Here is a 57,671-nt window from a genome sequence, read left to right as displayed (position 1 = left end):
GCGAGGATACGACGGTGTACCTGTTGGTCGCTGACGGGACGGACGTGGGCTTCCTGGTGCTCCGGGAACACGAGCACCCCTCCCGGGTACACTCCCGGCGCGTCGACATCGTCGACCTGTTCGTCGAACCCGAGCACAGGGACGGCGGGATCGGCGCCGAGGCGGTCGAAACCGTCGTCGAGATCGCCCGAGAGCGGGACGCCGACCAGGTCACCGTCTCCTGCGAGTGGCACAACGACGGCGCCCGCCGGTTCTACGAGGACAACGGGTTCCACGAGAAGCAAGTGACCTACGCCGTGCGACTCGAGTGACGACAGGAGCGTAACTCGACCGACCGATACGTTTCGAATCCAAAATTCGACGCCGTATAGGGTTTCGATTTCCAGTGACAAACCGCATGAACAGGTAGCCCCTATCTAGAGATACCATGAGCGAACGCAGGGTCAGACTGGAGCTCCACGGAATGAGCTGCGCGAACTGCTCGCAGACTATCGAGGAGGCCGTGAGTTCGCTCGACGGCGTCCGGGAGGTCGACGCGAACTACGCGACCGACGAGGGAAGCGTCGAGTACGACCCCGGAATAGTCTCGCTCCGCGATATCTACGACACCATCGAGGACGCGGGCTACGAGGCCGCGAGCGAGACGGTGACGGTGGCGATCACGGACATGTCGTGTGCGAACTGCGCCGAGACGAACGAGGAGGCGCTACTGGACACGCCGGGCGTGATCGACGCCGACGTGAACTACGCGACCGACGAGGGGACGGTCACGTACAACCCCGCCGAGGCCTCGCTCGCGGACGTCTACGACGCCATCGAGTCGGCCGGCTACACGCCCGTCCGGGAGGACGAGGGAAGCGACGCCGACGGCGAGGACGGCGGGCAATCCTCGGGCGACCGCCAGCAGGCCGCCCGGAACGCGGAGATCCGACGCCAGCGCAACCTGACGCTGTTCGGGGCAGTGCTGTCGATCCCGCTGCTCGCGATGCTCGCGGGCCACCTGTTCGCTCCCGAGTGGATGGACGCGACGTTCGAGGGAATCCCGCTCGGGTGGATCGCCTTCGCGCTGGCGACGCCCGTCCAGTACGCGCTGGGCAAGGAGTTCTACGAGAACTCCTACAAGGCGGTCGTGAAGAACCGGACGGCGAACATGGACGTGCTGATCGCGCTGGGGTCGTCGACCGCCTACGTCTACTCGGTTGCGCGGCTGCTCGGGTTCCCCGGTGAGGGGCTGTACTTCGACACCGCGGCGCTCATCCTCGTGTTCATCACGCTCGGTAACTACCTCGAAGCGCGCTCGAAGGGCCAGGCCTCGGACGCGCTCCGGGAGTTGCTGGAGATGGAGGCCGACACCGCGACGCTCGTCCGCGAGGACGGCAGCGAGGAGGAGGTCCCCCTCTCGGAGGTCGAGGTCGGCGACCGCCTGAAGGTCCGGCCCGGTGAGAAGGTCCCGACGGACGCGGTGGTCGTCGACGGCGACAGTGCGGTCGACGAGTCGATGGTCACCGGCGAGTCCGTCCCCGTCTCCAAAGAACCCGGCGACGAGGTCATCGGCGCGACGGTCAACCGGAACGGCGTGCTCGTCGTCGAGGCGACGAAGGTCGGCGAGGAGACCGCCATCCAGCAGATCGTCGCCCGCGTCAAGGACGCCCAGAGTCGCCAGCCGGAGATCCAGAACGTCGCCGACCGCATCTCCTCCTATTTCGTCCCCGCGGTCATCCTGAACGCGCTCTTCTGGGGCGCGCTCTGGTACGCGTTCCCCGAGGCGCTGGCCGGATTCGTCGGTTCCCTGCCGCTGTGGGGCCTCGCGGCGGGCGGCCCGTCGGCCGTCGGCGTCTTCGAGTTCGCGGTCGTCGTGTTCGCCTCCGCGGTGCTGATCGCCTGCCCCTGTGCGCTCGGGCTGGCGACCCCCGCAGCGACGATGGTCGGAACTGCCATCGGCGCCCGCAACGGCGTCCTCTTCGAGGGCGGCGACATCCTCGAACGGGTCCGCGACGTGGACACCGTCGTCTTCGACAAGACGGGCACGCTGACGAAAGGCGAGATGGAGCTGACCGACGTTGTCGCGCTGCCCGCGGCGGACGGCGGTGAGGGCTCCGACGGAGCGCGAGGCTCGTCAGGTCGCCGACCTGACGGCGGCGCGGTAGAAGGTGATGCGGCCCCGGATGGCGGAACCCTCGCCGACCCGGAGGTCACCGAGGAGTTCGTCCTCGAAGTCGCCGCGAGCGCGGAGTCAGGGAGCGAGCACCCGCTCGCCGCGGCCATCGTCGAGGGCGCTCGCGAGCGCGGACTCGACGTCGAAGACCCCGACGAGTTCGAGAACGTCCCCGGCCACGGCGTGAAGGCGACGACGACCCACGGGCGCGTGCTCGTCGGCAATCGGAAGCTCCTCCGCGACGAGGGCGTCGACGTGACCCCCGCCGAGGACGCCATGGACCGGCTCGAACGCGAGGGCAAGACCGCGATGCTGGTCGCGCTCGCCGACGGGAGTCGCGACGAGTACCGGCTGCTCGGTGTGGTCGCCGACGCCGACACGGTCAAGGAGTCCGCCGCCGAGGCCGTCGCGGCCCTGCGCGAGCGCGACGTGGACGTGTGGATGATCACCGGCGACAACGAGCGGACCGCCGAGGCGGTCGCCAAAGAAGTCGGCATCGACCCCGACAACGTGATGGCGAGCGTCCTGCCCGAGGACAAGGCCGACGCGGTCGAGGACATCCAGTCCGAGGGCCGCCGGGCGATGATGGTCGGCGACGGCGTCAACGACGCGCCGGCGCTGGCGACCGCGTTCGTCGGCTGCGCTATCGGCAGCGGCACCGACGTGGCCATCGAGGCCGCCGACGTGACGCTGATGCGCTCGGACCCGCTGGACGTGCTGAAGGCCATCCGCGTCTCCGTCGGGACGCTCTCGAAGATCAAGCAGAACCTCTTCTGGGCGCTCGGCTACAACACGGCGATGATCCCGCTGGCCTCGCTCGGCCTGCTCCAGCCGGTGCTGGCCGCGGTCGCGATGGCCATCTCCAGCGTCTCGGTCCTCACGAACAGCCTCCTGTTCCGCCGCTACTCCCCCGACGAGGACTACGAGCTGCTCGGGTTCCTGCGCTGAACTCCCGAGTGGCCGACTCTCAGAAGTCCGCCCGTCCAGTGGCCGCCCGTCGGCCGTTCCGTTCCCCCCGCCCAGCGGAGTACGGTCTGCCTACGGAGTGAGTCCCGGACGGGGCCGCAACAATATAAATAGTTCACCGAACCAGTTCGACCAGGAATCGGCGGAAATATCGCCCTATAGCGCCTCTAACCCGACGTTACGCGATCAGAATTGCGAACTCTCTTTTGTGTGGTGTCCCAAGCGTCGAGTACACGATGACGAGAACCATTCGGCGCCGACGACTCCTCGGTGGCATCGGAGCAGTAGTAACCGGTGGCGTGCTCGCGGGCTGTTCGACCGAGACGAGCGGTGACGGCGGCGACGGCGATGGCGGCGACGGCGGTACTGAAGACGGTGGTGACGGGAGCGGTGACGGTGGCACCGTCCCCTCCGAGGTCTCGGAGTACCTCTCGGAGACCTCGAACTTCGACGGTGGAGTCGCGGACCACACCGGCGAAGACGAGGTCACAGTCGCGGTCGGCGCGGAGGGCAACACCGGAAACTACGCGTTCGACCCGCCCGCCGTCCGCATCGACTCGGGGACGACCGTCGTCTGGGAGTGGACCGGCGAAGGGGAAGCCCACAACGTCGTCCACGAAGAGGGCGACTTCGAGAGCGAGACCACCCCCGATGAAGGACACACCTTCGAACACGACTTCGGCGAGAGCGGCACCTACCTGTACTACTGTCTCCCCCACCAGAGTCTGGGAATGAAAGGCGCCGTTGTCGTCGAGTAGGGAGGCGACAGGTTTCATCGCGTCGGCGGTCGCGACCGACGCGTTCGGTCTAGCCATCGGTCCTTTGACGGGTCCGGGACACTACCGATCGTGACCACCGACCACACTGGCTCCGATCGCGCCGGCCGACTGCACCACGTTGAACTGTGTGCGTCGGACCTCGACGCGTCCGCCGACTTCTGGGACTGGCTTCTCACGGCGCTTGGCTACGAGCGGCGAGACGAATGGGAGGGCGGACTGTCGTGGGAGAACGGGCCGACGTACGTCGTGCTCGTGCAAGCGGAGGCCGCGGCCCACTCGTTCGACCGGAGAGAAGCGGGGCTGAACCACCTCGCGTTCCACGCCGCCTCGCGCGAGCACGTCGACGACATCACCGAGGAGGTCCGGGAACGCGACGACGCTGCGGTCCTCTACGAGGAGCAGCATCCGTACGCCGGCGGATACTACGCGCTCTACTGCGAAGGCCCGGAAGCGATCAAAATCGAAGTCGTCGCGCCCGAGTGAGCGTTACTCGCCGCGCAGTTCGGCCACGTGGTCGATGCGCTGCTGGACCAGGTCGGGCTTGCCGATGTCGTGGCGGATGCGGACGCCGTCGCCCGCGGCTTCGAGCGCGTCCTCGGCTATCTCCTCGGCGACGGAGATGGTGTCCGCGATGCCCACGACCGCGAACGACCGCGAAGTCGTCGTGTAGATGCCGTCGTCCCGCTCGTCGACGGAGGCGTAGAACAGCTGGACCTCCGGCGGCGTTCCCCCGTCCGCGGCCACGTTCGAGCCCTCGCCCTCGCTGCGGTAACGGTCGTTGACGCGCTCGATGGTGTCCTCGTCGACCGTGACGAGGGCCCCGCTGTCGGGATCGGTCGGGTAGCCCTCGGGGACGGCGTACTTGCAGACGGTCGCCTTCGGCGCGAACGAGAGCTGCGGGAGCGACTCGCCCTCGCGGGCGGCCACCAGCACGTCGAGGAAGTCGGTGTTGAGCACCGGCAGCGTGTTCATCGCCTCGGGGTCGCCGAAGCGGGCGTTGAACTCGACGACCTTGACGCCCTCGGCGGTGAGCATGAACTGGCCGTAGAGGACGCCCTTGTACCCTTCCAGCGCGTCGACGGTCGCTTCGAGCACGTCGACGGCTTCCATGTAGTCGTCCTCGTCCATGAACGGGAGTTCGAGCGTCGCGTCGGAGTAGCTGCCCATGCCGCCGGTGTTCGGGCCCTCGTCGCCCTCGTAGGCGCGCTTGTGGTCCTGAACGGCCGGGGTGACGCGGACCTCGCCGTTGGCGACGAACGCCTGGACAGTGAACTCCTCGCCGACGAGGCGCTCTTCGAGGACGATCCGCTCGTAATCGGACTCGCGGACGTACTCCTTTGCCTCTTCCTTGGTGATCTGGTCGCCGGTGACGCGGACGCCCTTGCCGCCGGTGAGGCCGGCGGGCTTGACCGCGAGGTCGCCGTCGTACTCGTCGATGTACTCGGCGGCGGCGTCCATGTCCTCGAAGGTCTCGAAGTCGGGACAGCCGGGGATGTCCCGTTCGCGCATGAACCGGCGCTGGAACGCCTTGTCCGTCTCGATGCGGGCCTCGGCCTCCTGCGGGCCGAACGCGTAGACGCCCGCGTCGTCAAGCGCGTCTGCGACGCCGGCCGCGAGCGGCGCCTCGGGACCGACGACTGCGAGGGTTGCGTCGACCTCGCGGGCGTAGGAGGCGACGGCGGTCGGGTTGGTCGTATCGAGCGACTCGAAGCCCTCGGCGAGCCGGGCGATGCCGGGGTTGCGGTTGCCCGCACAGGCGTACAGGTCCGCGTCGGAGTCGGCCAGCGCGCGAGCGACGGCGTGCTCGCGGCCGCCGCCGCCGACCAGCAGGACTGTCTCGGTCATACCGAGTACCCCACCCGCAGAGCGCCTAAAGGTTGCCTTTCGGCCGGCCCGCACCACGCCGATCGGGTCCGGGACCATCCACCAGTCGCTGCCCCGTCTCGTCACCGCGACTGTCAGCCGAATCGGAAATTCAGGCCGTCCGACCGCCGTTTCCGCGGGTCTCAGATAGCTGCAAATGCTGTCCGCGGGCCCGGGTATTTACGCGGAAACTCCCTAGGCCGGCTCACACATGGGTATCGGACGTCGACTCTGGCGACGGTATCGCTCCGTCCCGCTGATCTATCGCATCGCGCTGGGGTTCGTCCTCGGCTCGGTCGTCGGCCTCACCGCCGGCGAGCGGGCGACGGTCTTCGAACCCCTCGGCGAGCTGTTCCTCCGCCTGCTGAACATGCTCGTCGTCCCGATCATCGTGTTCACGCTGCTGACCGGGATCCGACAGCTCTCGCCGGCGAAGCTCGGGCAGATCGGCGGGGCGACGGTCGGTCTCTACGCCGTCACGACGACGCTCGCGGGCGCCATCGGCCTGCTCGTGGCCAACGTGCTCCGGCCCGGCGTCGGCGTCGAGTTCGGCGGCGGCCAGGCCGAGTCCCAGGCGCCTCCGTCGTTGACCGACGTCGTCCTCGGCATCGTCCCCCAGAACCCCGTGGCCGCGATGGCCGAGGGGAACCTCCTCGCGACGGTCTTCTTCGTCATCGTGTTCGGGATCGCGCTCACGTACGTCCGGGCTCGCGACGACGACCTCGCCGAGGCGGTCGACTCGCTGTTCGCCGCCTTCGACGCGGCGGCCAACGCGATGTTCGTCGTCGTCCGCGGCGTCCTGGAGTACGGCGTCGTCGGCGTGTTCGCGCTGATGGCTGCCGGCCTCGGCGAGGAAGGGCTCGGCGCGCTGGCGTCGCTCGGCGAACTCGTCTTCGCGTTCGCGGTCGCCGTCGTCCTCCACATCGTCGTCGTCTACCTCGGCCTGTTGATGTGGCTCGTCGCCGACGTGTCGCCGGTCGCCTTCCTCGCGGGCGCGAAAGACGCCATGCTGACCGCGTTCGCGACCCGCTCGTCCAGCGGGACGCTGCCCGTGACCATGACCGACGCCGAGGAGAACCTCCGCATCGAGGAGCGAGTCTACTCGTTCGCCCTGCCCGTCGGCGCGACGGCGAACATGGACGGCGCCGCCATCCGCCAGGCGATCACCGTCATGTTCGCCGCGAACGTCCTCGGGACGCCGCTCGCGCTCACCGAGCAGGTGATGGTGCTGGTCGTCGCCGTGCTCATCAGCATCGGGACCGCCGGCGTCCCCGGTGCCGGGATCATCATGCTCACGGTCGTGCTCAACCAGATCGGGCTCCCGCTGGAGATCGTCGGCTTCGTCGCCGGCGTCGACCCGATCCTCGGTCGCATCGCGACGATGAACAACGTCACCGGCGACCTCGCGGTCGCCACGGTCGTCGGCAAGTGGAACGACGCCGTCGACTTCACCAGCGGCGTCTGGGCGCGAGCGCCCGACGCCACCTCGCTCGTCCCCTCCGGCGGGGACTGAACGCCATTCGACCGGACCTTCCCCGACTGCCGCCCGATTCCGTGTCATCGCGCCTTTAGGGCCTGACTTCGTACCGTTCGGCATGACCGACGAGGCCGACCCCACAGCGCGCAACCGCCTCGACGAGGAAGAGAGTCCCTACCTCCGACAGCACGCCGACAACCCCGTTAACTGGCAGCCGTGGGACGAGCAGGCCCTCGACGCGGCCCGCGAGCAGGACAAGCCCATCTTCCTCTCCATCGGCTACGCCGCCTGCCACTGGTGTCACGTCATGGAGGACGAGAGCTTCCAGGACGAGGCCATCGCCGAGACGCTCAACGAGCACTTCGTTCCGATCAAGGTCGACCGCGAGGAGCGACCGGACGTCGACAGCATCTACATGAGCATCTGCCAGCAGGTCACCGGCAGCGGCGGTTGGCCGCTCAACGCGTGGCTCACGCCCGACGGCGACCCCTTCTACGTCGGCACCTACTTCCCGCCGGAGCCGAAACGCGGCGCGCCGGGCTTTCGCCAGTTGCTCGACGACATCGCCGACTCGTGGAACGACACCGAACAGCGCGAGGAGATGGAAGCGCGCGCGCGCCAGTGGACCGACGCCATCGAGAGCGACCTCGAAGCGACGCCCGACCAGCCCGGCGAGGCCCCGGGCGACGACGCGCTCGAATCTGTCGCCAGCGCCGCCCTCCGGGGGGCCGACCGGGAGTTCGGCGGCTGGGGACGAGGCCAGAAGTTCCCCCAGTCCGGCCGCCTGCACGCACTGATGCGGGCCCACCACGAAGGGGGCCGCGACGCCTACCGCGAGGTCGTCGCGGAGACGCTCGACGCGATGGCCGACGGCGGCCTCTACGACCACGTCGGCGGCGGGTTCCACCGCTACACCACCGATCGCGAGTGGGTCGTCCCCCACTTCGAGAAGATGCTCTACGACAACGCCGAACTTGCCCGAGTCTTCCTCGCGGGCTTCCAGTTCACTGGCCGCGAGCGCCACCGCGAGACCGCCCGCGAGACGCTGGAGTTCGTCGAGCGCGAACTCACCCATCCCGAGGGCGGGTTCTACAGCACGCTGGACGCCGAGAGCGAGATGCCCACGGACGACGACGAGGCCGGCGAGCGCGAGGAGGGCGCCTTCTACGTCTGGACGCCCGGACGAGTCGAAACCGCAGTCGACGAATACGGCGCCGACGCCGGCATCTCCGAGGGGGAGGCCGACCTCGCCGCGGACCTCTTCTGCGACCGCTACGGCGTCACCCCGAAGGGCAACTTCGAGCGAGGGACGACCGTGTTGACGCTGAACGCTCCCGTCGAGGAACTCGCCGACGAGTACGACCGCGACACCGAGAAAGTCGAGGAGTTGCTCGCGGCGGCGAAGTCGGCTGTCTTCGAGGCCCGGGAACAGCGACCCCGACCGCCCCGCGACGAGAAGGTGCTGGCCGGCTGGAACGGCCTCATGATCTCGGCGTTCGCCGAGGCGGCCATCGTCGACGACGAGTCGTGGGCCGACGCTGCGGTCGACGCCCTCGGGTTCGCCCGCGAACAGCTGTGGGACGCGGACAGCGGAGTGCTCCGTCGTCGGTTCAAGGATGGCGACGTGCGCATCGACGGCTACCTGGAAGACTACGCCTTCCTCGCCCGCGGCGCGTTCGACACCTACCAGGCCACCGGCGACGTCGACCACCTCGCGTTCGCCCTCGATCTCGCCCGGATCATCGAGGAGGAATTCTGGGACGACGCGGAGGGGACGCTGTACTTCACGCCCGAGAGCGGCGAGTCGCTCGTCGCCCGCCCGCAGGAACTCGCCGACCAGTCGACGCCCTCCAGCGCTGGCGTCGCCGCCGAACTCCTGCTCTCGCTGGACCACTTCGTCGACCACGACCGCTTCGAGTCCATCGCCGCCGGCGTGCTCGCGACCCACGGCAACCGGGTCGAGTCGGACCCCGTCCAACACCCGTCGCTCGCGCTCGCCGCCGACACCTACCGCTCGGGGAACCACGAACTCACTCTCGCCGCCGAGACAGTTCAAGCGGAGTGGCGCGACGCGCTGGCGACGACCTACGTCCCGCGGCGGCTGCTCGCGCTGCGTCCGCCGACGGACGACGCGCTCGCGCCGTGGCTCGACGCGCTCGATCTCGACGACGCCCCGCCGATCTGGGCCGACCGAGAGGCCCGCGACGGCGAGCCGACCGTCTACGCTTGTCGCTCACGGGCGTGTTCGCCGCCAACTCACTCGGTCGCGGAGGCGCTCGAATGGTTCGAAGAGTAAACAGCGTGAGAGCAGTGAAGGGAGAAGGGAACGGACCGGGAGAGGGTCGGGACAGTCAGACCGACTTGGCCAGCGATTCGAGTTCGCGGCCGAGGTAGACGGCGATCGGGACCGGCTCTTCCTCGACGAAGCGGGCGACTTCCTCGCCGTCGCGCTCGACGACGACCGTCGGGATGTACTCGATGTCGTACTCCTCGACCTTCGGGCCGACCTTGGTGCCGTCGTCTTCCTTCTCGACGGCGTACTCCTCGATGCGGTCGGCCGGTACCTCGGCGGCGTCGAGCGCCGCGCCGAAGTCCGGCAGCTGCGAGCGGCAGTCGATACACCAGTCGCCGCCCCAGACCTTGTAGGTGACTTCGTCTCTGAGCGCTGCGAGCACATCGACCGTCTCAGCGTAGGCCTCCTCGGTCCACACCGGGTTCGGTTCCATGGTTTCCAGTGACATACCACCTACTACTGGGCGGGGTGGCTTAACGACAACGCTCCGACCACCGGCTGCTCGCCCGTCGGTCCGGTAGCCTCGTTACTCGCCGTCTGCCCCAGCGCGGTCGCGGACCACGTCGTCGAGGATCCGCCGATGGCAGCGCTTCGAGTCGCCCTCGAAGCAAACGAGCGCGACCGAGTCGCCGTCGGCCACCTGCTCGGCGAGCGCGTCGACGGCGTCGCGGGCTTCCCCCTCGCTCGCGAGGTGCTCGCGATACCGCGCTTCGAACTCGGTCTCCTCCCAGGCGACGTTGTGGGCTTCCTCGTCGCACAGCCCCTGCATCTGGAGGTCCTCCTGGCGCTCTTTGGCCGCCGAGAGGAGGTCCTCCGGCGGGCCGAGCGCCGGCACGTTCTCGTCGACCAGCGCGCTGAACCACCCCGTTGGTCGCCGCACGACGCCGACCAGACGGGTCTCCTCCGACAGGTCGGCGATGTCGTGCTGGAGCGCGGCCGCGTAGGTGTCGGTGACGGTCCCGGTCACGTCAGGTTCTCCGGACGAGACGGCGGAAAAAGTTTCGACGGTACGGACGGGTACTGCGGGCGATCAGGCGGGTTCGGTCGCGACGCCAGTGCGGTGGCTGCGTCGGGGTGGGATCCGATTACTCGCCGGTGAACTGCCCCTGCTCGTCGCGCTCTTGCTCCTGGGCGGAGTGCTTGCCGCCGCGGCGGCGGGCTTCCTGGGTCAGTCCCGCGGTGTTCCCCCGGCCGCTGGTGCTCTGGCTACTCTGGTTGCTGCTTCCCCGGTTGCTGCGCTGGTTCGAGCGGTTCTGTGTACTGCTCTGCTGGTGCTGGCCGCCCTGCTGTTGCTGGCCCTGGTGGCCGGTGAACTGGCCCTGTTGGTTGCGCTGCTGAGAGTGGGCCGAGTGCTGCCCGCCCATCGACTGACCCTGCTGGCCGCCGAACTGCTGGCCGCCCTGATGCTGGCCGCTCTGCTGGCGTCGCTGACCCCCCTGCTGGTGGGACTGCTGGCCCTGATGACCAGTGAACTGGCCCTGCTGATCACGCTGCTGAGAGTGGGCCGAGTGCTGGCCGCCGATCGAACGGCCCTGCTGGCCGCCGAACTGCTGGCCTCCTTGCTGGTGGCGCTGGCTCTGCTGACCTCGCTGGCCGCCGAACTGCTGACCCTGCTGGTGCTGGCCCTGCTGGCGTTGCTGACCCTGATGGCCTGTGAACTGTCCCTGCTGGTCGCGCGGCTGGGAGTGGGCCGAGTGCTGGCCGCCGATCGAACGGCCCTGCTGACCGCCGAACTGCTGGCCGCCCTGGTGCTGGCCGCTCTGCTGGTGTCGCTGGCCGCCCTGCTGGTACTGCTGCTGCCCGCCGCGCTGGCTCTGCTGGTGCTGCTGGCCCTGGTGGCCGGTGAACTGGCCCTGCTGGTCGCGCTGCTGTGAGTGGGCCGAGTGCTGCCCACCCATCGAACGGCCTTGCTGACCACCGAACTGCTGGCCGCCTTGCTGGTGGCGCTGTTGACCCTGCTGATAGTTCTGCTGGCCGCCGAACTGCTGACCTTGCTGCTGGCCCTGCTGGTGCTGCTGACCCTGCTGGCCCGTGAACTGTCCCTGCTGGTCACGCTGCTGGGAGTGGGCCGAGTGCTGGCCGCCGCGCGAGCGGCCCTGCTGCTGGTTGAGCTGGTTCTGCTGTCGTCGGTTGTTGTTGTTCTGAGACATGGTTGACCTGGAAAGCACTGCGTTGACCGACCGACGGTGAAGCCCGTCGAACGGCTCACCCGCACGTTGGACAGCGATTCACAAGCAGATTCGGCCTGCAATAGAAACCCGCTCTCGATGGCCGGTTAGCGGGGTGGACGCCGACGTTTTCCTGCCCGTCCCCGACGGCCGCACTCCCTGCCGCTGCCACGGCCCATTTAAGCGCAGCCGGCCTACGCACCGACAGTGAACTCCAGCATCCTCGATACGATCGGGTCGCCGCTGGTGGAAGTGGACGCGCCCGAGGGCGCGTCCATCGCGGCGAAAGTGGAATCGTTCAACCCCGGCGGGTCGGCGAAGGACCGCCCGGCGAAGGAGATGGTCGAGGCCGCCGAGCGCGCAGGCGAACTCACCGAGGGCGACGCCATCGTCGAGCCGACCAGCGGCAACACGGGCATCGGCCTCGCCGTGGTCGGCGCGGCGAAGGGCTACGACGTGACTCTCGTCATGCCCTCCTCGAAGTCGCCCGAGCGCCGCCAGATCATGCGCGCCTACGGCGCCGACATCGAACTCGTCGACGGCACCATCTCCGACGCGAAGGATCGGGCCGACGAACTAGAGCGCGAGGAGGGCTACGTCCAGCTCCGCCAGTTCGAGAACCCGGCGAACCCCGAGGCCCACTACCGCTCGACCGGCCCGGAGATCTTAGAGGAGATCGGCGACCGGGAGGTCGACGCGTTCGTCGCCGGCGTCGGCACCGGCGGGACGCTCTCCGGTATCGGCCGCCGCCTCCGCGAGGCGTTCCCCGACATGGAGATCGTCGCCGTCGAACCGGCGAGCAACGCCGTTCTCTCGACGGGCGAGGCCGGCGACGACGACTTCCAGGGGATGGGCCCCGGGTTCGTCAGCGACAACCTCGACCGCGAGTTGATCGACGACGTCGAGACGGTCGAACTCGACGACGCCGAGGATGAGTGCCGCCGTCTCGCCCGCGAGGAGGGCATCCTCGTCGGCCAGTCCTCGGGCGGGACGAACCTCGCCGCCAAGCGCGTCGCCGAGCGGCTCGACGACGACGAGTCTATCGAGGACCCGTTCGTCGTCACCGTCTACTGGGACAGCGGCGAACGCTACATGTCGACCGGGATGTTCGACTGAGGATCGACGACCCGTCCGCTCTCCGACGCTTCCCGTCTCCGATATCGCTACTTCTCGGCACCGTTCGCGTCAGATCCGTCTCGGGACGGGTCACCGACTGGCACGTCCTCCTCCCGGCCCTCGCGCGCGTCTTCGAACGCGCGCACCTTGCCGCTAACTCGGTCGTTCGCCTGCCCGTGCATGTACCGGCCGAGGACGACCGCGAGTCCGGCGACGAGCAGGGCGACTGCGGTCACGGTCCCGACAGCGACCTGTAAGTCCCCGCTCGCGGCGCCCTCGTCGCCGAGCCATAGGCCGAGGGGGATGAGGGCGGTGCCCGCGGCGACGAGATAGAGGCTCCGGGCGAACGCCTCCGCCGGGACCCGTGGCCGGGCGAGGTAGGCCGCGGGCGCGAGCCAGCTTCCGAGGAAGACGAGCGGCGCGGTCCAGATCGAGAGCGGTCGGATCGTGCTCACGAGGAAGAGCCCCAGCGGCGCGAGCGGGACGGCGACGGCGAGGCCGGCGACGACCATGATACGGCCCGAAGCGCGGCGCTGCCTGCCTTCAGCCGCGATGAACTCCGGCTGCTCGTCGCCGTCGAACAGCCCGTCGAGTTCCGAGAGGTCGACGGCCTCGCCGTCCTCGCCGAGCGGCGTCTGGCAGTGGGGGCAAAACCGCGCGCCCTCGGGGAGCGACTCCCCGCACCCGGGGCAAGAGACCGCCGGAGATCCGTCGCCGTCGTCCGCGGGATCGGTCATGCCACCCGCTTTGCGCCCGGCCGACAAGAATCCCGGCCCACCGCGTCCGACCACCGCTCTCGGTGACAGCTGACCTGCGAGCGGGGGCGCGCGACGAGAAACGACTTTACCGGCAGCCACCCACGCACCTGCCATGCGACTGGAGGACTACTGGGGAATCGGGCCGAAGACCCGGGACCTGCTCGCCGAACAGCTGGGCGTCGAGCGGGCGCTTTCGGCCGTCGAGTCGGCCGACACCCGGGCGCTGGTCGACGCGGGCCTCTCGCAGGGCCGCGCGACGCGTATCCTCCGGCGGGCACAGGGCGGCGAGGCGATGGACGTCCTCGCGACGCGGGACACCCGCGAGGTGTACAAGGAGATCCTCGACCTCGCCGGCGAGTACGCGCTCACCGAGGACGCGGCCAGCCGGATCCGCATCCTCACGCCGCTGGGCTCCCGCGCGGAGATGGCCGAGCGCATCGACCGGATCCTCGAAGCCCGCGACTCGTGGACCGCACTGGACGAAGAGACCCGAGATGCAGTCGAGGAGGCATTCGAGGAGAATGCCGCGGGCGGCGAACTCGCGGCCGTCCGCACCGCGCTCGCGCTCTCGGAGGCAGGCGTCTCCGAAGGCGTCTTCGAACCGATCGCCGCACTCGACGACGAGACGCTGGAAGACGCGGCGGCCGCGCTCGCCGGCCTCCGCAACGGCGGCGACAGCATCGGCGAGGGTGCCGACGATCGGCTGGACTCCCTGCGGACGGCGCTCGCGAACGTCGAGGACATGGCCGCGACGCCCGAGCGCGTCGCCGAGGACGTGCAGTCGGACGCCCGCGGCCCCGACGACTTCCGGGAGACGCTCGTCCGCCATATCACGAGCGAGACGGAGGTCGACGTGACGCGCGTCCGCGACGCGATGCCCGGCGAGGCGACCGACGCGGGCGACTTCGTGGCCGAGACGCTCCGTTCGCTGGCCGGCGACCTGCGGACCGCCGTCGACGAGCGCGAGGCCGAAGTCGCCGACCGCCTCGAGGGGACCGTCGAGACCGCCCGCGAGGACATCGAGGCTGCGGTGACGGCGGTCGACGACGTGGCGCTGTACGTCTCGCTGGCTCGCTTCGCCGAGGAGTACGACCTCCAGCGACCCGAGTTCGTCGACCGGGAGACCGTCGCCGTCGAGAACGCGCGCAACCTCTCGCTGGTCGCCGGCGGCGTGCCGGTCCAGCCCGTCACCTACGGCATCGGCGACCACCGGCTCGGTGCGGACGGCGACATCGCGCCGCCGCGGGACCACCGCGTCGCCGTACTCACAGGCGCCAACAGCGGTGGGAAGACGACCCTGCTGGAGACGCTCTGTCAGGTCCAGCTGCTCGCCCAGATGGGACTGCCCGTCCCCGCCGACAGCGCGGAGGTGGGCGTCGTCGACGCCGTGGTCTTCCACCGTCGTCACGCGAGCTTCAACGCCGGCGTGCTCGAATCGACGCTCCGGTCGGTCGTGCCGCCGCTGACCGACGAGGGGCGGACGCTGATGCTCGTCGACGAGTTCGAGGCCATCACCGAGCCGGGCTCGGCCGCGGACCTGCTCCACGGCCTCGTCCGGCTGAGCGTCGACCGCGGCGCGCTGGGCGTGTTCGTCACGCACCTCGCCGACGACCTGGAACCGCTGCCGCCGGAAGCCCGCGTCGACGGCATCTTCGCCGAGGGGCTGACGCCGGATCTGGACCTGGAAGTCGACTACCAGCCGCGCTTCGAGACGGTTGGCCGGTCGACGCCGGAGTTCATCGTCTCGCGGCTGGTCGCCAACGCCGGCGACCGCAGCGAGCGGGCCGGCTTCGAGACGCTCGCCGAGGCCGTCGGCGAGGAAGCCGTCCAGCGGACGCTCTCGGACGCCCGCTGGACGGCCTGACCCGGATCGAACGGGCGGGTCTGGCCGCCGACCGAACGGGCGGATCGGTCGCCGGCTCAACGACCGGATCAGACTGCACCGACCGTCGGTAGGTCGCCGTCGTCCGTAGTTTCGTCGTCGTTCTCCGTTTCTGCGTCCGTGCTTCCGTCGGTTGATCGCCGTCTGTCGTCGTCGGCCGACTCGTACTCCGGCGCGATGATGCACAACATGGCTCTGGCAGGCTCTCCGGCGGGGATCGAACCCGCCGCTCCGGCTCGAGGCCGGCGTCACACCGCTGTGACCGCGGAGAGCAGAGGGTCGGGACGGTCCACGGGGGCCGCCGCCGATAGTTCGCGCCGTTCACGACTCGTCCGCGTCGGCCGCGTCGGCGACGAGGACGGTCGCCTCCATGATGCCGAAGCCGTCTTCGAGCGTCTCGCGGACGGCGTCGGCGTCGGACGCGTGGTCGGGGAAGACGAGCCAGACGGTGGCCGTCACCCGGATGTCGGTCGCTCGGGGCGTCACGTCGGTCACGCCGGTGACCTCGGCCGTCTCGACGCCGTCGACGTCGGCGACGACCGTCCGGACGCCGCTCTCCAGGTCGGCCATGGTGTCCCGGGGGACCCACAGGTCGACTTCCGCCGTCGATTCCACCGCGGTTGTGGCATGGACTGCCATAGGGCGCCCGGCGCGAGTCGAACGCGCGTCGCCTGAGCGACCGCCGTGCGGGCGTCGATGCGCAGTGATGCCTCTCTCCGGCATCGCTGGCACTGGTTCGCCGACCGCGCACCTCGCCGAGCCGAACGCGGCGGCGGGCGCCGCGTCAGCGATCGGAGGCGCGGAGTGCGCGGAGCGGGCGTGCGGGGGCCGGTGGGGTCGCGACGGAGCGCGGACCCACCGGTGGGACGAGACCTGTCGTCACGCGAGACGGGCCGGTGGCCACGACGTCGGAATCACAGGAAGAGCCGAGATCGGCTCGAACCGACAGCCGTCGACCGGACTGGGAGCCCGGACGGCCCGCGCGTGTTCACGCGGCGACGGTCGGTTCGAGCTGGCGGTTGCCCCCTGCGGACCGACCGATCGATAGATCCTTCCCGCTGGGATCCACCGCGCCGAACCCCGCCGTACAGGCGGCGTCGGCATACCCGACGGTGTCGCCAGACGGGCCGTGTGCCCGGACGAGCATGGGAGTCGGGTTGAGGTCGGTCATTCGGGATCACCGCTCACACCGTTAGTGGTGGAACGTACTCGATACGTCTACACGGCAATATATTAAATTTTTTCCACGTGTGCGAGAGTCTGTCATGCGGAGAACTCTCGGGAGGGTCACACTTATAGGCCAGATACTCCAAGTGAAAGGTATGCAGAAACGCCTCAAACGCGTCCTGAGCCGTGCTCGCTACGCAGCCATCGGTGCCGCCGTCGGCGCCGGCATCGGCGGAATCGTCGGCCGCAACGCCGCCAGCACCGGCGGCGCGCTCGGCGCTATCGTCGGCGCCACCATCGGCGAGAAGCGAGTCACCGTCGACTCGTTCATCGACGACGTGAAGGAAAAGCGCGCGGAGCGAGCGGAACTGTCCGACGTGGACGTAGAGTAACGACCGGCCTGCCGCCCGAACCGCGGGCTCGAAGCGGTCAGAGCCCCCGAAACGACTTCTGGCCGGATCCAGTCAACCCGGCCGTTCAGAGCGCTTCTTCGACGTGCAGTCGAGTGACGTGTCCGCCGCAGCCGCACTGCTCGACGTACTCGTATCGGACGGCGTCGCCGAACGTCTCGTCGAGTTCGTCGTAGAGGTAGGTCTCGGGGTGGCCGTGGTCGCCGTGGGTGACCAGATTGACGTGGTTGCCTGGCGCGGTGTGTTCGACGGCGTCGACCGCCTGTGAAAGGACCAAGTCGCGGTCCTCACCGTGGTGAGGTTTCTCCAGGTTCGCCGACCAGGAGTTCTCGTGGACGTGGTCGGTCACCGGCTCGACGTCGTCGTGGCTGACAGACATACTACTAGATAATCGTCTCGAACGGAAGCGTGTGGCGCCGAACGTGTTCGGCGGATTGATGTCAGACGGGTCCCTCGTCGTCCTCGGTCGTCTCGCCCGCCCCCTGACCCTCGTCAGTCTCGTCCGTTCCCTCGCCGTCGCCATTCTCCCTCGTTTCGGCGCTCTCACTTCCGCTTTCGCCGTCTTCGTCTGAGTCTGCCCCCGAGTCTTCGACCGTCCGCTCCTGTACCTGCACGCCCTTGCCGGCGAGATACCGCATCTGGCGGCGGGCGAACTCCTCCTCGCGGGCGCCCTGCGTGGCGAGCACGTACATCAGCGCGCGGCCGGCGGGCCGCATCGTCCGCCCGGCGCGCTGGGTCCCCTGCCGACGCGAGCCGCCGAGCCCCGACGCGACGATGGCGAGCGACGCGTCGGGAAGGTCGATCCCCTCGTCACCCACCCTGGAGACGATCAGCGTCCGCAGCGAGCCGTCGCGGAACTGCTGGAAGAGCCGCTCGCGTTCGTGGTGCGGCGTGTCGCCGCTGATGAACGGTACGTCCAGTGCGGTCGATAGCTCTCGACCCTGGTCGAGGTAGTCGACGAACACCAGCGCCTTCTGTTCGGGATGGCGCGAGAGGATCCGCTGGGTCTCCTCGATCTTCGCGGGGTTCGACGCCGCGATCTGGCGGCGTTCGTGGCCCTCCGCGCCGACGTACTCGTTGCGGCTGTCGTCGTCGGTCCACGGCACGTACCGGATCTCGACGCGCGGTTCGGCGACGAACCCCTCGTCGAACAGCGAGTCCCAGTCCGTACCGATGGGCGGGCCGATGAGCGTGAAGATCTCCTCCTGCAGGTCGTCCTCGCGGACGGGCGACGCGGAGAGCCCGAGCCGGTGGCGCGTCTGGAGGTTCGCGCTCCGCCGGTAGACGTCGCTCGGGACGTGCTGGACCTCATCGTAGACGATGAGGCCCCACTCCCGCGAGTCGAAGAGGTGCCGGTGACGGTCCATCCCCGCAGTCTGATAAGTGGCGATGGTGACCGGGCGGACGTCCTTCTTCCCCCCGTGATACTCGCCGACCTGGGACTCGTCGAGGGTCGTATGTGCGAGGATCTCGTCGCGCCACTGGCGGACGAGTTCCCGGCTCGGGACCAGAATCAGCGTCTCGCCGCCGACGCGCTCCAGGATGCCCATCGCGGCGACGGTCTTGCCGCTCCCGGGCGGCCCGACGAGCACGCCGGATTTCGTCTCCATGAACCGCTCGACCCAGTCGTGCTGGTACTCGCGGAGGTCGAGCGTGAGCGAGAGGTCGAGCGGATCGCCCGATTCGAGGTCCCGCTCGTCCTGCACGGGATAGCCCGCCTCGTAGAGGACCCGCTTGACCTCGGCGGTCGCCTCCTCTGCGACCCAGCTCTCGGTGTCAGAGATCGGCGCCCGGAGGTGGTGATCCTCGAGTTTCTGCCGTGCGACGTTGCCCATCAGGTTCTCCGTCGCCGCTTCGAGCACCGTGTAGCCGTCCTCGTGGGTCCGGAGCGTGAACTGGTGAGCCCGCTTCCACTGCTCGCCGATCCACTCTTCGAGGTCGGGATAGCGCTGGGGCAACACGTCTCGGACGGTCCCGAGCAGGTCCTCGACGGACTCGTACGGCGCCTGCCAGACGTCCGAGTCCGACGTCTCGTAGATGTACCCGCGGTCGCCGTTGGTATCGACGAGGCGGGCGAACTGCGAGAGTTGCGCGCGCGTGAACTGCGTCGGCCTGTCGACGACGATCTGCCGGCGGTTCGGAAAGACGACGAACCGCTCCCGCTCTGCGTAGTCCGTCCACTCGGCGGGGTACCACACCGTCGGGTCCTGCGAGACGTCCCGGCTCACGACGCCTCCCTCTCGTTCGAGGTCGCCGAGCCACGACTCGGCCTCCTCCCGCGGTTCGTCCAGTCGACGCGCGATCTCGTCGGTCGTGAGGACTGGCCGACCCGCCCGCTCGACCGCCTCGTGGAACCGGTCGAGCGCCGCGTCGTCCTGGTCGTCTGTCACACCCGCCGGTTGGCCGCCCCGCGCTAAGGTGCTTTCGTCTGCCCGATTCCCGCCCCTAGAAACCGCTGAGTTTACGCAGAACCATAATTCAGGTTCTATAGTAATATTTATTATTGCTTTCTAGACGCCGGTAGCTGCCAGTAAGGCACGCAAACAATATATTCAGACGAATACAACCGCGAAGGCGCTGAAATCAGGGGATCGTTCGAAATTTCGAGTGAGGGCCCGCACGCCGAGTCCGTGGCGATCTGGAAACCGACGTCGGGATAATAGACTATATATAGCGCCAGATAACTCCGATATCGCCGTTTTTCGTCTACACTGTTCGACCGGTCTGTCACGTCGGTCTAATCATAACCAAGTTGATTGAAATCACATATGGTCGGAATAGTTACTAGATTTTCGAGCAATCGGAGCGGTCACGCAGCAGCGGACAGATAGAGGCGGTCGACGCAGTCAGCCCGGCAGGTCACCGAGCCGATTCGGAAGGGTGAGCGGCGTGTGGGGACGGCTCAGGAGTAGGTGACGTTCAGTTCGAGGACGTTCGCGGTTTCGAGGACCCGCTTGGGGAGTTCCTCGCGGAAGCGTTCGTCCTCGAAGCGGTGGGAGGGGCCGGAGACGCTGATCGCGCCGAGCACGCGGTCGTCGTTGCTGAGGACGGGCGCGGCGACGCAGCGAAGCCCGGAGAGGCGTTCCTCGTCGTCGAACGCGACCCCGCGGTCGCGGATCTCTTCCAGCGTCTCGAACAGCTGGTCGCGGTCGGTGACCGTCCGGTCGGTCGTGGCTGGCAGCCCGTGGCGTCCAATGATCTCGTCGACGCGCTCCTCGGAGAGGTGCGCGAGGATGGCCTTGCCCAGCGCCGTACTGTGGAGGCTGACGCGGTTCCCGACGTGCTCTTTCACGCGTACCGCGTTCTCGCCGCGAGTCCGGTAGAGGTAGGTCCCCATGCCGTGCTCCTCGACGAGGAGGTTACAGAGCTCGCCCGTCTCGTTCGCGAGGCGGTCGAGTTCGGGGCGGGCGATCTCGAAGATCTGCGACTGGTTGCGGGCGTACGCGCCGTGTTCGAGAAACCGGAGGCCGATCCGGTACTGGTCGTCTACCTTGACGACGTACGCTTCCTGTTCGAGCGTGCTCAGGTAGTTGTGAACGGTGCTTTTCGGCAGGTCGAGATGCGTCGACAGTTCCGTCACTCCCGCGCCACCCAGCTCCTGGAGGCCGCCGATGATCCGAAACGTGCGTTCGACCGACTTTACCGTGTTCCGCGCGGACTGCGCCATAGCAGGCGAGAGACACCCCGTTGTCTTAACCGTTCTGCTATCCTAAACGGTTGTTCAGACATTTACTCGCGTCCGAGAAAACTTCTCGATCGCCTCAGACGGTCGTAACTGAGTTCGTGAGCGTCCCGATACCCTCGATGTCGATCTCGATGTCGTCGCCCTCACGGAGCGTGAAGTCGCCCTCGGGGACGAGCGCCGTTCCGGTCAACAGAACGGTCAGGTCCGGGACGACGTTGTGTCGGGTGAGATAGGAAGACAGCTCCTCGCAGGTACGGACCATCTCGCTCGTGTTCGTCGTCCCGTCGTAGACGACCTCGCCGTCGCGGTAGATCTGCATCGTCATCTCCAGATCGTGAGGGTCGTCGATCTCCGAGAGCGAGACGACGCAGGGGCCGAGCGAACAGCAGCGGTCGTAGACCTTCGCCTGGGGGAGATAGAGCGGGTTCTCGCCCTCGATCGAGCGGCTGGACATGTCGTTGCCGATGGTGAAGCCGACGATATCGCCCTCGTAGAGGACGATGCCGAGTTCCGGCTCCGGCGTGTCCCAGGTGGAGTCGGCGCGGATGCCGACTTCCCCGCCGGGGCCGACGGTTCGGCTCGGCGTCGCCTTGAAGAAGATTTCCGGGCGCTCGTTCTCGTAGACGTCGATGTAGACGTCGGGCTTGTCGCTCTCCTCCTGGCGGGCTTCCTCGCTGATCTCGTAGGTGACGCCCGAGGCCCACACTTCCGGCGGTTCGACGGGCTGATCGACGTCGTCTTCGTCGAAGTCGATCGCCTCGGCGTCGTCGAGGTACGCCGCGGCGCTCTCGTCGAGTCCGTGCCGGGCCTCGTCCGCCCCGGCGAGCAGTTCCTCGACCGTTTCGGGGCCGTCCGCCGCGCTCGTCAGGTCGTATGCGCTCTCCCCGTCTGCCGCTACTAACCGCTGGTCGCTGCCCCTCGTCACTCGGAAGTATCTCATGTGTTGTACTGTGTTGGACAGGCAGTATTTAAGTGTGCCGGGGACGAGGGGCGAACGGCGGCCGGGGCGGACAGTGCGGTCGCCCGCTCTCGCGGCGCCTGCGGCGAGGGGTACCGGCACCGCAAGAGTTTTTGAACGTTCGGGTGAGGTGAACACACATGGACGTAGGTGTGCTGACCGTGGCACTCGGCGGCGAATCGATCGACGACGCGTTCGCGTACCTGTCCGATCAGGGCGTGGACGCGGTCGAACTGGGCTGTGGCGGGTTCGTCGGCGACGACCACCTCCCCCGCGAGGAGTATCTCGACGACGAGGAGGCCCAGGCCGAACTGCAGGATCTGCTCGACGAACACGATCTGTACGTCTCCGCGCTCGCGACGCACAACAACCCCCTCCACCCCGACGAGGAGCGGGCCGAGCGCGCGGACACGGAACTCCGGGAGGCCATCACGCTGGCCGACCAGCTCGGCGTCGACGCCGTGACGTGTTTCTCGGGCCTGCCCGCGGGCGGCCCGAACGACGAGACGCCCAACTGGATCACCGCGCCGTGGCCCAACGAACACCACGAGGCCCACGAGTACCAGTGGGACGTGGCCGAGGAGTACTGGTCGGACCTCGCCGAGCACGCGGCCGACCACGACGTGAAAGTCGCCATCGAGATGCACCCCAACATGCTGGTCTACGAGCCGACCGGCATGCTCGAACTCCGCGAGCGCACGAACGAGTACATCGGCGCGAACTTCGACCCCTCGCACCTGTTCTGGCAGGGCATCGACATCACCGAGGCCATCCGCTTCCTCGGCGAGGAGGACGCCGTCCACCACTTCCACGCCAAGGACACGAAAGTCTACGAGTCCAACAGCCGCGTCAAGGGCGTCCTCGACACCGAACCGTACACCGAGGAACCCGACCGCTCGTGGCTGTTCCGCTCCATCGGCTACGGCCACGGCGAGGAGTTCTGGAAGGACGTCGTCTCGACGCTGCGGATGATCGACTACGACGGCGCCCTCTCCATCGAGCACGAGGACTCGCTCACGTCGCCGAACGAGGGCCTGGAAAAGGCCATCGACGTGCTCCAGCGCTCCGTCTTCGAGACCACCCCCGGCGACGCCTACTGGGCCTGAGGTGATCGGGATGAGCGAAGAACCCCTCTCGGTCGGCATGCTCGGGTACCGCTTCATGGGCAAGGCGCACGCCAACGCGCTCGCTCGCCTCCCGATGTTCTTCCCCGAGGCCCCCGCGGTCGAACGGGACGTCATCGTCGGGCGCGACGAGGAAGCGCTGGCAGACGCCGCAGATCGGCTCGGCTTCGACCGCTACGCGACCGACTGGGAAGACGTGGTCGACGAGGTCGACGTGTTCTACAACCTCGGCCCCAACAACATCCACGCCGACCCCTCGATCGCCGCGCTGGACGCCGACACGCACGTCTTCTGCGAGAAGCCGCTCGCGCACACGCTGGAGGACGCAGAGCGGATGCGCGACGCCGCGCGGGAGTCCGATGCGACTGCCGGCATCGCCTTCAACTACCGGTTCATCCCGGCTATCCAGTACGCGAAGAATCTCATCGACGCGGGCGAACTCGGCGAGATCCACCACGTCCGCGGCCGGTACCTTCAGGACTGGCTGGCCGACCCCGAGGCGCCGTGGAGCTGGCGCAACTCGGAAGAGGTCGCCGGCTCCGGCGCGCTGGGCGACCTCGGTGCGCACACCATCGACCTGACGCAGTTCCTCGTGGGCGAGCAGGCCGGCGACGTCACGCGCCTGTCGGGCCAGCTTCAGACGTTCGTCGACGAGCGCCCGGTCCCCGGTGGCGAGGACGGTTCGCTGTCGGGCGAGGGCGGCGACTCGACCGAGACCCGCGAGGTGACCGTCGACGACGCCTACACGGCACAGGCCGAGTTCGAGAACGGCGCCGTCGCCACCTACGAGGCCTCGCGGTTCGCCACGGGTCGCAAGAACGACCACACCGTCGAGATCAACGGCTCGAAGGGCAGCCTGAAGTTCTCGCTCGAACGGCTGAACGAACTCGAACTGCTGCTCGACGGCGACCGCGGCTTCCAGACGATCAACGTCACCGGGCCGGACGACCCCTACATCGACCACTGGTGGCCGGAGGGCCACGTCATCGGCTGGGAGCACACGTTCGTCCACGAGAACTACGAGTTCCTCTCCGCCGCAGCGGCGGGCGTGGACCACTCGCCCTCGTTCGAAGACGGGTACCGCGTCCAGGAACTGCTCGCCGCCATCGAGGAGTCCGACGCCTCCGGCGAGTGGGTCGAGGTTTAGCCCAACTCACTCGACATCGGGGAAGCTTCCGGCTCGGTCGCATCCGAGCTGACTCGATTCTCGACGCGCCTCTCGTTTTCCCGCTCTGCCCGGCCGAAGACCGCGGAGAAGCCGATCGACTCGATCGGTATCCGTGCTCAGCGGCCCGTATTCCGCTCGGTACTGGAACCTGAAGCCCCGATCGGTTCGGCCGAACGCACCAGGTCACTTCCTGACCGGTAGTTCAGGAGAGGGACTACCCCGTCCCGGTGATGTGAATCCTATCGTTCTTATACTCACTAGCGTTCTTCTGTAGGTGTTATTGTTCCCTGTATCTCGAAGATCAGTTCGTATATCAGAACGTCCGGATCCGCGAGATACATCTTTAATCGGGCGCCGATTCGGGCGATCGTGTCTGCCTCGCTGGCGTCCAGTGAATCCCGTGGCTCGACGAGATAGCGGTACACTGGCCCGCTCCCGAACGATATCTCCCGTTTCACCGACAACCTTTGTGTGTCAACACTTCGCACAATGTGGCCTGTGCGCGGATAAATTACATGCGTACGGATGTAATTACACCGCCGGGCGTGAATCATAGATTCTCTATCTTAGAACTTTGTTCTCTATTATTTGGGACGTGGCTACAGGCTGGGGACCCGGTAGTTGCGTCGTTACCTCGTACTGGGCACCCCGTCGGAGTCGGCGTCGCTGGTCAGCCGGTGATTGAACTCGTCGAGAAACGGGACACCGATCCTGCGACGACTCCCGGCCGAGTCGGCGAGGGTCCAGTCGGCGTCCTTCGACCGACGGTGCTCGGCCACGATACCCCGTTGGGGTGTGGATATCGTCGTCGTACTGTCCATACCGTGGACGGTGACCGCTCAGAGACCGTCTCCTCGCCGTCGAGGTAGACGGCGGCCTTCCGGCCCGACGTAGTCTGCGTACTCGGTCCGGGCGTCCCACGGACTCGGGAACTAGCCGGTCGGCCTCCCCGCTCGGAAAGTCCTCGTGGTGGCCCAGTTCTCTGTCCTCGTCGTCGCGGCCGGTGGCGAACTCTCACGGGCCGTCCAGCGAGCGCTGTCGTCGTTCTGTCGTCGTCTCGAATGTCCAGTGTCTACGTGATCAGACTGCCCATCCGGGAGTTGAACGGTGTCACGCGACAGCCCCGGACGGGATCGGCAACGAGCGCCAGTTCTATGGCCCCGCGGGCGAAGGTAGGGGCATGGAAATCAACTCTCAGGACGGCGCGGTGCTCGTCTACACCTTCGGGGTGATGGTCAGCGCGCTCTGGCTCTCGACGCCCGGCACGCCGGATCTGAACCCCTTCGTCGTGGCCGTCTTCGGTGTCGTCTCGATCGGCTGGACCGCCTACTTCAAGTGGCGGATCGCACCGCAGTATCAGGACGACGAAGACGAGGACGAGGAAGACGAGGAGGAAGCCGACCTGACCCCGCCGACGGTCGAGCAGTAAGACCGCGAATGCGGGGTGATTCGGGAGTATCGCTCGCTCAGTGGACGGTGCGGTCGTCGCTGGTGTCGATGTCCTCGCGCGGTTCGGCGTTGCCCTGACTGTAAGTCGCCCGCTCGTCGCTGGGCGCGGCCCACTCGACGGCGTTGGCGATGACCCGCTGGACCTCCTCGTTGTGGTAGACCGGATACGTCTCGTGGCCCGGCCGGAAGTAGAAGATTCGGCCGTCGCCGCGGCGGTAGGTACAGCCCGAGCGGAACACCTCGCCGCCCTCGAACCAGGAGTTGAACACGAGCGTCTCCGGCTGGGGAACGTCGAAGCGCTCGCCGTACATCTCGGCCTCCTCCAGTTCGATGCAGTCGTCGATGCCCTCGGCGATGGGGTGGCTCGGCTCGATGACCCACAGGCGCTCGCGTTCGGCGGCTTCGCGCCACTTGAGCGCACAGGTCGTCCCCATCAGCTCGCGGAAGATCTTCGAGAAGTGCGCCGAGTGGAGGACGATCAGGCCCATGCCGTCGAGGACGTGCTCCTTGACGCGCTCGACGACCTCGTCTTCGACCTCGTCGTGGGCGGCGTGGCCCCACCACGTCAGGACGTCCGTCTCGTCGAGGACCTCCTCGGTGAGTCCGTGTTCGGGTTCCTGCAGCGTTGCCGTCTCCGTGTCGAAACCGCGCGATTCCAGCGCGTCGGCGATGGCGCCGTGGATGCCGTCGGGATAGATCTCGGCGACAGTGTCGTTCTCCTGCTCGTGGACGAACTCGTTCCAGACCGTGACGCGAGTGTCAGGCATACGCACGGGTTCGCCGCCCGCCGACATGCGGGTTCGGCAAGCGGCAAAACTGGACGGGTCGCGGTCGGCCGGTCGATCGGGACCGTGCTGGCCCCGAATTGGCCGATCCCCGGCCCGGGTTACTCGGTCAGTTCGACGGCGGCGAACGCCGAGGGGTTCTCCCAGGAGTCGTCCTGTTCGTTGAACCAGGTCAGCTTCTTGTCCCGGTCGCCGCCCGTATCGTCGTCGTTGACGTGGACGTCGAACCCGAGGACGTGACCGGTCTCGATCGACTGGTCGGGGGCGAGGTTGGACCACTGGAACGCGATCTCCAGTTCGTACCCGTCGTCGGTCTCGTTCCAGACCATCTCGGGGTCGAGCTCGTTCGGCAAGACGCCGGCCGAGACGCCGTCACCGCCGCGGGGGGCGACGATCTGGAAGTCGTTCTGGCCGTCGTAGCTCGGGAGGTTCGAGAAGTCGGCGTCGACGTACACCTCGACCGAGTCGTCGTTGTACAGCTCTTCGGAGTCGACGGACTGCTCGTCGTCGACCACGTCGACGTGGAGATACAGCGCGTCGTCGTCCCAGCGAGCGCGCCAGCCGCCGCTGAGATCGGCCTCCTCGGGGTCGCCGATGACGGCGTGCTGGAAGTCGTTTCGCTCGCCGTCCCACGACTCGTCGAGTTCACCGTCGACGGTCGGTTCGGACTCGGCGCGGGGGATCTCCGCGGCGATCTCGACCTCGCCGGAGGCCGTGTAGGACTTGATCCGGCTGATCACCGACTCGTTGCTGAGGCTGTCGACGGCGCTCATGTGGACGTTGTACGTCTCGCCGGGCGTGAAGCCCTGGAGCGTCGTCTCGAAACGCAGGTCCTCGGCGTCGAAGGCGTTCTCGGCGTCGGCCTCGTTCAGCAGCGTGAGCGTGTCGAGTTGCTGTCGCAGTTCGTCGTTGACGAAGACGTTGTAGTGCATGACGCGCGTCTCTTCGTCGACGACCTGGTCCCACGCGAGCGTCACCGTGCCGTCGGAGTTCTCCGTGAGTTCGAGACCCACGGGGATCGGCGGCGCCTCCGTGTCGGCCGGTCCCTCGTACTCGGCGCCGTCGCGAGCGATAGCGCTCGGGACGTTCTCCTCGCGGGTCTCGGCCAGCCACCGCTTGACGAAGTGGCCGTGATACAGCTCCCCGCCGGTGACGTTGTGGTCGTAGTCGAGCATCGTCGGGTGCCAGTGGGAGTCGAGACACCAGGCCGTCCACCCGATGTTCTCCCGGCCGTTCAGCCACTCCTTGAACGGCTCGCCGAAGTTCGACCGCGTCCCCGGCTGCGTGTCGTCGATCGCGTCGAAGCCCCACTCGGTGATCATCACCGGGACCTCGTCGGCCGGCGCGCCGTAGTCTTCCTCGAAGACCCCGGCGCTCTTGCCGTCGCCGGGGTAGATGTGCCCCGCGTAGATGAGGTTCTCACCTTCGAACGGGCTCTCGGCCGCGTACTTCGTGAGCGAGGTCCAGCTCGGCGAGCCGACGATGATCGGCGTCTCCGGCGCGTCCTCGCGGATGCGGTCGACCAGCGGCTGGGCGACCTCCTTCCAGGCGTTCCAGTTCTCCAGCGTGTCGTCGCTGGGCTCCTGTGGCTCGTTCCAGAACTCGTAGAGGACGTGGGGCTCGTCGGCGTACCGGGAGGCGAAGAAGTCCCAGAACTCCCGGACGTCCTCGTGGACTGACTCGTCGTCCCAGTTCTGGATGATGTGGTAGTCGACGATGAGATAGACGCCCTCCTCCTTGCAGTGCTCGACCGTCGGGTCGACGTACTCGGTCGCGTACTCCTCGTAGCCGAGATCCTCGATGGCGTAGTTCGTCAGCGGGAGCCGCAGGACGTTGTTGTACCACGCGTCGGCCGTGTCGGTCGCCATCTCGAGCGTGTCCATGTAGGTCCCACCCCGCTTTTGCTCGTTCTGGTCGCCGAACATCGGCTCGATGAGGTTCGCGCCCCGCGGCGTGAACCGCTCGCCGTCCTCGGTGACGATCCAGCTGCCCTCCGTCCGAAGCCGTGGGAGTTCAGCCGCCCCCGAGTCCGTCTCGGTGTCGGTCTCCGCGTCGGTCTCTGCGTCGGTCTCCTCGGACGGTGTCTCTGTCGCCGTCTCTGCGGAGGTATCCGTCGCTGCGTCGTCCGCATCGGTCTCCGTACCGTGGTCGGTCGTCGTCGATTCACCCTCTCCACCCGGACACCCTGCCAGTCCGACCGTCGCCGCCGTGGCGAGCCCGGACTGCAGGAACCTTCGTCGGTCCATGTCCGGACCTACGTCTGGATGACTGCCAGTTAATCCTTTTTATTCATCATCAATAAACCCTCGGTCAGATGTCGTTTCCGCCACCCAGCGACCGTCAGCAACCGGCAGGTGACGGCCGACCACCGAGTCGACCGGGCGACGATAGTCGACGCCGACCGAGTCGGCCGCCGTTCAGCGGTCGATGTCGGCCGTCGTCGCCGACCCGTCGTAGGAGACGGTCGCGTCGCTCTCGGCGGCTTCGATACCGACGCCGCGGCCCTCGCCGACGACGACCACCTCGAAGTCGCGTTCCGCGACGAGTTCCGGGAACGACCCGTCGCGGTCGTCGATGGTCAGTTCGCTCGCCGTATCGTCCCAGCGGATCGGGGTGAAGGCGTACTCGCCGTCCTCGTAGTCGTAGCCGTCGCCCGCGTCCTCGTAGACGTCGAACTCGCCGTCGCGGCCCGGATAGACGCGCAGTTCCCAGTCCGCATCGGGTTGCTCGCCGGTGTGCTGGACGACCGGCCCCATCGGCACGACGCTCCCGGCTTTCACGAACAGCGGGATCTTCTCCAGGGGCGCGTCGGCGATGATCGTCTGGCCGCCCTCGTAGCGCTCGCCCGTCCAGAAGTCGTACCACTCGGTGTCCTCGGGCAGGTACACCTCGCGGGCCTTCGCCTTCTCCTCCAGCGGTTCGGAGTCGGGGCCGTAGTACATCGGTTCGGTGACCGGACAGACCATGAGCGACGGGCCGAACATGAACTGGTCGCCGACCTCGTGGGCCGCCTCGTCGTCGGGGAACGAAAGCGCGAGGTGGCGGTACATCGTGTAGTCGCGGTGGGTCTCCCAGCCGGCCAGCGAGTAGATGTACGGCATGAGCCGGTAGCGCAGGCGGTCGAACTTGACGAGCGTGTCGTAGGTGCGCTCGCCGGGTTCGCCGAAGCGCCACATCTCGCGGGCGGTGTGGGTGCCGTGCGAGCGGAACAGCGGCAGGAAGGCGCCGTACTGGAACCAGCGGACGTACAGTTCGCGGTAGCCGGCGTCCTCGTTGCCCTCGTCGAAGTCGCCGTCGATGATCCACGAGTAGTCGGCGTTGCCGGCGAAGAACGCGCCGATGTCCAGCGTCCACTTGGGGTTGCCCGCGGCGGTGAACTGCAGGCCGTCGGCGATCTGGTTGCGGTAGCGCTCCCACGTCGCCTCGATGTCGCCGGACCACGTGATCGCGCCGTAGCGCTGCTGGCCCGGGTAGCCAGAGCGTGTGAGGTTGATGACGCGCTTGTCGTCGGTGGCCTCGCGCTGGCCCTCGTACATCCCCTTCGCCTGATGGAGCGAGTAGGTGTTGAGGTATCCCGGGTCGAGGACGTGCTTGAACGCGTCCGTCGTGTGCTGGGCGAGACGGTGGGGCTCGGGCGCCGTCGGCAGCGTCCACGTCGGGTCGTATGGCTCCGTCGAGTCACACCACCACGCGTCGACGCCGTGGTCGAACAGCCCTTCCTTGGTCTGCTTCCAGTAGATGTCTCGCGCTTCCTCGGAGAAGGCGTTGTAGTAGCGCTGTTCGTTCCCCGGCGCCGGCACGTCCTCGTCGTCGAGGATGTGCCCGGCCTCGCTCATCTCGTCGTAGTTCTCGCCGGCGAGCATGTTCGGCCAGATGGAGATCATCAGTCGGACGTTCCGCTCGTGGAGTTCGTCCATCATCGCCGACGGATCGGGGAACCGGTCTGGGGCGAACGACTTCTGGCCCCACTGGCCCCAGTCGCCCTCGGGCCCGTCCCACTCCTCGAAGTTCGGGTGGTGGTCCTCGGTGTCGGGCCAGTACTGCCAGTCCTGGACGATGCAGTCGATCGGGATCTCCCGCTCGCGGTACTCCTCGGCGACCTCGACCAGTTCGTCGGCGGTCTCGTAGCGCTCTTTGGACTGGACGTAGCCGTAGGACCACTTCGGGAGCATCGTCGACTCCCCGGTCAGCTCGCGGAAGCCCGCGATGACCTCGTCCGGTTCGCCCGCGACGAAGAACACGTCGAGGGCGTCGTCGCACTCGGTCCAGACGTACGAGCCGTGCTGGTCGTCGTGGAACGAGGTCAACGAGCCCGTGTTCCAAAACATCCCGTAGCCCTGCGTGGACAGGAACGCGGGCATCGCGACCTTCGTGTTGCCCTGGTAGAGAGTCTGTTCCTCGCCGCGGTAGTTCGCGACGCCCTCGTCGTGCTGGCCGAGGCCGAGGATGGCCTCGTCGTCGGCGAACTCCAGATCCAGCCGCGTCGAGTACGCCTCGCGATCGAGCGAGTCGCGCGGCGTCGCCACCTCGCTGTCGCCGACGGTCAGCTCCTCGGGCGACACGCGGACGACGGACTTGCCGCCCTCCTCGGGTTCGCTCACGAGCCGCCGGCCGCCGGCGTCGCGCCAGGTGATCGCCCCCGTCTCGCGGTCGAGTTCGACCCGCAGCGCCTCCGTGACGAGTTCGAACGCCGCCTCGCGCTCGATCAGGTCCCACTCCCCGCTCGGCTCCTGCTCGACGACCATCGGACTCTCGGGGTCCGGGATCGTCTCGCCGGCCGTGTAGACGAGGCGGACGATCTCCTCGTCGATGACCTGCAGTTTGATGCGATTCCCACCCGCGTCGAACAGCGGGCCGTCAGTCTCCCTTCTCAGGGTCTCGACCTGCATGCGCGGAGACTCCCACGGATCCACCTTTACGTTTCCCTTCGTCTCCGAATAGGCACCCGATACATTTTTCAACGTGGATTCTGCCTAGCAGGTATGGCAGATCAGCGACGACTCCGAGACGTCGCCGCGGATCGGGACTTCGAGATCGGCGCCGCCGTCGCGGCCGAACCGCTTCGGACCGATGCCTCCTACAAGAAGATCCTCCGCAACGAATTCAACTACTTCACCGCCGAGAACGCGCTGAAGATGGGGCTGCTCCGCCCCTCGCGGCACACGTACGACTTCCGCGACGCCGACGCGGTGGTCGACTACGCGGGAGAACATGACCAGACTGCCCGCGCGCACACGCTCGCGTGGCACAACCAGACGCCCGAGTGGTTCCAGGAGTGGGACTACACGGACGGCCAACTCGAGGACTTCCTGCGCGACCACGTCCACACGACCGCGGGCCGCTACCGCAGCAAAGTCGACGCGTGGGACGTGGTCAACGAGGCCGTCGCCGACGACGGGACCATGCGGGACACCCTCTGGTACGACGCGATGGGCGAGGAGCACCTCGATCTGGCCTTCGAGTGGGCGGACGAGGTCGCCCCCGACACGGACCTGTACTACAACGACTACGGCGCCGACGGCGTCAACGAGAAGTCCGACGCCATCTACGATCTGGTCTCTCGGCTGCTCGACCGCGGCGTCCCCATCGACGGCGTCGGCCTCCAGCTGCACGCCCTCCACGAGAAGCCCGCCCCAGAGTCGGTCGCCGAGAATATCCGCCGGTTCAAAGACCTCGGCCTCGACGTACAGATCACCGAGATGGACGTGGCCTACACGCCCGAAGACGACCCCGGGGACAGGGACGCCCGCTGGCAGAAACAGGCCGATTACTACCGGGAGATCACGGAAGTCTGTCTCGACGAGGGCGTCGACACGCTGGTCGTCTGGGGCGTCCGCGACTCCGACTCGTGGGTCCCCGGCTGGTTCGAGTCGCTGACCGGCGACCCGCTGCTGTTCGACGCCGGCAACGACCCAAAACCCGCCTACCACGCGATCAAGGAGACGCTCGCGAACTACGAGGCGTAGCGAGTTCGCGTCGGTGGCCGACAGTCCACCGACGGCACGGCCGGTTCAGAATCCGTAGAGTTCCCGCGGGCGCTCGTAGGCGACGTGTTCGACGAGATTCTCGGCCACGTCGAGGGGCATCTGTCCGCGTTCGACCTTCCGGCCGACGACGTTGGCGAGCGTCCGGCGGAACATCTCGAAGCGCGAGCCGAACGAGAGGAGCTTGCGCGAGTCGCTGACCATTCCGGCGTGGTTGGCCAGCAAGTCGACGCTCCCGGCGTAGTCGAGCTGGTGGTCCATCCCGAACGGGCTGTCGTTGTACCACCACGCCGGGCCGACACTGACGTTGGGGAACGCCCGCGCGATGGTCGTGATCGACGGGTAATGCGTCGGATCGACGACGTAGAGGACTATCTCGCCCTCGCCGTCGAAGCGGTTGACGAGGTGACGCAGTCCCTCTGTCAGGTTCAGGTCGCCGGTCGTGGCGGTGCCTCCCGCTGCCGGACCGATCGTCTCGTAGAGTTCCTGCCGGTAGTGGCGGACGGGCCCCATGTGGAGCTGGGTGACCCAGCCCTTCTCGACGTTCAGTTCGGTCACGAACGCCAGCATGTACGCCTGGAAGTCCTCGATCTCCCGCTCACTCAGTTGCTTGCCCGCCCGGCGCTTGTCGAATATCTCCCGGGCGCGCTCGTCGCTGACGGGCCGCGAGACGGGCTCTCTGATGCCGATGTCGCAGGCCACGCAGCCGCGCTCGGCGAAGCGGTCGTGGGTCGCCTCCAGCGCGGCACGGAAGCCGTCGACGTCGTCGGGGTCGAAGTCGGTCGCGTCGTCGAGGTCCGCGACGAACTCGTCGAAGTCGGCGTTCTGGACGTTGACAGCGCGGTCGCCCCGCCACGTCGGCCGGACGTCGACGCCGTCGACCTCCTCGACCGCGCGTTCGTGGTACGCCAGATTGTCCGTCGGGTCGTCCGTCGTGCCGACGACCTCCACGCCCATCTCGCGCAGGAGTTCCTGCGGGCGCATGTCGTCGCGCTCTAGCTGTTCGCTGGTCTCGGCCCAGATCTCGTCGGCGGTCTCGGTGGAGACCGGCTTTTCGATGCCGAATCGCCGCTTCAGATCGAGGTGAAGCCACTCGTAGACGGGGTTGCCGGCCATCTCGGGGACGACCTCGGCGAAGGCGGTCCACTTCTCTCGGTTGGTCGCGTCCCCGGTGATCAGTTCCTCGTCGACGCCGCGCTTTCGCATCATCGACCAGACGTAGTGGTCGGTCGCGCCCTGCACCTCCCAGATGTCGTCCCAGCCGTCGTTCTCGACGATCTCGACGACGTCGGCGTGAGTGTGCGGGTCGAGGATCGGTCGGTCCGCGATCCCCTCGTAGAGCGTCTCGGCTGCCCCGGTTTCGAGCAGGTACGTCTCGTCGAGGAAACTCATGGCGCGTCGTACCGCCGAGTCACAGATAAAGGTACGCGTCGCGATCCCCCGCCGTGGAACGGGGTTCCAGTAAGACGGCAGACACGAAGAGTCAGCTATTTACACCGATCGGGCGAGGTCGCGAGTATGAGCCAGCGAGACCTGCAGGACCTGCGTTTCGGTTGCCAGGTCGTGACCTACGGCGACGTGCAGGGGACCGTCGAGGACGCCGCCAGGGCCGAGGAGGCGGGGTTCGACGTTATCACTGTCCCGGACCACCTGTTCCATCCGACGGGGTCCGAGGAGTTCCTCGTCGACCCGCCGTGGGAAGCGTTCACTGTCCTCGCTGCGATCGCCCAGCACACAGACGAGGCGATGGTAATGCCCGGCGTCACCGATTCGGTTCGCCGACACCCGACCGAACTCGCGCACGTCGGCGTGACGCTCGACCGGATGACCGACGGCCGGTTCGGCCTCGGCATCGGGGCCGGCGAGGCGTTCAACTTCACACCGATCGAGGATCTCGACTGGTCGGACCCGTTCGGCCGGTTCAGCGAGGCGTTCGAGGTGATCGACGAACTGTGGGACCCGACCGCCGACGACCCGGTCGAGTTCCACGGCGAGTTCTACGAGTTGAACCGCGCGCACATGGGCCTGAAACCCGTGCAGGAGCCCCGGCCGCCGATGTGGGTCGGCGGGTACGGCCCGAGCATGCGCGGGTTCACCGGCGCACACGCTGACGGGTGGTTCCCGTGGATCCACGCGCCCGACCAGTACGAACAGGACCTCCAGCGCGTCCTCGACGTCGCCGACGACCGCGGGCGCGACCCCGACGACATCGACCGGGCCGTGATGATTCCCACGAGCGTCTCCGACGACGGCGACGCCGCCCGCGAGGCCGCCATCGAGCGCAACCGGACGAGCCTCGCCCTGCGCCCGCCGCTGCTGGAGAAGATGGGGTACGAGGACATCGCCGCGGACACGCCGATCATGTTCGAGATGGCTTTCGACGAGGAGCAAGAGGAGCGGCTGCTGGCCGCAGCCGACCGGATCCCCGACGAAGCCGTCGAGGAGGTGACGGTCTCGGGGACGCCCGAGGACGCCATCGCGGACCTCGAACGCTGGGTCGACGCGGGGCTGGACAACGTCGTCCTCATCCCCGTCGGCGACTTCGAGGAGACGATGGCTCACTACGAGGAGACGATCATTCCCTACTGCCGCGGGGAGTGAACCGCCCGAGCATCCCGCGGAAGCTCACTGGCGTCAGTCGTAGGCGTACTTCACTTCGACCACGTTGACAGCGTTGCGTAACTGCGGGAGGAGTTCGTCGGCGATCCGGTCGTCGTCGAGTCGTTCCTTCGGACCGGAGATGGAGATGGCGCCGACGACGGTATCGTCGACCACGATGGGGCTCGCGAGCGAGCGGATGCCCTCGCGGCGCTCCTCGTCTTCGAGCGCGTAGTTGCGGTCGAGGATGCGCGCCAGTTCCTCGTCGAGGCGGTCGCGATCCGTGATCGTCGCCTCGCGGGCGCCCGGCAAGCCGTAGGCCTCGACGATCTGGTCGACGTAGGACTCGGGGAGGTGCGCGAGGATGGCCTTGCCGAGGGCGGTCCAGTGCATGTTAGTGTACTCGCCGACGGGCGCGTTGTCGTAGACCGCTTCTGTCCCTTCGGCCTGGTAGAGGAGGATCCGCTGGCCGTTCTCTTCGACGCCGAGATTTGCGACTTCGCCCGTCTGCTCCGCGAGGTCGTCGATCTCCGACCGGGTCGCTCGATAGACGGTCTTCCGGTCGCGGACGGCGACGCCGTCGCGGAGGAACCGACAGCTCAGTCGGTAGCCATCGCTGTCCCTGACGACGTACCCGACCGATTCGAGCGTCTTCAGGTGGACGTGGGCGGTACTCGTCGGGATGTCCAGCGTCGAGGCCACGTCGTCGATCCGGACTGTCCCCTCGCTCCGAAGCACGTCGACGACTGCGAAGGCCCGCTCGACCGACTTCACCAGATCGCCGCTGTCACCGGGACGCGTGATCTCCATACCATCGCTACTCATTTCAGGCTGATAAAATCCAGTGATAATGGAAACAGGGGCCGAAATTACAGTCTTATGCCTGTCTGCCGAGCGGCGCTCTCATCCCGTCCAATCACTCACATATAGATCGAAATGCGACTCCGGACCCGTGCAGTCCGGCGATTTTCCATCACATTCGATCGTGTTGGAGCAAGTCCATCATCGGTGGAACGGTTCGTGTCAACGGACCTTGCGGTGTGGCGCGAGCGGAAAGCGTAGCAGACGCGACAGCACTCGGCAGCGAAGCGTCGCTAACTGGGGTCTGTACGCGGAGCCGCGGAAGTACCAGAAAACAGAGCGTCGCAGTCTACTGGTCGAGAGCGTCGCCATCCGACTCGGCGCGCATGGCGCGGAGCATGCCGCGGATGTAGCCGATAGTGTAGGCCCGCCCGCGGTGTTCCCAGTCGGTGTCGTCTTCGAGGTGCGGCGTGTGGTCGGGGATCATCAACCCGGAGAAGCCGACCTCCTCCAGCAGTTTGAGGAGCGCGTACTCGTCGTAGGTCCCCTCGTCGAGGAAGTCTTCGGTGAACGCCGGGACCGCGCCGGAGACGTCGCGGAAGTGGACGTAGACGAGTTCGTCGCGCTCGCCGAAATAGCGGATCACGTCGTCGAGCGGCGCCCCCATCTCCGACCAGCACCCGAGACACAGGTCCAGTCCGTGATGGTCGCTGTCGCGGTAGTCCATCGCGCGCCTGAAGTTCTCGAAGTTGCGGAACAGCTGCGGGATGCCTCCCAGCCGCTCCATCGGCGGGTCGCTCGGATGCAGCGCGAGCGTCACACCGGCTTCTTCCGCGACGGGGAGCAGTTCGTCGAGGAAATACTCGTAGTTGGTCCAGAGTTCGGTCTCGGAGTACTCCCGGTCGTGAGTCAGTTCCTCGGTGTCGGTCGCGTCGGCGTCGAACACGGAGACTTCCGCGCCGCCGCGGGCCCTCGCCCACCCGGTCCGCCAGACGCCCGCCGGCGCCCAGTGATACCCGAAGATCGGGATACCCGCTTCGCCCATGTTCCGGATCGTCTCCTTGAGCGCCGCCAGTTGCGCGTCGCGGTTTGGCCCGCCCAGCATCACGTCCTCGTAGAACGAGGCGGGGACGTTCTCGATGGCGGTGAGCCGTAACCCCTCGGCCTCGACCCGCTCGCGCAGTTCCCGCAGTGAATCGACCGACCACGGACCCTCGCCCGACAGCGGCACCCGCTCGTCGTCGGGCATGTGCTCGTAGCCCGGGTCGTCGACCTGATACATGTTCAGGAGCACGTCCGACCCGCCGAGTTGTTTCACGTAGCGCAAGCGTTCGGGCGTCGGGTCCATGAACTGGCCCGCCCCCACTCGCATCGGCAGTCGCTCCAGAGGGGGGGAGGGCTCACTGCCTCCAGTAGCCATACACCCCGTAGCGCGGTCAGTATCTTAAAACTCGGTCCCGCTGGCCGCCCCGACCGACGCCGTGCGGTCCCCGATGAGTGGATTCAATACGTCACCCCGGGATGTTGGGCCCATGTCACGAACTGTGCGCCCTCCACGACGCACGCCGTCGGCCCCGTTATCGAACGAAACCGCGGTATCACGCCCGATCCAGCGATGAGGGACGATCGCAGCACCGACCGCCTGTGGTACGACGCCCCCGCGGCCGAGTGGGTCGAGGCGCTGCCGGTCGGTAACGGCCACCTCGGCGGGATGGTCCACGGACGACCCGACCGCGAGCGGGTCGCGCTCAACGAGGACCGCCTCTGGCTCGGCGACTTCGCCGACCGGACGCCCGACGGCGGCCCCGAGGACCTCGACGCGGTCCGCGACCGGCTCTGGGCCGGCGAGTTCGAGCAGGCCCAGCGGCTCTGCAACGAGCGCTTCGTCACCGACGCGCAGGGCGTCCCGCCGTACCAGCCGTTCGGCGACCTCCGCCTCGACCTGCCGGGCCACGACGACCCGGAGGAGTACCGGCGCTCGCTCGACCTCCGGGACGGGATCGCCCGGGTCGAGTACGAGGTCGACGGGACCCGCTTCGACCGCGAATACTTCGCGAGCGCGCCCGACGACGTGCTCGCGGTCCGACTGGAGTGCGAAGACCAGGGCGCCTTCGACGCCCGGATTCACCTCGATCGCGAGCGCTGCGCCCGCACGGGCGTCGTCGACGAGACGGTCGTCCTCCGCGGACAGGTCGTCGGCGTCCCCGGCGAGGACGAAGAAGTCGAGCCCGGCGGCTGGGGACCCCGCTTCGAGGGGCGAGCGCAAGTCCGCGCGGAAGGCGGGACCGTCGTCGCCGCCTCCGAAGTCGAGACCGAAGACAGCGAGGACGGCGACGAGTTCTTCGACAGCGACGAAGGCGTCGTCGTCCGCGACGCCGACGCCGTGACCGTGCTGTTCACCGCCGAGACCGCGCCGTCGGACGGCGACCCGACGGAACCCTGCCGCGAGACGCTCGACGCGCTCGCGGACGAGGACTACGCGGCGATCCGGGAGCGCCACGTCGCGGACCACCGCGAGCACATGGACCGGGTGCGACTCGACGTGGGCGAGCCGGTCGACCTGCCGACGGATGAGCGCCTCGACCGCGTCCGCGACGGCGCCCGCGATCCCCACCTCGAACGGCTGTACTTCCAGTACGGCCGGTATCTCCTGCTTGGCTCCTCGCGGCCGGGGACGCTCCCGGCGAACCTCCAGGGCATCTGGAACGAGGAGTACTACCCGCCGTGGGACTCGAACTACACGCTGGACGTCAACCTGGAGATGAACTACTGGCACGCCCAGGTGACGAACCTCGCCGAGTGCGCCGAGCCGCTGGTCTCGTTCGTCGACGACCTGCGGGAACCCGGCCGGCGGACGGCCCGCGACCGTTACGGCTGCGACGGGTTCTGTGTCCACCTCCAGAGCGACCGCTGGCACACGACCAGCCAGACGGTCGACGCCCACTGGGGTCACTGGCCGACGGGCGCCGCCTGGCTCTGCCAGAACCTCTGGGAGCAGTACGCCTTCTCCGGCGACGAGGGCGACCTCGAACGGATCTATCCGACGCTCAGGGAAGCGGCCGAGTTCCTGCTCGACTACCTCGTCGAGCACCCCGAGGAGGACTGGCTGGTGACCGCGCCGTCGGCGTCACCGGAGAACCAGTTCCGGACCGCCGACGGGCAGGAGGCGACGACCTGCATCGCGCCGACGATGGACGTACAGCTGATCCGCGACCTGTTCGGTCACTGTATCGAGGCGGCCGACCGACTCGACCGCGATGCCGACTTCGCCGCCGAACTCGACGAGGCGCTCGGCCGACTCCCGCCGATGCAGGTCGGCGACGACGGCGCTCTGCAAGAGTGGCTGGCCGACTACGAGGAAGTGAACCCGGGTCACCGCCACGTCTCCCACCTCGTCGGGTTCTACCCCGCCGACGTCCTCTTCGACGACGACATCGCGTTGGACAGCTCGGCAGTCCGCGACGCCGTCCAGACGTCGCTCGAACGGCGCCTGGACAACGGCGGCGGCCACACGGGCTGGTCCTGCGCGTGGACCATCTCACTGTTCGCCCGGCTCCGAGATGGCGAAGGCGTCGCCGACCACGTTCACAAACTCCTCGCGGACTCGACGTACGACTCGCTGCTCGACTCGCACCCGCCGTACCAGATCGACGGGAACTTCGGCGGGACGGCGGGCATCGCCGAGGCGCTCCTCGAGAGCCACGGTGGCGAACTGCGACTCCTCCCCGCGCTCCCCGAGGGGTGGGACGAGGGATCCGTCACCGGCCTGCGCGCCCGCGGCGGGTTCGAAGTCGACCTCTCTTGGCACGACGGGCGACTCGTCGAGGCGACCGTCCGCGCCGACCGCGACGCGCCGTGCCGGATCGACGTCGCCGATGTCGACATCGACCACGTGGAGACGGCCGACGGCACTCCCGTCGAGACTGAGCGCGAGGATGACGTGCTTGCCTTCGACGCTTCGGCGGGCGAGCGGTACGTGATCGTTGCCGACCGGCCGTAACCACGTTTTCCCACTCACTACCTCGTTCTCTCCGAAATCGCCCTGCTCCCCGATCCCCGTTCCGACTTTTCGGAGTGTCCGTGCCTGGCGGTTCGATCCCGTGAGTGCCCCGGGTAGGTACAGTTACTTGCCACTCTCCTACTGTTGGACAAAGATTAATTCAATATAGAATGTTATTTAAGCCTAAATTTTATGTACATCACGAACGTCGCCCGAACTGGAGGTGCGCTCCATGCCAAGAGACAGCAAACCACACGGAGAAGAGGCATCACTCCACGACCACGGCGGCGGATGCGGTCGGCGCGACTACCTGAAGACGGTGGCCGGCGCAGCGGCGGCGAGCGTCGGCATCGGAGCGGCGACGAGTCCGGCCGCGGCGGCGATCACGACGAACCAGACCGGCACCGACGACGGCTACTACTACTCGTTCTGGACCAACGACGAGGGGACCGTCTCGATGACGCTGGGCGACGGCGGCAACTACAGCGTCGAGTGGAACAACACCGGAAACTTCGTCTGCGGCAAGGGCTGGGAGACCGGCGCCGCCCGGACCGTCGACTACGAGGCGTCGACGTTCGACCCGGGGAGCAACGGGTACCTGTGCCTCTACGGCTGGACCACGGACCCGCTGGTCGAATACTACATCGTCGAGGACCACGGCAGCTACCGGCCGGAACACGACTACAAGGGGACCGTCGACACCGACGGGGGGACCTACGACATCTACGAGTCGCTGCGGGAGAACGCCCCCTCGATCGAGGGGACCGCCACCTTCCCGCAGTACTGGAGCGTCCGACAGAACACGCGGACGGGCGGCACTATCACCACCGGCAACCACTTCGACGCGTGGGCCAGCAACGGGATGGACATCGGTGCCCACGACTACCAGATCCTCGCCACCGAGGGCTACCAGAGCAGCGGGAGTTCCAACGTCACCGTCGGTGAGTCCGACGGCGGTAGTGGTGGCGGTGGCGATGACGACGACAGCGGCGGATCCAGCGGGTCGGTCGCGACCGGCACCTACCGAATCACGAACGTCAACAGCGGGAAGGTGCTGGACGTCGCGAGCGCCTCGACCGAAGACGGTGCCAACGTCCAGCAGTACTCCTACGGCGGCGGCGCCAACCAGCAGTGGAACGTCGAGGACACCGGCGGCGGCGTCTACCGCATCGAGAACGTCAACAGCGGGAAGGTGCTGGACGTCGCGAGCGCCTCGACCGAAGACGGTGCCAACGTCCAGCAGTACAGCGACGGCGGCGGCGACAACCAGCGCTTCCACCTGCACGACCAGGGCGGCGGCCAGTACCACGTCCAGCCGGTCCACAGCGACAAGGCGCTCGACGTCGAGGGGTCGTCGACCAGCGACGGCGCTAACGTCCAGCAGTACAGCTGGTCCGGCGACGGCAACCAGCTGTGGACCTTCGATTCGGTCTGATCGGCACCGAACCCGAGCCCCGGAAAACAGTGGGGACGACTGCGACGCAGACCCCTCAGTCTCCGCGCGGAACGCGGCCCCGCTCGTCGGCGATCCCCGAGCGGTCGTCGAAGAACTCGGCGAGCCGGTCGCGCCAGATCCCGGCGTGTGCGACCTGCTCGTCGAACCGCTCGGCGACGTGGCGATGTCGCTCGTCGTCGATCGCGCCGTCGAGCGTCTCCCATTCTTCGCGCAGGCGCTCGACCTCCTCGACGCCCGCGTAGAGGTTGTCGTACAGCGTCTGGACGACCGTCCGGCCGTCCGGCAGTTCGTAGTCCCAGGGGAGGTGGTGGAAGAACAGGAGCAACTCCTCCGGGCAGGTCTCGGGGTCGTCGTACAGCTCGGCCAGCGCGTCGGGGTACTGCTGGGCGTAGCCGTTGCCCGCCGAGTTGCGGTCCTTCCCGATGCCGTCCTCGGTCGCGCCGGTGTAGCCGGGCCACTCCTCGGGACCCGGATCGTAGTGGTTCTCCAGGTAGGCCTCGCCGTTGTACATCATGTGCAGCAGCCCGAGACCGCCGGTCGAGTAATCGATGACCGCGGGCCACGTCGAGTGCATGATCTCGGTGATCGTCTCGACCACGTTGGGGTCGTGACCGAACGTCTGGCGGACCCACTCGTCGGTGATCTCGCCCGTTTCGAGGTCGGGGTCCCACGCGAGGCGGCCGTAGCCGTAGAGGTTCGCCTGCGCGAGGTAGTGACCGGTCCAGTTCCTGTCCTCGCCGGGGCCGCCGACGCCGGCCATGCCCGTTCCGGGATCGGTGAACAGGTCCTTGACCTGCTTGCCGTGGCCCTCGGGGTCGGTGTCGAACTCCAGCACCTCCTTCCACATCGGAACGTGGTAGCAGGCGTGGACGTGCTGGCCGGTGTACTCGCCGGTGATCTGGAGTTCGAGGCCCAGATCGGTCTCGGGCATCTGGCCGAACACCGGCGAGACGGGCTCCCGGGGCTGGAAGTCGATGGGGCCGTTCTTGACCTGGACGGTGACGTTGTCGCGGAACTCGCCGTCGAGCGGTTCGAAGGTGTCGTACTGCTGGACCGCGCGATCCTTGTGGCTCCCGTAGACGAACGCGCGCCACCAGACCCGGCCGCCGTGGGGCTCCAGCGCCCGCGCGAGGACGTTCGCGCCGTCGACGTGGTCGGCGTCGTAGTTGTACGGCCCCGGCTGGCCCTCCGAGTCGGCCTTGACGAGGAACCCGCCGAAGTCGGGGATCAGGTCGTAGATCTCCGTCGCCTTCTCGGCCCACCACTGCGCGACCCGCTCGTCGTTCGGGTCCGCGGTGTCGAGGCCGCCTATCTTCTCGGGTGCGCCGAAGTTGACCGAGAGGTACGTCCGGATGCCGTACCGGCGGAAGAGCGAGGCCAGCCCAGTCAGCCTCTCCAGATAACGAGTTTCGAGCAGGCGCCAGCCTTCGAGTTCGTCCATCGCCTCGTTGGCGCCCTCTCGCCTGGGGATCTGGGTGTTGACGTTGTTGAGGACGATGCCGTTGATCCCGACAGAAGCGAGCAGGCGCGCGTAGTCGCGGTAGCGCTCGCGCAGGTCGGGCAGCCGCTCGAAGTCGAAGATGGACTGGCCGGCGTAGCCGCGCTCGACCGACCCGCGGAAGGGGTTGTCCCAGTGGTTGATGAGCCGGTCGGGGGAAGCTGGTTCCTCGACGACGTCGAGGTCGTCGATCGGTTCGCGGTTCGCGAGCAACCGCAGCAGATGGAAGGTACCGTAGACGAGACCGCTGTCCGACCAGGCGGAGACGGCGAGCACGTCCGTTCCCTCCCACTCGCCGGTCGTGATGACGTAGCCGTCTTCGGCGAGGTCGGCGACGCGTTCCTCGTCGACACAGTGGGCCACCACGTCCATGTCGGCAGGCGTGCCGACGGCGAGGAAGCCGTCGGTCGTCCGCGGCGGGTGTTGCCAGAGGTGCGGATCCCGGCCGAGCAGGCCACCGAGACCGCGGCGGAGTTCCTCGCGGACCGCGCCGAGTTCGCGCGACTGCTCGGAGACGTAGGCGTGCGCGCAGAGCCGGCGGTAGGACGCGCGGAGGTTCTCGTCGCGGACCTCGCGGTAGCGGAGCCAGCAGTCGTCGTAATCCGGTTGCATACGGGATGGGAATCACCGGCACCCACTAAAACGCTGGCGGCGGGGGAAGCCGGTGCGCCACCGGAGGACCACCGCCCGACGACCGAGTCGTGAGACCGTGTTCGCGGGACCGAGCGGGCGCGGGAGGTGATACGCAAAGGGAACGTTTTTGGCAACCAATCGGTCTCATAGGTAGTATGAACGGGAAACCGGACGGAGTGGGACGCGGAACGGACGAGAACGGGATATCGATGGGGCGGCGGTCGCTCCTCGGGGCGCTCGCCGCCGCCGGGCTCGCGGGTTGCTCCGGTGGCGACGGCGACAGCGAGGACACGGCGACGCAGTCCTACCAGACGGTCGATCGGTCGACTCCGACGCCGACGCCGACCCAGACGCCGACCGAAGAGGCCACCCCGACGCCGGCCCCGACTGTCCCCGGCGACTGGCCGCAGGTCGAGGACCCCTACTACCGCCAGCTCATCGAGGAATTCCACGAGATGGGGCTACCCGCCGGCGAGTTCCTCTACGCCGACAACGAGGCGGACACGCTGGACGCCTTCTCGGTCTGGGCGGAGATCGGCGAAACCGAGTCCATTCCGGTCGACAGCGGCCTGCCGTTCTCGGCGGCGCTGCGGTTCACGATCACCGAGAAGCCCGACGACCCGTGGAGCGTGACGATGAACGGGCCCGTCGAGGACCACGCCGTCAACAAAGGCGATGTCCTCCTCGGCGTCGTCAACATGCGCAAGACCGCGGGGAGTCCGAACCCCCCGACGATTCGCTCGGTGGTGAAAGACGAGAACCACTCGGGGGCGAACATGGTCTATTCCGACGCCGAGGTCGAACCGCCGTCGGTCTGGACCCGCTACTACGTCCCCATCAAGTACGAGGGGAGCGCCGACGCTGGCAACTGGTGGTGGGAGATGTACCACGGGTTCGGCCAGCAGGAAACCGACGTGGGCGGCGTCGCGCTGATCTACTTCGGCCAGGACGCAAGCGTCGAGGACCTCCCCAGCGGCGCGGTCGACACCTGACGCCCGGGGCGCCCTTTTCCATCGAACACCTGCGGACGAGTTTCTGAAAGGTCGTCCAGCGGTCCCGCTGCTTTTCGGTACTGTGTGATTTCCCGTCGATCGTTCGGCCGTCGTTAGCCGGGGCAGGGGAACGGTTATGTGAGAGAGTCACTAGCTTCGAGGCATATCGATGCCAGCGGACGATCCACCGAGAGCGGACAGTACCGACAGCGACCGCCGTTCGATCGGCCGGCGATCGTTGCTGGGCTCGCTCGCCGCCGTCGGACTCGCGGGCTGTCCGGGACGGACGGACCAGGGAGCGCAAGATTCGCCCGACGGCGGTGCGGCCGATACCGACACGAGCGCCGGCAACGGGGGTGAAACCGGGAGTGAGAGCGGAGACGGGAGCGACGGCGAGGCGACGGACGGAGTGCCCGACGACGGAACCGACGGAGAGACCGACCGCGACGACTGGGAGGTCGCCGCCGACGAGCGGATCCGCGAGCATCGGACCAGCGCTCTCACCGTCGAAGTGGTCGACAGCGACGGCGACCCGGTCGAGGGCGCCGCGGTCGAGGTCGCCATGCGCGAGCACGACTTCGGCTTCGGGACCGCCGTCGACGCCGGCCATCTCCTCGACGAGACGGGGGAGGGCGACCCGTATCGCGAGCACGTCACCGACCTGTTCAACCTCGCGGTCCTCGGCAACCACCACAAGTGGCGCTTCTGGGAGGAGGAACGCGAGACGGCCGACGGCACGACGGAGTGGCTCCTCGAACGGGGATTCGACTTGCGCGGCCACGTCTGCCTGTGGGCGAACGTCTCCGCGTGGGCGGTACCGCCGGACGTCGTGCGGGCGATGGGCGTCGAGTGGGCGGACAACGGCGTCACCGACCCGGAACTCGACCCCCAGCACGTCCGCCAGCGGTCGCTCGAGCACGTCGCCGCAATCGTCGACCACTACGGCGAGGACATCGCGGAGTGGGAGGTCGCGAACGAGGTCGTCCACCAGCCGGGATTCGTCAAGGCCGTCAACGGCGTAGCCGCGACCGAAGAAACGAGCCTCGACGACGTCGACCCCGTCGAGGCGCCGATCCTCGCCGAGTGGTACGGCGCGGCCCGCGAGGCGGCCCCCGAGGGAACGCCCCTCGCGGTCAACGATTACAACACGCTCGCCGGTCCCTACGAGTCGACCCGCGCGGACTACGCGCGCCAGATCGGGTTCCTGGCCGACTCGGACGCGGGGCTCGACGCCGTCGGCCTCCAGTGTCACTTCAACCGGGACGCCGCGCTGACGCCCGAACAGGTCGTCGAGGGCCTCGACCGCTACGCGGCTCACGACGTCCGCCTGCGGATCACCGAGTTCGACATGGCCGACGACGGCTGGCCCGAGGAGGAGAAAGCCGAGTTCTTCCGGTCGTTCCTGAAGGCGGCCTTCAGCCACCCGGCCGTCGACCAGTTCCTCGTCTGGGGGATCCTCGACGATCTCCACTGGCGCGACGACGCCCCCTTCTTCGCCTCGGGCTGGGAGGAGAAACCCGCGCTCGCCGAGTACCGCGACCTCGTCTTCGGCGAGTGGTGGACCGAGGAGTCCGGCGAGACCGACCCCGACGGTGCGTTTTCGGCGGTCGGATTCAAGGGCGAATACGGGGTGACTGCGACCGTCGACGGCGCGGAACTGAGCGATACCGTGATGCTCGGCGACGGCGGGGCGACCGTCGAACTCGCTCCCGAGTGAGTGCCGTTCCAGCGTGACACTCCGTCAGGTCGCGAAGCGGCAGGTGCCGCCCCGGAACCATTATAGTCCAAGATTACGACCTCACGGCCGTAATGGGAGCCGAATCCGACCACCCCTACCGAGATCCGACAGTATCGACCTCCCGGCGCGTCGACGACCTCCTCTCCCGGATGACCCTCGAAGAGAAGGCCGCACAGCTCGGGTCGGTCAGCCCGAGCCGCGACATCGCCGACGAGGCCGAAGGGCAGGCCGACGGCGACGGCGGCGAGCAGCTGATCGAGGACGGCGAACTCAACCGGGCGGTCGCGGAGGAACTGCTCGAAGACGGCATCGGGCATCTCACCCGGATCGGCGGCGAGGGGAGCCTCCAGCCCGAGCGGGCGGCGGCGATCACGAACGAACTCCAGCGGCTCCTGACCGAGGAGACCCGACTGGGGATCCCGGCGATCCCCCACGAGGAGTGCCTCAGCGGCTACATGGGGCCGGAGGGGACGACCTTCCCGCAGGGCATCGGCATGGCGAGCACGTGGGATCCGGCCCTGCTGGAGGCCGTGACCGACACCATCGGCGACCAGCTGGAAGCCATCGGGACCGCCCACGCGCTCTCGCCGGTGCTTGACGTGGCCCGCGACCTGCGGTGGGGGCGCGTCGAGGAGACCTTCGGCGAGGACCCCTACCTCGTCGCGCAGATGGCCTGCGCGTACGTCTCCGGACTCCAGGGCGACTCGCCCGCCGACGGGATCGCGGCGACGCTCAAGCACTTCGTCGGCCACGGCGTCGGCGAGGGCGGGAAGAACCGCTCGTCGGTCAACGTCAGCGAGCGCCAGCTCCGGGAGGTCCACATGTTCCCCTTCGAGGCCGCCGTCCAGGAGGCCGACGCCGAGTCGGTGATGAACGCCTACCACGACATCGACGGCGTCCCCTGCGCGAAGGACGAGCGACTGCTGACCGACGTGCTCCGCGGCGAGTGGGGCTTCGACGGCCACGTCGTCTCCGACTACTTCAGCGTCGACTTCCTCAGGGAGGAGCACGGCGTCGCCGCGACCCAGCGGGAGGCGGCGGTCTCGGCGGTCGAGGCCGGGATCGACGTGGAACTGCCCAACACCGACTGCTACGAGTCCCTCGCCGACGCCGTCCGCGAGGGCGACCTCGCCGAGGAGTCCCTCGACGCGTCCGTCCGCCGGGTGCTCCGCGCGAAGTTCGAGAAGGGCCTGTTCGAGGACCCGACGGTCGACGTCGACAGCGCGACGGACCCCTACGAGGACGAGTCAGCCCCTGAACTCGCTCGCGAAGCCGCGCGCGAGTCGCTGGTGGTCCTGAAGAACGAGGGCGACCTCCTGCCGCTCGACGACGCCGAGTCCGTCGCCGTGGTCGGGCCGAAGGCCGACGACAAGAAGGGGATGCTCGGCGACTACGCCTACGCCGCCCACTACCCCGAGGAGGAGTACGAGTTCGAGGCCGACACGCCCCTGGCCGCCATCGAGAACCGCGTCGACGCCGACGTGGCGTACGCGCAGGGCTGTACCGCGACGGGCAACTCTACCGACGATATCGAGCGGGCCGTCGAAGCCGCCGCGGACGCGGACGTCGCGCTGGCGTTCGTCGGCGCCCGCTCGGCCGTCGACTTCTCCGACGCGGAGGGCGACAAGCGTGAGAAGCCGATGGTGCCGACCAGCGGCGAGGGCTGCGACGTGACCGACCTCGAACTGCCCGGCGTGCAGGAGGAACTCGTCGCGCAGGTCCAGGGGACCGACACGCCGGTCGTCGTCGTCCTCGTCAGCGGGAAGCCCCACGCGATCCCCGAGATCGACGCGAACGCCGAGGCCGTGGTCCAGGCGTGGCTCCCCGGCGAGGAAGCCGGCAACGCCGTCGTCGACGTGGTCTTCGACGGCACCGACTCCGGCGGCCACCTGCCCGTCTCGATGCCCAAATCCGTCGGTCAGCTCCCGATCCATTACAGCCGCAAGCCCAACACGTTCAGCGAGGACTACGTCTACGACGACGGCCAGCCCGTCTATCCGTTCGGCCACGGGCTCAGCTACGCCGACTTCGAGTACTCCGACTTCGACGTGTCCGACGCGAACGTCGATCCTTCGGGCACGGTCACCGCGAGCGTCACCGTCACGAACACGACCGACCGCGCCGGCAGTGACGTGGTCCAGCTGTACGCATCCGCCGAGAACCCCGCCCAGGCCCGTCCCGTGCAGGAACTGAAGGGGTTCCAGCGGGTCGAACTGGCCGCCGGCGAGTCCAGGCGCGTCTCCTTCGAACTCGGTGCGAGCCAGCTCGCCTACCACGACCGCTCGATGACCCTCGCCGTCGAGGAGGGCGAGTACGAACTTCGTGTCGGCCACTCGGCGACCGAGATCGCCGCCGCCGAGACGATTGCAGTGACCGACTCGAAGCAGGTCTCCCGGAGCGCCCGCCGCTACGTCACCGAGACGACGGTCGACGAGGCCTGAGGCGGGCCATCGCTCCCGCTGGTCGGACAGTCGCTCGACCGTCGGGCGGTTCGTGTGGTAACGCTTTTTTCGGAGACCGCTGATCGGGTGGTATGCGCAGACAGGCGGTGGCCGTCGTGGGGGTGTCCGGTCGTGAGTGAGTCGGCCGACGGGAAGAGCGGCCGGGAGAAAGCGGTGGAAGCACTCTGCGACCAGTCCCGGAAGATCCTCGGCGTGTTCACGATCGCCGTGGTGTTCCTGCTGCTGCAGGTGCCGTACCTCTTCGTCGTCGACCATGACTCCTCGCTGTTCGTCGTCGCGACCCTGAACGTCGTCGGCAGCAGCGCGTTCGCCCTCGCGAGCGGGGGCGCGCTGTGGTTCTGTAGCCAGCAGGGCGAGTGAAGCGAGAGGATCCGCCGACCACCCGTCCCTCATAGAAGGCGTTTCGTGACGCTGACGCGCTACCGGGCGGTGACGCCACTACGGGAGTCGGGACGAATCCGAGAAAGCGGAGGAGGGTTCAGGCCGACGAGGTGGCCCGGGCGTACAGGTTGTTCGCGACGAAGAACCCGTAAATGGTCCCCCCGAGGATGATCAGGGTGGTGCCGAAGATACCCATCATCCCCGCGAGTACCTTGTGGGCGAGGACGAGTCCGTCCACGGACCCGAAGGCTCGCTCGCCCTCCGGGATGCCGTTCAGCAGCGAGATGAACCCGCCCTCTCCGCCGATGACGATGGCCGGCGTCCCGTTGACGAACGTCGCGCCGAGGACGATCGACGCGACTCCCATCAGGATGATCATCAGCGAGACGTTCCCCGTCACGAAGTAATACAGCGCCAGCACGTACGCTTGCGCCCCACTCGCTTCCTGGTTGGCTCGTTCGATAGCCTGCCTCATGTGAGATAGACTGTTTCACACATGTATTTCAAACTTCCGCTTGCGCGGGCGCGCCCGGCGTACACATGAAAGAATGTGCAGGATCGATTCACAGTCGGTAGACGGCCTTTATCCGACGATAATCCCCATCTGCGATCCAGTCCGAGATTGGTTCTTTTCCCAATCATAAGAAAATTATAATTATTTTTAAATACCCGTCGCAAAAGAATGTGGTATGCGGAAGCTTGACAGCATCCGTGGCAAGGAGTTATCGCGACGCCGGTACGCGCAGATACTGGCTGGAATGGGAGTCGCCGGCCTGGCAGGCTGTCCGAGCGACAGCGGAGACGGTAGCGGTGCGGGGAACACGGGAACGCCGACGTCGACGCCGACCTCGGGTGGCGACGGCGAGACCGAAGGAGGATCCGAGACGGAGGGTCAGGGGACCGACACCGAGAGCGGCGGGGAGACGGTCACCGACACCATCGCCTACGCGGTTCCGAACTCTCCCGACGTGTTCAACTGGAACCCGTGGCCGCCCCAGGACAACACCGCCGGGGACCTGTGGATGTCCGAACTTCACGGGCTGCGGAACGTTCACACGACGGAGAACTCCTACAGCGGGACGACCGTTCCGACGCCGCACAAGCCCGACCACGAGGAGGTCGAGATCATGACGTGGGTCGAGGATTACGAGGTCGAACCCCCGTTCGACTGGCGTGATTACCACGACGACCGCTCGACCTACTGGAACGGCGACCCCTACGACGCCGAGGCCCGGGTGATACACAACCACGTCCACTTCTTCCAGAACGGAAACAAGTTCACCGAGGACGCGACGTTCAATCAGGAGGCCGAGGACCAGTGGACGGCCCACCTCTGGAACGACAAGGGCGACGTTTCGGCTCAGGAGCCCGACCCGGCGAGCCGGCCGATCCTCGAGTCGGAAGCGGGCCCGACCGACGGGAACCCGCCGATCCATCCCGACTTCACTGAACCGTACCTGGAGCGCTACCAGGACGCCGGGACGGAAGACGAGGTCAGCGCCATCACCGACGACCTGACGAGCGACCGGATCAGCCTGGATCGGATAGCGCTGAACGGCGGCACCGACGAGATGCTCGCAGGGTCGGGCCCGTACGTGCTCAAATCGATGGACGACGTCGGCTCGGAGCGGATAGTCCTGCGACTCGACAAGGACCATCCCAACGCCCAGCACACGAACGTCGACAAACTCGCGCTCTACTGGGCGGAAGGCGACCGGAGGACCACGCTGATGACCGAAGGCCGGCTCGACATCAGCGACGGCGCCATCACGCCGGGCGGGACGATGACCCGGGACGCGCTGCCGGACCACGTCCAGGAGTTCACCCGCTGGCTGCGCGCGACGGGCGGTGACATGTGGAAGCTCAACTGGCACAACGAACACCTCCAGAACCTCTGGGTCCGTCGCGCGCTCGTCGAGGCCATCGACTGGAACGCCGTGAGCGCCAACGGCTGGGGCCAGGAAGGCTCGCAAGTGCTCGAACACGACACCTTCCTGCTCGACGCCCAGGCGGAGCGGCACTTCTCCGAGGACTTCCTCGACCAGCTCCACACCTACTCGCGGTCGTCGAACAAGGAGCGAGCGACCCGCTACATGCAGCGGGCCGGCTACTCGAGGCAGGGCGGCGAGTGGGTCAGTCCCGATGGTAACTCGGCCTCGATCGACATCACTGCCACCTCGAACATCCAGGCCCACGTCAAGGCGGGCCAGACGATCAAGGCGAATCTCGCCAAGTGGGGCTTCGGCGTCAACCTCAGCTCGCTACAGAACTCGACCTGGCAGAGCAACATCGATCCGAACGGCGGGCTCAACTACGACGCGACGATCTTCTGGCACGGCGACCCCTACATCTTCCAGTACTACCGCGACCGCGGCGCGTGGTGGGACGAGACGCTCGTCGCCGGCAGCCCGACCGCGGAGGACCCCGCCGAGGCCGACCCCGACGACGAGTTCGACACGCAGGGGAAACCGAACGTCCAGCAGATCCCCGACGAACCGGGCACCATCGAGGCTCCCGACGAGGCGGGGAAGGCCCCCGATCTCGACAACGCGACCGAGGTCAACCTCGTCGAGTTGGTCACCGACATCCGCAGGCCCGGCAACTCCGAGGAGGAGATCCAGGAACTCTACCGGACGTGCGCGAAGTACTACAACTTCTACGTCCCGCACTTCCCGTTCCACCAGTACCTGACCGGCGCGTACGGCAACGTGCGCGACTTCGACTGGCCGGACGCGAACGCTCGCGCGTTCGACTACGAGCGGTCGTTCGGCATCGAGGACGTGCTGGTCCTCGGCGGCATCGCCCAGGCGAGCACCGACACGGACTTCGAACCGCCACAGTAGTGCGGTCGAACTCCCGTCGGTCGCGACCGTCACTGTCCATCCGTGGTCCCCACTGACAGTTCGCTCTCCCGACCCCCGGCCCCGTGGTCTCTGTCAATCGACCGGGCGGACGAACACTGTTATCCCGATCCGTCGCCCCCGTCGGTCGCCGGATCGATCGCCCCGTGTTTCAGCATGTGAAATACGGGGTTTCCAGCTGGACCGGCCGTTCCATATACTGAATCGGATTCGTGAGTCGGCCACTCGAAGTCGCGGGTGTTCCCCCAGAGGCCGGTGGTCTCCGTGGCCAGCGAGATGTCCGGGAGCGTGTCGTTCCACCATGTTGCGAACGTCGTGACGGCGTCGACGGTCGTCGACCGGTCGGTCGGCCGCCGGATCGTCCGCCAGCAGTCGACCAGGTTGACCGTCCGCCGCTCGCTGTCGGGCGCCTCGATAGTGCCCGGCGTCTTCGGGACGCGGACCTCGACTGGTTTGCCCTGGCTCGACGTGGTCGTCGACGGGTCGGACACGCCGTAGCCGATCGATGTCGCGCCGTCGCTGGTCACGTCGTAGGCGCTGTACGGCCGGCCGTCGAAGTTCCAGAGCAAGACGTCGTAGGTGTGGTTCGTGACGTCGTAGTGGATCCGGGTGTTCGGGACGCGGTCGACCGAGACGTCGAAGCCGAACGCCTCGAGCGCCGACGAGACGACGGTGCCGGCGGAGACGTAGTCGTCCCACACCGGTGAGCCGAACGTGACCCGCGCCCGGCGGCCGTCCGGGTCGTACCACATATCGTTGTTATCTCGCGTGTACCCGGCCGCACGCATGTACTCGGCCGCGCGGTCGGTATCGCTCGCGACCGGGTACTCGTGGAGCGACTCGCGAACGGACGAGGGGAGCCAGCGCTGCTCCGCGGGCGCGGCGAGCCCCGTGTGTCGCTCCGCGGGTTCGCCCCATCCGGTCACGTCGACGATGTTGTCGATCGGGACGGCCGCGAGGATCGCCCGGCGAACGCCCCGTCGGGCGAGGTGCTCGTTCCGCCAGTCGAGGACGAGTTTCACCCCCGAGGTCGTCCGGTAGCGGGCGATCTGTTCGAGGTTGTCGGCCGGTGACCCCCGTTCGTCGGCGAGCATCCCCGATCCGCCGTCGAGCCATCCCTTCTTGATCAGGTTCTCGATCGAGACCTCCTGGACGACCGGCAGCCAGAGCCGCGGGATCGAGATCGCCTCGGCCCGCGGGTGGTCCTCGAATCGCTCTAGCATGAGCCGGTTGATCGACACCTCCGTCAGTTCGTAGGGACCGCAACCCAGTCCCTCGTCGACGATGGTCTGGAGGCCGGGGCTGTCCGTCCGCATGTTCTCGACGACCTCCTCGGTCCGGTCGTCGGTCGTCGCCGCGCGGAGGCGGTCGAGCCACGGTTCGTAGTACTCGACCGGCGTCCGCACCGCGCCGCTGACGACCTCCGAGAGGACGAGCGGCCGATCCAGCGGCTGCTCGAACTCGTAGCGGAGCGTGTACTCGTCGACGAGTTCGACGGACGGCCCCGACTGGGTGGAGACGTGCGACTGAATCGACCGCTGGACCCACGTGTCCCGTGCGGTCACCGGCTTCCCGGACCACCACGAGAACCCCTCGGCGTAGGTGACAGTCGCGGTCGACCCGTCGACGGCGACCGACTCGACGACGTCGCCGAGCTGCCGCTCCTCCGCGGGTGCCGCGTAGGACCTGGCTTCGTAGATGAGCGGGTAGAATCCGGCCGGGTCGGACGTCGACCACGGGCCGACGTGCGTGGTCTCGGAATCGTAGGGGAACTGGTAGCCGAACACCTCCGGCGAGTCCACGATGTCGTTGGTCTCCGTGCAGCCGGCGAGCGACCCGACGGCGCCCCCGGCACCGAGCGCGGCGAGGTACCCACGGCGCGTCCACCCCTCGCGGTCGTCCCCGCACCCGTCCTCGCCTGTGTTCATCGGCGCGAGGATAGCGGACCGCGCAGTATAAGGCCTCCGTCAGTGAGACGAACGCCGTCAGCCCGCTGACAGTGCGAACGCGGACTTCACGGGGTTTGCCAACCGTTCTCCCCCGCTCGAGCGTCCGCTGGTGAGACGGCCGCCTCGGACGCATTTCGCCCGTGGGTCCTCCGTCCAGCTTCGAGACAAGCGGAAAAAACATATACTGTGGATCGTACAACTCGTAGTATGGATGATTATGTGTCACAGGACGCCCTCCGATTCGTCGTGATCGGGCTCGTCGCGATGGCTGCCATCGCGGTCGGCGCCGCGACGATCACGGCGACCGTCGACACTGGGGATCCTGGTGGTGGGGAAGCTCCGCAGAACCCTGGGGATGCCCCCCAGAACAATCAAGGTGGAGGTGGCGGTGGTGACAACTCCGGAGGCGGCAACCCGATAAACCGGAGTTCGCGGAACCCCGGCAACCAGGCGGTCCAGTACACGACCTGCATCGAACCGCTGTCGAACTGGTACGGCGGACTGCTGTACTTCGGCGCCGCCGGAATGGCCGTGTTCCTGATCAAGCGCCGGTACTCGTTCGGCGCCGCGTTCCTCGGGCTGTACGCGCTCGCGCCGCCGGTGTTGCTCGCGTACTTCCTCGGGACCGACTGTGCGACAGTCGGCGGTCCGGGCGTCGGCAACCAGACGACCGTCGGTGGCGTCGCCAACGCGACGCAGTCCCCGCTCGCGGGGATGGACGTCCCGCCGGCCGCCATCCTCGGCGTCTTCGGCGTCATCCTGGTGGCGACGGCCGCCGTCCTGATGCGCGCCTCCGGCGACCAGAACATCACCACGATGGAACCCGAAGCGGACGAGGAGGGGGACGAGACGGACGTGATGGACCTGGCCGCCGCGGCCGGCCGGGCCGCCGACCGCCTCGAAGAGCACAACGCCGACGTCGACAACGAGGTCTACCGCGCGTGGTGGGAGATGACGAGCATGCTCGACGTGCCCAACCCCGACAGCGCGACGCCCGGCGAGTTCGCCGAGGCGGCGATCGACGTCGGACTGGGGGAGGACGACGTGCGCGAGCTGACCCGACTGTTCGAGGAAGTCCGCTACGGCAAGCGCGACGCCGAGAGCCGCGAGCAACTCGCCATCGACGTCTTCCGGAACATCGAAGACGAGTACGGCGGCGCCGGCGGACGGAGTTCGAACGTCGGCGCGGACGGCACGGAGGGCGACGATGGATATTGAGGAGCTCCTCAACCGGCTGCTGATCGCCATCGGCGCTCTCCTGTTCGTGGGCGCGATGGCGCTGATCGTCGTCCCCGGCGCCGGGAGCGCGCTCCCGTTCGGGAACGAGGTCATCTTCGGCATCGGCGCGCTGGGCGCCGTGACCGGCTTCGGCGTCGCCCGCCGGCGCCTGAAGGGCGAGGTCGAGGAGACGGTCACGCCCGACCCCGAGCGACCCGCCGGCAACCCGATGCCCGGCGAGGACGTCGACCGGATGCTCTACGAGATGACCCACCTCCGACAGGGGGTCAACGAGAACCGCGAGCACCTCGAAGACCGGCTGGAGAACCTCGCCGTCGCGGTCGTCCGCAACCGCGAGGACTGCTCGGTCGAGGAGGCCCGACGGATCCTCGACGCCGGCGAGTGGACCGACAACGAGCAGGCGGCCGCCTTCTTCCAGGGCGAGCGCACCGCCGCCGAGGAAGCCGGCCTGTCGGGGTCCCTGCTGTCGGGCACCGACGACGTGGCGGCCTTCGAGAACCAGTTCCGCGAGACGGTCGAGGAACTCATCCGGGTCGGCGACGTCGACGTCAGCCACTCGGTCGAGGTCGACACCGAGGACGACCGCTCGTTCCTCGACCGCCTGCTCGGCCGCTCGGCCGGCGGCGACGACGAGGACGACGCCGTCGAGTCCAACTGGAACGAGGCCGACTCCTCGATTCCGACGTTCCGGACGAGCGAGCCCTTCGAGGACGTCTCGCTGCAGCACACCAACCGCTGGCTGGGCGTGACGGCGTTCGCGCTGGTCGCGGTCGGCATCGGGACGGTCACGTTCACCCCCGGCCTGATGCTCGCCGGCACCGTCGGCGTGGCATACACTATCTACGCTCGCGTTTCCGCGGTCCCCCGCACGGAAGGGCTGGTCGTCGAGCGCGAGTTCGACGTCGAGGACCCGGAGCCTGGCGACCTCGTCGAGGTGACGCTCACGGTCCGCAACGAGAGCGGGTCGATCCTCCCGGACCTGCGGCTGGTCGACGCCGTGCCGGACGCGTTCGTCGTCACCGACGGCGTCCCGCGCCTGCACACCGCGCTGCAGGCCGGCGCGCAGGCCCAGATCGAGTACACCGTTCGCGTCGAGCGCGGCGAGTACGAGTGGCCGCTGCTGGTCGTCGCCCGCGACTTCAGCGGGGGCGTCGAGCGCACTTCGCTCGTTACCCCCGACGCGCAGATGCGCATCGTCCCGCCGCTGCGTGTCACCAACGACGTGCCCGTGCGTGCCCAGACGACCCAGTACGCCGGCGACGTCGACACCAAGCAGGGCGGTTCGGGTCTGGAGTTCTACTCCGTGCGCGACTACCGCCCCGGCGACCCGATGAACCGCATCAACTGGAAGCAGGTCGCGAACACGGGCGAACTCGCGACGATCGACTTCCGGCAGGAGAAGGCCGCGACGGTCACCATCCTGTTCGACACCCGCCAGAGCTCCTACATCTCGGCGGGCCCCGACGAACCGCACGCGGTCGACCACTCGGTCCACGCCGCCAGCGACGTGTTCGGCGCGCTATACGACCAGGGCAACCTCGTCGGCGTCGCGGCGTTCGACACGGTGCCGTGCTGGTACGCGCCCGGCGCCGGGAGCGAGCACCTCGAGAACGCTCGCGTCCTCTTCGCCCAGCACCCGGCACTGTCGCCCCGGCCGCCCGAGCGGCAGGACCACGAGAGTCAGTACATCGACCCGATGACGCACGTGCGTCGGCGCCTGCCGAGCACGTCACAGATCTTCCTCTTCTCGCCGCTGGCGGACGACTACGCGGCGGAAGTGGCGCGCAGACTCGACTCCGAGGGCCACCTGGTCACCGTCATCAGTCCCGACGTGACCGTCGACGAGACGGTCGGCCAGCGGCTCACGCGCATCGAACGGACGGCGCGGGTCCGGTATCTCCGCGAACGGGGCATCCGCGTGCTCGACTGGGACCCCGACGAGCGACTCTCGCTCGAGATCCAGAAGGCACAGACGAGGTGGGCATAATGAGCTTCGAGACATCCGACGACAGCGCAGCGGTCGAGGTAACGCATTCGCCGGCGCGGTTCAGCAGCATCGTCGCGGTCGCGGCCGCGCTGGTGGCAGTGCTTGCCACCGCCGTGTTCGCACCGCTGTCGGCGCCGGTCGGACTCTTCGGACTGGCCGGCGTCGCCGCCGGCCTGTTCGTCTTCGAGTCCGAGCGCCTGACCGTCGCCGGCACCGCGATCGTCTTCGTCGCCGTCGTCGTCTGCGGCTTCTTCGCGGACGTCCCGGAGATACTGCTGCTGGCGACGCTGGCGACGATCGTCTCGTTCGACCTCGGGTCGAACGCCTTCAGCGTCGGCCGACAGCTCTCGGACCAGACCGACACCCAGCGCGGCGAGTCCGTCCACGCGGCGGCGACCGTCTTCGTCGGCGTCGTCGCGGCCGGCGTCGCCTACGGGATCTATCTCGTCCCCGCGGGCGCCGCGCTGACGATCCCGGCGCTGGCGCTGCTGTTGCTGGCGGCGCTGTTCCTGATCTGGTCGATCCGCCAGTAACCCGCCGGATCGGACGTTCATTCAGTTTTTCGCGGTTCCCGGCGCTCGAACACCGTCAGTATTAAGAGGAGAAGCGCGGGCTATCTTACCATGGCACAGACCGACCTATCCATCCAGGAAGCCAGCGACGAGTTGGATGCGGTGATCGACGAGATCCAGTCGTCGGTCATCATCGAGGAGGAGTTCCTGGAGACCGTGCTAGTGGGGTTGCTTTCGAAGGGGCACGTCCTGCTGGAGGACGTCCCCGGGACGGGGAAGACGCTGACGGCGAACAGTTTCGCCACGGCGCTGGGGCTGTCGTTCTCCCGGATTCAGTTTACGCCCGACCTGCTCCCCAACGACGTCACGGGGACGTA

The 57,671-nt window shown here is 67.7% G+C and carries 48 protein-coding genes and 1 tRNA gene (2 of these 49 cut by a window edge); 27 read left to right on the top strand and 22 right to left on the bottom strand.

Annotated elements, in window-relative coordinates:
- The 4 genes from AB2U09_RS18040 to AB2U09_RS18025 all read left to right on the top strand — a co-directional run.
- Positions 1–311, top strand: the 3' portion of a protein-coding gene (locus tag AB2U09_RS18040) for a GNAT family N-acetyltransferase (protein ID WP_459194119.1). Its footprint begins 154 nt before the window's first position; 311 of the gene's 465 nt are visible here — the last part of the coding sequence; the start codon falls outside the window, past its left edge; its stop codon occupies positions 309–311.
- Between the two features lie 116 nt (positions 312–427).
- The gene (locus AB2U09_RS18035) at positions 428–3,103 is read left to right on the top strand and encodes a heavy metal translocating P-type ATPase (RefSeq protein WP_459194118.1); all 2,676 of its coding nucleotides are present in this window, start codon (positions 428–430) and stop codon (positions 3,101–3,103) included.
- Positions 3,104–3,357: 254 nt separating this feature from the next.
- Positions 3,358–3,879, top strand: coding sequence for a halocyanin domain-containing protein (locus AB2U09_RS18030; protein ID WP_459194117.1), 522 nt, complete (start codon positions 3,358–3,360; stop codon positions 3,877–3,879).
- Positions 3,880–3,969: 90 nt separating this feature from the next.
- Entirely contained in the window at positions 3,970–4,383 is a 414-nt protein-coding gene (locus AB2U09_RS18025; RefSeq protein WP_459194116.1) for a VOC family protein, read from the top strand.
- A gap of 3 nt (positions 4,384–4,386) precedes the next feature.
- Here the strand turns inward: AB2U09_RS18025 and purD are convergent, their stop codons facing one another.
- Positions 4,387–5,745: a phosphoribosylamine--glycine ligase gene (gene purD / locus AB2U09_RS18020; RefSeq protein WP_459194115.1), complete on the bottom strand. Its 1,359-nt coding sequence runs from the start codon at positions 5,743–5,745 to the stop codon at positions 4,387–4,389.
- 229 nt (positions 5,746–5,974) lie between these two features.
- Between purD and AB2U09_RS18015 the strand changes: the two genes are divergently transcribed.
- Entirely contained in the window at positions 5,975–7,276 is a 1,302-nt protein-coding gene (locus AB2U09_RS18015; RefSeq protein ID WP_459194114.1) for a dicarboxylate/amino acid:cation symporter, read from the top strand.
- Between the two features lie 82 nt (positions 7,277–7,358).
- The gene (locus AB2U09_RS18010) at positions 7,359–9,536 is read left to right on the top strand and encodes a thioredoxin domain-containing protein (RefSeq protein ID WP_459194113.1); all 2,178 of its coding nucleotides are present in this window, start codon (positions 7,359–7,361) and stop codon (positions 9,534–9,536) included.
- A gap of 55 nt (positions 9,537–9,591) precedes the next feature.
- On the opposite strand, the gene AB2U09_RS18005 is transcribed toward AB2U09_RS18010, so the two are convergent.
- From AB2U09_RS18005 to AB2U09_RS17995, 3 genes are all read right to left on the bottom strand, one after another.
- Complete coding sequence (locus AB2U09_RS18005; RefSeq protein WP_459194112.1) at positions 9,592–9,981, bottom strand: TlpA family protein disulfide reductase; 390 nt, start codon at positions 9,979–9,981, stop codon at positions 9,592–9,594.
- A 78-nt stretch (positions 9,982–10,059) separates the two neighbouring features.
- Positions 10,060–10,500, bottom strand: coding sequence for a DUF488 domain-containing protein (locus tag AB2U09_RS18000; RefSeq protein ID WP_459194111.1), 441 nt, complete (start codon positions 10,498–10,500; stop codon positions 10,060–10,062).
- A 118-nt stretch (positions 10,501–10,618) separates the two neighbouring features.
- Entirely contained in the window at positions 10,619–10,897 is a 279-nt protein-coding gene (locus tag AB2U09_RS17995; RefSeq protein ID WP_459194110.1) for a hypothetical protein, read from the bottom strand.
- Here AB2U09_RS17995 and AB2U09_RS17990 point away from each other — a divergent pair.
- The 3 genes from AB2U09_RS17990 (at position 10,883) to AB2U09_RS17980 (ending at position 12,817) form a co-directional block, all read left to right on the top strand.
- Positions 10,883–11,407 (top strand): hypothetical protein, encoded by a 525-nt coding sequence (locus AB2U09_RS17990; protein WP_459194109.1) that lies wholly within the window; start codon positions 10,883–10,885, stop codon positions 11,405–11,407. The two genes, AB2U09_RS17995 and AB2U09_RS17990, sit on opposite strands and share 15 nt — an antisense overlap.
- A 9-nt stretch (positions 11,408–11,416) precedes the next feature.
- Positions 11,417–11,689, top strand: a complete 273-nt coding sequence (locus AB2U09_RS17985; RefSeq protein ID WP_459194108.1) for a hypothetical protein — start codon at positions 11,417–11,419, stop codon at positions 11,687–11,689.
- A gap of 219 nt (positions 11,690–11,908) precedes the next feature.
- Positions 11,909–12,817 carry a PLP-dependent cysteine synthase family protein gene (locus AB2U09_RS17980; protein ID WP_459194107.1) on the top strand — a complete coding sequence of 303 codons (909 nt, stop codon included), beginning with the start codon at positions 11,909–11,911 and terminating at the stop codon, positions 12,815–12,817.
- Between the two features lie 47 nt (positions 12,818–12,864).
- Here the strand turns inward: AB2U09_RS17980 and AB2U09_RS17975 are convergent, their stop codons facing one another.
- Positions 12,865–13,554, bottom strand: coding sequence for a zinc ribbon domain-containing protein (locus AB2U09_RS17975; RefSeq protein ID WP_459194106.1), 690 nt, complete (start codon positions 13,552–13,554; stop codon positions 12,865–12,867).
- A 133-nt stretch (positions 13,555–13,687) separates the two neighbouring features.
- Between AB2U09_RS17975 and AB2U09_RS17970 the strand changes: the two genes are divergently transcribed.
- A complete protein-coding gene (locus AB2U09_RS17970) occupies positions 13,688–15,439 on the top strand; it encodes a MutS-related protein (RefSeq protein WP_459194105.1) in 1,752 nt (583 codons plus the stop codon).
- Between the two features lie 68 nt (positions 15,440–15,507).
- Here the strand turns inward: AB2U09_RS17970 and AB2U09_RS17965 are convergent, their stop codons facing one another.
- The 4 genes from AB2U09_RS17965 to AB2U09_RS17950 form a co-directional block, all read right to left on the bottom strand.
- Positions 15,508–15,648, bottom strand: coding sequence for a hypothetical protein (locus tag AB2U09_RS17965; RefSeq protein WP_459194104.1), 141 nt, complete (start codon positions 15,646–15,648; stop codon positions 15,508–15,510).
- 10 nt (positions 15,649–15,658) lie between these two features.
- A tRNA-Arg gene (locus tag AB2U09_RS17960) sits at positions 15,659–15,730 on the bottom strand.
- A 48-nt stretch (positions 15,731–15,778) separates the two neighbouring features.
- Positions 15,779–16,096, bottom strand: coding sequence for a hypothetical protein (locus AB2U09_RS17955; protein ID WP_459194103.1), 318 nt, complete (start codon positions 16,094–16,096; stop codon positions 15,779–15,781).
- 349 nt (positions 16,097–16,445) lie between these two features.
- Positions 16,446–16,628 (bottom strand): hypothetical protein, encoded by a 183-nt coding sequence (locus AB2U09_RS17950; protein WP_459194102.1) that lies wholly within the window; start codon positions 16,626–16,628, stop codon positions 16,446–16,448.
- Positions 16,629–16,779: 151 nt separating this feature from the next.
- On the opposite strand from AB2U09_RS17950, the gene AB2U09_RS17945 reads away from it, so the two are divergent.
- Positions 16,780–17,016 carry a hypothetical protein gene (locus tag AB2U09_RS17945; protein ID WP_459194101.1) on the top strand — a complete coding sequence of 79 codons (237 nt, stop codon included), beginning with the start codon at positions 16,780–16,782 and terminating at the stop codon, positions 17,014–17,016.
- 85 nt (positions 17,017–17,101) lie between these two features.
- Here AB2U09_RS17945 and AB2U09_RS17940 read toward each other — a convergent pair whose 3' ends face one another.
- From AB2U09_RS17940 to AB2U09_RS17925, 4 genes are all read right to left on the bottom strand, one after another.
- Positions 17,102–17,413: a CGCGG family putative rSAM-modified RiPP protein gene (locus AB2U09_RS17940; protein WP_459194100.1), complete on the bottom strand. Its 312-nt coding sequence runs from the start codon at positions 17,411–17,413 to the stop codon at positions 17,102–17,104.
- A gap of 61 nt (positions 17,414–17,474) precedes the next feature.
- Entirely contained in the window at positions 17,475–19,424 is a 1,950-nt protein-coding gene (locus AB2U09_RS17935) for a DEAD/DEAH box helicase (RefSeq protein WP_459194099.1), read from the bottom strand.
- Between the two features lie 512 nt (positions 19,425–19,936).
- Entirely contained in the window at positions 19,937–20,701 is a 765-nt protein-coding gene (locus AB2U09_RS17930; protein ID WP_459194098.1) for an IclR family transcriptional regulator, read from the bottom strand.
- Positions 20,702–20,795: 94 nt separating this feature from the next.
- Complete coding sequence (locus AB2U09_RS17925; protein WP_459194097.1) at positions 20,796–21,659, bottom strand: fumarylacetoacetate hydrolase family protein; 864 nt, start codon at positions 21,657–21,659, stop codon at positions 20,796–20,798.
- Between the two features lie 158 nt (positions 21,660–21,817).
- On the opposite strand from AB2U09_RS17925, the gene AB2U09_RS17920 reads away from it, so the two are divergent.
- The 3 genes from AB2U09_RS17920 to AB2U09_RS17910 all read left to right on the top strand — a co-directional run bounded on the left by AB2U09_RS17920 (position 21,818) and on the right by AB2U09_RS17910 (position 25,398).
- Entirely contained in the window at positions 21,818–22,783 is a 966-nt protein-coding gene (locus tag AB2U09_RS17920) for a sugar phosphate isomerase/epimerase family protein (RefSeq protein WP_459194096.1), read from the top strand.
- Positions 22,784–22,793: 10 nt separating this feature from the next.
- Positions 22,794–23,948, top strand: coding sequence for a Gfo/Idh/MocA family protein (locus tag AB2U09_RS17915; protein ID WP_459194095.1), 1,155 nt, complete (start codon positions 22,794–22,796; stop codon positions 23,946–23,948).
- Positions 23,949–25,149: 1,201 nt separating this feature from the next.
- Positions 25,150–25,398 (top strand): DUF8074 family membrane protein, encoded by a 249-nt coding sequence (locus tag AB2U09_RS17910; protein ID WP_459194094.1) that lies wholly within the window; start codon positions 25,150–25,152, stop codon positions 25,396–25,398.
- Between the two features lie 37 nt (positions 25,399–25,435).
- Here AB2U09_RS17910 and AB2U09_RS17905 read toward each other — a convergent pair whose 3' ends face one another.
- From AB2U09_RS17905 to AB2U09_RS17895, 3 genes are all read right to left on the bottom strand, one after another.
- Positions 25,436–26,185 (bottom strand): ThuA domain-containing protein, encoded by a 750-nt coding sequence (locus tag AB2U09_RS17905; protein ID WP_459194093.1) that lies wholly within the window; start codon positions 26,183–26,185, stop codon positions 25,436–25,438.
- Positions 26,186–26,304: 119 nt separating this feature from the next.
- Positions 26,305–28,449, bottom strand: coding sequence for a cellulase family glycosylhydrolase (locus tag AB2U09_RS17900; RefSeq protein WP_459194092.1), 2,145 nt, complete (start codon positions 28,447–28,449; stop codon positions 26,305–26,307).
- A 171-nt stretch (positions 28,450–28,620) separates the two neighbouring features.
- Complete coding sequence (locus AB2U09_RS17895; RefSeq protein WP_459194091.1) at positions 28,621–31,092, bottom strand: glycoside hydrolase family 31 protein; 2,472 nt, start codon at positions 31,090–31,092, stop codon at positions 28,621–28,623.
- Positions 31,093–31,185: 93 nt separating this feature from the next.
- Here AB2U09_RS17895 and AB2U09_RS17890 point away from each other — a divergent pair, with 93 nt between their 5' ends.
- On the top strand, positions 31,186–32,169 hold the full coding sequence (locus AB2U09_RS17890) for an endo-1,4-beta-xylanase (protein ID WP_459194090.1): 984 nt from the start codon (positions 31,186–31,188) through the stop codon (positions 32,167–32,169).
- Positions 32,170–32,214: 45 nt separating this feature from the next.
- On the opposite strand, the gene uxaC is transcribed toward AB2U09_RS17890, so the two are convergent.
- The gene (gene uxaC, locus AB2U09_RS17885) at positions 32,215–33,579 is read right to left on the bottom strand and encodes a glucuronate isomerase (protein ID WP_459194089.1); all 1,365 of its coding nucleotides are present in this window, start codon (positions 33,577–33,579) and stop codon (positions 32,215–32,217) included.
- A 126-nt stretch (positions 33,580–33,705) separates the two neighbouring features.
- Here uxaC and AB2U09_RS17880 point away from each other — a divergent pair, with 126 nt between their 5' ends.
- A complete protein-coding gene (locus AB2U09_RS17880) occupies positions 33,706–34,788 on the top strand; it encodes an LLM class flavin-dependent oxidoreductase (protein ID WP_459194088.1) in 1,083 nt (360 codons plus the stop codon).
- Between the two features lie 33 nt (positions 34,789–34,821).
- On the opposite strand, the gene AB2U09_RS17875 is transcribed toward AB2U09_RS17880, so the two are convergent.
- Together AB2U09_RS17875 and AB2U09_RS17870 are read right to left on the bottom strand one after the other, a co-directional pair.
- Positions 34,822–35,595: an IclR family transcriptional regulator gene (locus tag AB2U09_RS17875; RefSeq protein ID WP_459194087.1), complete on the bottom strand. Its 774-nt coding sequence runs from the start codon at positions 35,593–35,595 to the stop codon at positions 34,822–34,824.
- 340 nt (positions 35,596–35,935) lie between these two features.
- Positions 35,936–37,006 carry a mannonate dehydratase gene (locus AB2U09_RS17870; RefSeq protein ID WP_459194086.1) on the bottom strand — a complete coding sequence of 357 codons (1,071 nt, stop codon included), beginning with the start codon at positions 37,004–37,006 and terminating at the stop codon, positions 35,936–35,938.
- A 195-nt stretch (positions 37,007–37,201) separates the two neighbouring features.
- On the opposite strand from AB2U09_RS17870, the gene AB2U09_RS17865 reads away from it, so the two are divergent.
- Together AB2U09_RS17865 and AB2U09_RS17860 are read left to right on the top strand one after the other, a co-directional pair.
- Positions 37,202–39,586 carry a glycoside hydrolase family 95 protein gene (locus tag AB2U09_RS17865; protein ID WP_459194085.1) on the top strand — a complete coding sequence of 795 codons (2,385 nt, stop codon included), beginning with the start codon at positions 37,202–37,204 and terminating at the stop codon, positions 39,584–39,586.
- A 232-nt stretch (positions 39,587–39,818) separates the two neighbouring features.
- On the top strand, positions 39,819–41,021 hold the full coding sequence (locus AB2U09_RS17860; protein ID WP_459194084.1) for a glycoside hydrolase family 11 protein: 1,203 nt from the start codon (positions 39,819–39,821) through the stop codon (positions 41,019–41,021).
- A 55-nt stretch (positions 41,022–41,076) separates the two neighbouring features.
- On the opposite strand, the gene AB2U09_RS17855 is transcribed toward AB2U09_RS17860, so the two are convergent.
- Positions 41,077–43,152, bottom strand: coding sequence for an alpha-glucuronidase family glycosyl hydrolase (locus AB2U09_RS17855; protein ID WP_459194083.1), 2,076 nt, complete (start codon positions 43,150–43,152; stop codon positions 41,077–41,079).
- 176 nt (positions 43,153–43,328) lie between these two features.
- Between AB2U09_RS17855 and AB2U09_RS17850 the strand changes: the two genes are divergently transcribed.
- The 4 genes from AB2U09_RS17850 (at position 43,329) to AB2U09_RS17835 (ending at position 48,725) form a co-directional block, all read left to right on the top strand.
- Positions 43,329–44,165, top strand: a complete 837-nt coding sequence (locus AB2U09_RS17850) for a hypothetical protein (protein ID WP_459194082.1) — start codon at positions 43,329–43,331, stop codon at positions 44,163–44,165.
- A gap of 169 nt (positions 44,166–44,334) precedes the next feature.
- Entirely contained in the window at positions 44,335–45,882 is a 1,548-nt protein-coding gene (locus AB2U09_RS17845) for an endo-1,4-beta-xylanase (RefSeq protein WP_459194081.1), read from the top strand.
- A gap of 170 nt (positions 45,883–46,052) precedes the next feature.
- Positions 46,053–48,344, top strand: coding sequence for a glycoside hydrolase family 3 N-terminal domain-containing protein (locus AB2U09_RS17840; protein WP_459194280.1), 2,292 nt, complete (start codon positions 46,053–46,055; stop codon positions 48,342–48,344).
- A 132-nt stretch (positions 48,345–48,476) separates the two neighbouring features.
- A complete protein-coding gene (locus AB2U09_RS17835; RefSeq protein ID WP_459194080.1) occupies positions 48,477–48,725 on the top strand; it encodes a hypothetical protein in 249 nt (82 codons plus the stop codon).
- A gap of 118 nt (positions 48,726–48,843) precedes the next feature.
- Here AB2U09_RS17835 and AB2U09_RS17830 read toward each other — a convergent pair whose 3' ends face one another.
- The gene (locus tag AB2U09_RS17830; RefSeq protein ID WP_459194079.1) at positions 48,844–49,221 is read right to left on the bottom strand and encodes a hypothetical protein; all 378 of its coding nucleotides are present in this window, start codon (positions 49,219–49,221) and stop codon (positions 48,844–48,846) included.
- A gap of 214 nt (positions 49,222–49,435) precedes the next feature.
- Here AB2U09_RS17830 and AB2U09_RS17825 point away from each other — a divergent pair, with 214 nt between their 5' ends.
- On the top strand, positions 49,436–51,589 hold the full coding sequence (locus AB2U09_RS17825; RefSeq protein WP_459194078.1) for an ABC transporter substrate-binding protein: 2,154 nt from the start codon (positions 49,436–49,438) through the stop codon (positions 51,587–51,589).
- 119 nt (positions 51,590–51,708) lie between these two features.
- Here AB2U09_RS17825 and AB2U09_RS17820 read toward each other — a convergent pair whose 3' ends face one another.
- Positions 51,709–53,535: an ABC transporter substrate-binding protein gene (locus AB2U09_RS17820; protein ID WP_459194077.1), complete on the bottom strand. Its 1,827-nt coding sequence runs from the start codon at positions 53,533–53,535 to the stop codon at positions 51,709–51,711.
- A 228-nt stretch (positions 53,536–53,763) separates the two neighbouring features.
- Between AB2U09_RS17820 and AB2U09_RS17815 the strand changes: the two genes are divergently transcribed.
- The 4 genes from AB2U09_RS17815 to AB2U09_RS17800 form a co-directional block, all read left to right on the top strand.
- Positions 53,764–54,774 (top strand): DUF4129 domain-containing protein, encoded by a 1,011-nt coding sequence (locus tag AB2U09_RS17815; protein WP_459194076.1) that lies wholly within the window; start codon positions 53,764–53,766, stop codon positions 54,772–54,774.
- Positions 54,764–56,782, top strand: a complete 2,019-nt coding sequence (locus tag AB2U09_RS17810; RefSeq protein WP_459194075.1) for a DUF58 domain-containing protein — start codon at positions 54,764–54,766, stop codon at positions 56,780–56,782. Before AB2U09_RS17815 ends, AB2U09_RS17810 begins: the two co-directional genes overlap by 11 nt.
- Positions 56,782–57,315, top strand: coding sequence for a DUF7519 family protein (locus tag AB2U09_RS17805; protein ID WP_459194074.1), 534 nt, complete (start codon positions 56,782–56,784; stop codon positions 57,313–57,315). Before AB2U09_RS17810 ends, AB2U09_RS17805 begins: the two co-directional genes overlap by 1 nt.
- Before the next feature lie 90 nt (positions 57,316–57,405).
- On the top strand, positions 57,406–57,671 hold the beginning of the coding sequence (locus tag AB2U09_RS17800) for an AAA family ATPase (RefSeq protein ID WP_459194073.1). The gene runs 709 nt beyond the window's last position; the window shows 266 of its 975 coding nt (coding positions 1–266); it begins with the start codon at positions 57,406–57,408; its stop codon lies off the right edge, out of view.

This window comes from Halosimplex yunnanense, assembly GCF_054504345.1.
This window is presented reverse-complemented; position numbering and strand designations above follow the sequence as displayed.

Excerpts from the sequence above, each read along its gene's own strand:
- AB2U09_RS18035 (WP_459194118.1), top strand. The coding sequence starts at position 428 with ATGAGCGAACGCAGGGTCAGACTGGAGCTCCACGGAATGAGCTGCGCG.
- AB2U09_RS18030 (WP_459194117.1), top strand. The coding sequence starts at position 3,358 with ATGACGAGAACCATTCGGCGCCGACGACTCCTCGGTGGCATCGGAGCA.
- purD (WP_459194115.1), bottom strand. The coding sequence starts at position 5,745 with ATGACCGAGACAGTCCTGCTGGTCGGCGGCGGCGGCCGCGAGCACGCC.
- AB2U09_RS18015 (WP_459194114.1), top strand. The coding sequence starts at position 5,975 with ATGGGTATCGGACGTCGACTCTGGCGACGGTATCGCTCCGTCCCGCTG.
- AB2U09_RS18010 (WP_459194113.1), top strand. The coding sequence starts at position 7,359 with ATGACCGACGAGGCCGACCCCACAGCGCGCAACCGCCTCGACGAGGAA.
- AB2U09_RS18005 (WP_459194112.1), bottom strand. The coding sequence starts at position 9,981 with ATGTCACTGGAAACCATGGAACCGAACCCGGTGTGGACCGAGGAGGCC.
- AB2U09_RS17995 (WP_459194110.1), bottom strand. The coding sequence starts at position 10,897 with ATGGGCGGGCAGCACTCGGCCCACTCTCAGCAGCGCAACCAACAGGGC.
- AB2U09_RS17975 (WP_459194106.1), bottom strand. The coding sequence starts at position 13,554 with ATGACCGATCCCGCGGACGACGGCGACGGATCTCCGGCGGTCTCTTGC.
- AB2U09_RS17970 (WP_459194105.1), top strand. The coding sequence starts at position 13,688 with ATGCGACTGGAGGACTACTGGGGAATCGGGCCGAAGACCCGGGACCTG.
- AB2U09_RS17965 (WP_459194104.1), bottom strand. The coding sequence starts at position 15,648 with ATGTTGTGCATCATCGCGCCGGAGTACGAGTCGGCCGACGACGACAGA.
- AB2U09_RS17955 (WP_459194103.1), bottom strand. The coding sequence starts at position 16,096 with ATGGCAGTCCATGCCACAACCGCGGTGGAATCGACGGCGGAAGTCGAC.
- AB2U09_RS17950 (WP_459194102.1), bottom strand. The coding sequence starts at position 16,628 with ATGACCGACCTCAACCCGACTCCCATGCTCGTCCGGGCACACGGCCCG.
- AB2U09_RS17945 (WP_459194101.1), top strand. The coding sequence starts at position 16,780 with ATGCAGAAACGCCTCAAACGCGTCCTGAGCCGTGCTCGCTACGCAGCC.
- AB2U09_RS17940 (WP_459194100.1), bottom strand. The coding sequence starts at position 17,413 with ATGTCTGTCAGCCACGACGACGTCGAGCCGGTGACCGACCACGTCCAC.
- AB2U09_RS17930 (WP_459194098.1), bottom strand. The coding sequence starts at position 20,701 with ATGGCGCAGTCCGCGCGGAACACGGTAAAGTCGGTCGAACGCACGTTT.
- AB2U09_RS17925 (WP_459194097.1), bottom strand. The coding sequence starts at position 21,659 with ATGAGATACTTCCGAGTGACGAGGGGCAGCGACCAGCGGTTAGTAGCG.
- AB2U09_RS17920 (WP_459194096.1), top strand. The coding sequence starts at position 21,818 with ATGGACGTAGGTGTGCTGACCGTGGCACTCGGCGGCGAATCGATCGAC.
- AB2U09_RS17915 (WP_459194095.1), top strand. The coding sequence starts at position 22,794 with ATGAGCGAAGAACCCCTCTCGGTCGGCATGCTCGGGTACCGCTTCATG.
- AB2U09_RS17910 (WP_459194094.1), top strand. The coding sequence starts at position 25,150 with ATGGAAATCAACTCTCAGGACGGCGCGGTGCTCGTCTACACCTTCGGG.
- AB2U09_RS17905 (WP_459194093.1), bottom strand. The coding sequence starts at position 26,185 with ATGCCTGACACTCGCGTCACGGTCTGGAACGAGTTCGTCCACGAGCAG.
- AB2U09_RS17900 (WP_459194092.1), bottom strand. The coding sequence starts at position 28,449 with ATGGACCGACGAAGGTTCCTGCAGTCCGGGCTCGCCACGGCGGCGACG.
- AB2U09_RS17895 (WP_459194091.1), bottom strand. The coding sequence starts at position 31,092 with ATGCAGGTCGAGACCCTGAGAAGGGAGACTGACGGCCCGCTGTTCGAC.
- AB2U09_RS17890 (WP_459194090.1), top strand. The coding sequence starts at position 31,186 with ATGGCAGATCAGCGACGACTCCGAGACGTCGCCGCGGATCGGGACTTC.
- uxaC (WP_459194089.1), bottom strand. The coding sequence starts at position 33,579 with ATGAGTTTCCTCGACGAGACGTACCTGCTCGAAACCGGGGCAGCCGAG.
- AB2U09_RS17880 (WP_459194088.1), top strand. The coding sequence starts at position 33,706 with ATGAGCCAGCGAGACCTGCAGGACCTGCGTTTCGGTTGCCAGGTCGTG.
- AB2U09_RS17875 (WP_459194087.1), bottom strand. The coding sequence starts at position 35,595 with ATGGAGATCACGCGTCCCGGTGACAGCGGCGATCTGGTGAAGTCGGTC.
- AB2U09_RS17870 (WP_459194086.1), bottom strand. The coding sequence starts at position 37,006 with ATGGCTACTGGAGGCAGTGAGCCCTCCCCCCCTCTGGAGCGACTGCCG.
- AB2U09_RS17865 (WP_459194085.1), top strand. The coding sequence starts at position 37,202 with ATGAGGGACGATCGCAGCACCGACCGCCTGTGGTACGACGCCCCCGCG.
- AB2U09_RS17860 (WP_459194084.1), top strand. The coding sequence starts at position 39,819 with ATGCCAAGAGACAGCAAACCACACGGAGAAGAGGCATCACTCCACGAC.
- AB2U09_RS17855 (WP_459194083.1), bottom strand. The coding sequence starts at position 43,152 with ATGCAACCGGATTACGACGACTGCTGGCTCCGCTACCGCGAGGTCCGC.
- AB2U09_RS17850 (WP_459194082.1), top strand. The coding sequence starts at position 43,329 with ATGAACGGGAAACCGGACGGAGTGGGACGCGGAACGGACGAGAACGGG.
- AB2U09_RS17845 (WP_459194081.1), top strand. The coding sequence starts at position 44,335 with ATGCCAGCGGACGATCCACCGAGAGCGGACAGTACCGACAGCGACCGC.
- AB2U09_RS17840 (WP_459194280.1), top strand. The coding sequence starts at position 46,053 with ATGACCCTCGAAGAGAAGGCCGCACAGCTCGGGTCGGTCAGCCCGAGC.
- AB2U09_RS17830 (WP_459194079.1), bottom strand. The coding sequence starts at position 49,221 with ATGAGGCAGGCTATCGAACGAGCCAACCAGGAAGCGAGTGGGGCGCAA.
- AB2U09_RS17825 (WP_459194078.1), top strand. The coding sequence starts at position 49,436 with ATGCGGAAGCTTGACAGCATCCGTGGCAAGGAGTTATCGCGACGCCGG.
- AB2U09_RS17820 (WP_459194077.1), bottom strand. The coding sequence starts at position 53,535 with ATGAACACAGGCGAGGACGGGTGCGGGGACGACCGCGAGGGGTGGACG.
- AB2U09_RS17815 (WP_459194076.1), top strand. The coding sequence starts at position 53,764 with ATGGATGATTATGTGTCACAGGACGCCCTCCGATTCGTCGTGATCGGG.
- AB2U09_RS17810 (WP_459194075.1), top strand. The coding sequence starts at position 54,764 with ATGGATATTGAGGAGCTCCTCAACCGGCTGCTGATCGCCATCGGCGCT.
- AB2U09_RS17805 (WP_459194074.1), top strand. The coding sequence starts at position 56,782 with ATGAGCTTCGAGACATCCGACGACAGCGCAGCGGTCGAGGTAACGCAT.